The organism is Olleya namhaensis (assembly GCF_900114005.1).
Taxonomy (GTDB): Bacteria; Bacteroidota; Bacteroidia; order Flavobacteriales; family Flavobacteriaceae; genus Olleya; species Olleya namhaensis.
Window position 1 is genome coordinate 57,672 of the sequence record NZ_FORM01000004.1, and the last position, 57,671, is coordinate 115,342.

General features: G+C 32.5%; 44 protein-coding genes (2 of these 44 cut by a window edge). 10 read left to right on the plus strand and 34 right to left on the minus strand.

Going from position 1 to position 57,671, the window contains the following annotated elements; genetic code table 11:
- Both BMZ09_RS07455 and BMZ09_RS07460 read left to right on the plus strand, forming a co-directional pair.
- Nucleotides 1-659: the 3' portion of a glycosyltransferase family 2 protein gene (locus BMZ09_RS07455; RefSeq protein ID WP_143067793.1), read on the plus strand. The gene continues 538 nt to the left of window position 1, outside the view; the window shows 659 of its 1,197 coding nt (coding positions 539-1,197); the start codon falls outside the window, past its left edge; the stop codon is at nt 657-659.
- 12 nt (nt 660-671) lie between these two features.
- Complete coding sequence (locus BMZ09_RS07460) at nt 672-1,892, plus strand: glycosyltransferase (protein WP_090839073.1); 1,221 nt, start codon at nt 672-674, stop codon at nt 1,890-1,892.
- Here BMZ09_RS07460 and BMZ09_RS07465 read toward each other — a convergent pair.
- Complete coding sequence (locus tag BMZ09_RS07465; protein WP_090839075.1) at nt 1,882-2,772, minus strand: glycosyltransferase family 2 protein; 891 nt, start codon at nt 2,770-2,772, stop codon at nt 1,882-1,884. The genes BMZ09_RS07460 and BMZ09_RS07465 overlap by 11 nt on opposite strands.
- A gap of 91 nt (nt 2,773-2,863) precedes the next feature.
- Between BMZ09_RS07465 and BMZ09_RS07470 the strand changes: the two genes are divergently transcribed.
- Genes BMZ09_RS07470 through BMZ09_RS07480 form a run of 3 tightly spaced genes read left to right on the plus strand, consistent with a single transcriptional unit; the run spans nt 2,864 to nt 5,316 of the window.
- Nucleotides 2,864-3,775, plus strand: a complete 912-nt coding sequence (locus BMZ09_RS07470; protein ID WP_090839077.1) for a hypothetical protein — start codon at nt 2,864-2,866, stop codon at nt 3,773-3,775.
- On the plus strand, nt 3,768-4,565 hold the full coding sequence (locus tag BMZ09_RS07475; RefSeq protein ID WP_090839079.1) for a glycosyltransferase family 2 protein: 798 nt from the start codon (nt 3,768-3,770) through the stop codon (nt 4,563-4,565). Before BMZ09_RS07470 ends, BMZ09_RS07475 begins: the two co-directional genes overlap by 8 nt.
- Nucleotides 4,552-5,316: a lipopolysaccharide kinase InaA family protein gene (locus tag BMZ09_RS07480; RefSeq protein WP_245741109.1), complete on the plus strand. Its 765-nt coding sequence runs from the start codon at nt 4,552-4,554 to the stop codon at nt 5,314-5,316. Before BMZ09_RS07475 ends, BMZ09_RS07480 begins: the two co-directional genes overlap by 14 nt.
- On the opposite strand, the gene BMZ09_RS07485 is transcribed toward BMZ09_RS07480, so the two are convergent.
- From BMZ09_RS07485 to BMZ09_RS07500, 4 genes are all read right to left on the minus strand, one after another.
- Complete coding sequence (locus BMZ09_RS07485; RefSeq protein ID WP_090839083.1) at nt 5,313-6,062, minus strand: glycosyltransferase family 2 protein; 750 nt, start codon at nt 6,060-6,062, stop codon at nt 5,313-5,315. The two genes, BMZ09_RS07480 and BMZ09_RS07485, sit on opposite strands and share 4 nt — an antisense overlap.
- A 39-nt stretch (nt 6,063-6,101) precedes the next feature.
- Nucleotides 6,102-7,184, minus strand: a complete 1,083-nt coding sequence (locus BMZ09_RS07490) for a CDP-glycerol glycerophosphotransferase family protein (protein ID WP_090839085.1) — start codon at nt 7,182-7,184, stop codon at nt 6,102-6,104.
- Between the two features lie 2 nt (nt 7,185-7,186).
- Nucleotides 7,187-8,239: a glycosyltransferase family 9 protein gene (locus tag BMZ09_RS07495; protein WP_090839088.1), complete on the minus strand. Its 1,053-nt coding sequence runs from the start codon at nt 8,237-8,239 to the stop codon at nt 7,187-7,189.
- Nucleotides 8,240-8,301: 62 nt separating this feature from the next.
- Nucleotides 8,302-9,117: a 2,3,4,5-tetrahydropyridine-2,6-dicarboxylate N-succinyltransferase gene (locus BMZ09_RS07500; RefSeq protein WP_090839090.1), complete on the minus strand. Its 816-nt coding sequence runs from the start codon at nt 9,115-9,117 to the stop codon at nt 8,302-8,304.
- Between the two features lie 102 nt (nt 9,118-9,219).
- On the opposite strand from BMZ09_RS07500, the gene ruvX reads away from it, so the two are divergent.
- From ruvX to mazG, 4 genes are all read left to right on the plus strand, one after another.
- Nucleotides 9,220-9,630 carry a Holliday junction resolvase RuvX gene (gene ruvX / locus BMZ09_RS07505; protein ID WP_090839092.1) on the plus strand — a complete coding sequence of 137 codons (411 nt, stop codon included), beginning with the start codon at nt 9,220-9,222 and terminating at the stop codon, nt 9,628-9,630.
- Nucleotides 9,631-9,638: 8 nt separating this feature from the next.
- Nucleotides 9,639-10,232: a peptide deformylase gene (gene def / locus BMZ09_RS07510; RefSeq protein WP_090839093.1), complete on the plus strand. Its 594-nt coding sequence runs from the start codon at nt 9,639-9,641 to the stop codon at nt 10,230-10,232.
- A gap of 105 nt (nt 10,233-10,337) precedes the next feature.
- Nucleotides 10,338-10,760 carry a DUF5606 family protein gene (locus BMZ09_RS07515; protein WP_090839094.1) on the plus strand — a complete coding sequence of 141 codons (423 nt, stop codon included), beginning with the start codon at nt 10,338-10,340 and terminating at the stop codon, nt 10,758-10,760.
- A 108-nt stretch (nt 10,761-10,868) separates the two neighbouring features.
- Nucleotides 10,869-11,642 (plus strand): nucleoside triphosphate pyrophosphohydrolase, encoded by a 774-nt coding sequence (mazG, locus tag BMZ09_RS07520; RefSeq protein ID WP_090839096.1) that lies wholly within the window; start codon nt 10,869-10,871, stop codon nt 11,640-11,642.
- 986 nt (nt 11,643-12,628) lie between these two features.
- Here the strand turns inward: mazG and BMZ09_RS07525 are convergent.
- From BMZ09_RS07525 to htpG, 28 genes are all read right to left on the minus strand, one after another.
- Nucleotides 12,629-14,533, minus strand: coding sequence for a DUF349 domain-containing protein (locus BMZ09_RS07525; RefSeq protein WP_090839098.1), 1,905 nt, complete (start codon nt 14,531-14,533; stop codon nt 12,629-12,631).
- 94 nt (nt 14,534-14,627) lie between these two features.
- Nucleotides 14,628-15,395: a shikimate dehydrogenase family protein gene (locus BMZ09_RS07530; RefSeq protein WP_090839100.1), complete on the minus strand. Its 768-nt coding sequence runs from the start codon at nt 15,393-15,395 to the stop codon at nt 14,628-14,630.
- Nucleotides 15,364-16,383: a DUF368 domain-containing protein gene (locus tag BMZ09_RS07535; RefSeq protein ID WP_090839102.1), complete on the minus strand. Its 1,020-nt coding sequence runs from the start codon at nt 16,381-16,383 to the stop codon at nt 15,364-15,366. The genes BMZ09_RS07530 and BMZ09_RS07535 overlap by 32 nt, the downstream gene beginning before the upstream one ends.
- Nucleotides 16,384-17,397: a DUF368 domain-containing protein gene (locus tag BMZ09_RS07540; RefSeq protein WP_090839104.1), complete on the minus strand. Its 1,014-nt coding sequence runs from the start codon at nt 17,395-17,397 to the stop codon at nt 16,384-16,386. It abuts the gene before it with no gap.
- Between the two features lie 53 nt (nt 17,398-17,450).
- Nucleotides 17,451-18,839: a tetratricopeptide repeat protein gene (locus BMZ09_RS07545; protein ID WP_090839106.1), complete on the minus strand. Its 1,389-nt coding sequence runs from the start codon at nt 18,837-18,839 to the stop codon at nt 17,451-17,453.
- Nucleotides 18,840-18,981: 142 nt separating this feature from the next.
- Nucleotides 18,982-20,169, minus strand: coding sequence for an aspartate aminotransferase family protein (locus tag BMZ09_RS07550; RefSeq protein ID WP_090839108.1), 1,188 nt, complete (start codon nt 20,167-20,169; stop codon nt 18,982-18,984).
- A 3-nt stretch (nt 20,170-20,172) separates the two neighbouring features.
- Nucleotides 20,173-21,981 (minus strand): OstA-like protein, encoded by a 1,809-nt coding sequence (locus BMZ09_RS07555; RefSeq protein WP_245741111.1) that lies wholly within the window; start codon nt 21,979-21,981, stop codon nt 20,173-20,175.
- 127 nt (nt 21,982-22,108) lie between these two features.
- Nucleotides 22,109-23,380 carry an adenylosuccinate synthase gene (locus BMZ09_RS07560; RefSeq protein WP_090839112.1) on the minus strand — a complete coding sequence of 424 codons (1,272 nt, stop codon included), beginning with the start codon at nt 23,378-23,380 and terminating at the stop codon, nt 22,109-22,111.
- Nucleotides 23,381-23,382: 2 nt separating this feature from the next.
- Nucleotides 23,383-23,850, minus strand: coding sequence for a Fur family transcriptional regulator (locus BMZ09_RS07565; RefSeq protein WP_090839114.1), 468 nt, complete (start codon nt 23,848-23,850; stop codon nt 23,383-23,385).
- Nucleotides 23,851-23,945: 95 nt separating this feature from the next.
- The gene (locus tag BMZ09_RS07570) at nt 23,946-26,165 is read right to left on the minus strand and encodes a RelA/SpoT family protein (RefSeq protein WP_090839116.1); all 2,220 of its coding nucleotides are present in this window, start codon (nt 26,163-26,165) and stop codon (nt 23,946-23,948) included.
- Between the two features lie 136 nt (nt 26,166-26,301).
- The gene (locus tag BMZ09_RS07575; RefSeq protein ID WP_090839118.1) at nt 26,302-27,285 is read right to left on the minus strand and encodes a peptidase associated/transthyretin-like domain-containing protein; all 984 of its coding nucleotides are present in this window, start codon (nt 27,283-27,285) and stop codon (nt 26,302-26,304) included.
- A 786-nt stretch (nt 27,286-28,071) separates the two neighbouring features.
- Nucleotides 28,072-29,865 carry a DUF885 domain-containing protein gene (locus BMZ09_RS07580; RefSeq protein ID WP_090839121.1) on the minus strand — a complete coding sequence of 598 codons (1,794 nt, stop codon included), beginning with the start codon at nt 29,863-29,865 and terminating at the stop codon, nt 28,072-28,074.
- 1 nt (nt 29,866) lies between these two features.
- Nucleotides 29,867-30,886 carry a hypothetical protein gene (locus BMZ09_RS07585; RefSeq protein WP_090839122.1) on the minus strand — a complete coding sequence of 340 codons (1,020 nt, stop codon included), beginning with the start codon at nt 30,884-30,886 and terminating at the stop codon, nt 29,867-29,869.
- A 53-nt stretch (nt 30,887-30,939) separates the two neighbouring features.
- On the minus strand, nt 30,940-32,181 hold the full coding sequence (locus BMZ09_RS07590) for a DEAD/DEAH box helicase (protein ID WP_090839124.1): 1,242 nt from the start codon (nt 32,179-32,181) through the stop codon (nt 30,940-30,942).
- Nucleotides 32,182-32,259: 78 nt separating this feature from the next.
- Entirely contained in the window at nt 32,260-33,264 is a 1,005-nt protein-coding gene (locus BMZ09_RS07595; RefSeq protein ID WP_090839126.1) for a transglutaminase domain-containing protein, read from the minus strand.
- 10 nt (nt 33,265-33,274) lie between these two features.
- On the minus strand, nt 33,275-33,937 hold the full coding sequence (locus BMZ09_RS07600) for a carboxypeptidase-like regulatory domain-containing protein (RefSeq protein ID WP_090839128.1): 663 nt from the start codon (nt 33,935-33,937) through the stop codon (nt 33,275-33,277).
- Between the two features lie 150 nt (nt 33,938-34,087).
- Nucleotides 34,088-36,346 carry an FUSC family protein gene (locus tag BMZ09_RS07605; protein WP_090839130.1) on the minus strand — a complete coding sequence of 753 codons (2,259 nt, stop codon included), beginning with the start codon at nt 36,344-36,346 and terminating at the stop codon, nt 34,088-34,090.
- A 51-nt stretch (nt 36,347-36,397) separates the two neighbouring features.
- Nucleotides 36,398-38,722, minus strand: coding sequence for a B12-binding domain-containing radical SAM protein (locus BMZ09_RS16335; protein WP_245741113.1), 2,325 nt, complete (start codon nt 38,720-38,722; stop codon nt 36,398-36,400).
- Nucleotides 38,723-38,788: 66 nt separating this feature from the next.
- Entirely contained in the window at nt 38,789-39,427 is a 639-nt protein-coding gene (locus tag BMZ09_RS07620; RefSeq protein WP_090839132.1) for an MOSC domain-containing protein, read from the minus strand.
- A gap of 9 nt (nt 39,428-39,436) precedes the next feature.
- On the minus strand, nt 39,437-40,762 hold the full coding sequence (locus BMZ09_RS07625; RefSeq protein WP_090839134.1) for a hypothetical protein: 1,326 nt from the start codon (nt 40,760-40,762) through the stop codon (nt 39,437-39,439).
- 48 nt (nt 40,763-40,810) lie between these two features.
- On the minus strand, nt 40,811-41,758 hold the full coding sequence (locus BMZ09_RS07630; protein ID WP_090839136.1) for a tRNA dihydrouridine synthase: 948 nt from the start codon (nt 41,756-41,758) through the stop codon (nt 40,811-40,813).
- 52 nt (nt 41,759-41,810) lie between these two features.
- Nucleotides 41,811-42,422 (minus strand): YkgJ family cysteine cluster protein, encoded by a 612-nt coding sequence (locus BMZ09_RS07635; RefSeq protein ID WP_090839138.1) that lies wholly within the window; start codon nt 42,420-42,422, stop codon nt 41,811-41,813.
- A 174-nt stretch (nt 42,423-42,596) separates the two neighbouring features.
- The gene (locus BMZ09_RS07640) at nt 42,597-42,941 is read right to left on the minus strand and encodes a ribosomal protein L7/L12 (RefSeq protein ID WP_090839141.1); all 345 of its coding nucleotides are present in this window, start codon (nt 42,939-42,941) and stop codon (nt 42,597-42,599) included.
- 2 nt (nt 42,942-42,943) lie between these two features.
- Complete coding sequence (locus BMZ09_RS07645) at nt 42,944-44,776, minus strand: Xaa-Pro dipeptidyl-peptidase (protein ID WP_090839142.1); 1,833 nt, start codon at nt 44,774-44,776, stop codon at nt 42,944-42,946.
- 189 nt (nt 44,777-44,965) lie between these two features.
- Nucleotides 44,966-45,175: a helix-turn-helix domain-containing protein gene (locus BMZ09_RS07650; protein ID WP_245741114.1), complete on the minus strand. Its 210-nt coding sequence runs from the start codon at nt 45,173-45,175 to the stop codon at nt 44,966-44,968.
- 486 nt (nt 45,176-45,661) lie between these two features.
- Nucleotides 45,662-49,114, minus strand: coding sequence for a pyruvate carboxylase (locus tag BMZ09_RS07655; protein WP_090839144.1), 3,453 nt, complete (start codon nt 49,112-49,114; stop codon nt 45,662-45,664).
- 462 nt (nt 49,115-49,576) lie between these two features.
- Nucleotides 49,577-51,799, minus strand: coding sequence for an ATP-binding response regulator (locus BMZ09_RS07660; protein ID WP_090839146.1), 2,223 nt, complete (start codon nt 51,797-51,799; stop codon nt 49,577-49,579).
- Between the two features lie 208 nt (nt 51,800-52,007).
- Entirely contained in the window at nt 52,008-53,924 is a 1,917-nt protein-coding gene (gene htpG / locus BMZ09_RS07665; protein WP_090839148.1) for a molecular chaperone HtpG, read from the minus strand.
- Nucleotides 53,925-54,169: 245 nt separating this feature from the next.
- Between htpG and BMZ09_RS07670 the strand changes: the two genes are divergently transcribed.
- Nucleotides 54,170-55,180 (plus strand): 3-oxoacyl-ACP synthase III family protein, encoded by a 1,011-nt coding sequence (locus tag BMZ09_RS07670; protein ID WP_090839150.1) that lies wholly within the window; start codon nt 54,170-54,172, stop codon nt 55,178-55,180.
- Nucleotides 55,181-55,601: 421 nt separating this feature from the next.
- Here BMZ09_RS07670 and BMZ09_RS07675 read toward each other — a convergent pair whose 3' ends face one another.
- Nucleotides 55,602-57,671 carry the 3' portion of a TonB-dependent receptor gene (locus BMZ09_RS07675; protein ID WP_090839152.1) on the minus strand. It continues 375 nt past the right edge of the window, so only the last 2,070 of its 2,445 coding nucleotides appear in the window; its start codon lies beyond the right edge, outside the window — the gene reads right to left on this strand; the stop codon is at nt 55,602-55,604.

Consider the following 57,671-nt stretch of genomic DNA (forward strand, 5'->3'; position numbering starts at 1 on the left):
ATTATGTGAGAAAATCTGATTATTGTTCTGGTTATTGTCTATTATTAAAACGATTGTTGCCAAATAATGACCTTGTGCAATTAGATGAAGCGTTTTTACCAGCTTATTATGAAGAGACAGATTTGTGTATGCAATTGAAGTATAATCACGGTCTAGATATTTATTATCAACCTTTTGCTAAATTGATTCATTTTGAAAGCATTAGTTATGGTCAAGAAAAAAATAGTAAAAAAGAAAAGTTAATATCTGCTAATAAAGTAAAGTTTAAGAATAAATGGATAGCAGCTTTAAAAGCAAATCATTTAGAGCAATCTAAAAGTTTTAAGGATTTTAAGGATTTAAGATTGAAGTCGGATGCGATATTATTTTTGCAAGACACAATGGATGATGATGTTATTTCTAAAATTGAATCTGAGAATAACAATGGAAAGAAAATAACTGTTTTATTAAAGTCTAAGCTTAACTTTAGCCTTGAAAAAATAGAATTCTTGCAACGTCAAGGTATAGAGGTTTTGTATCCTTATTATACACGTAAAGGTAAGTATAGGTCTTATTTTAAGATTTTTAGAAGAATTTCAAATGGCTTTACCCAAATAGAAACTACAAATGTTTTCTTAAAGTCTTATTTTTTTATAATAAATAAATTGTTTAGCATCTAAACTTAATATTTCATGTTTAAATCTATAAAAAACAAGTACAAAATCTCTTTACTAACCAAAAGGTTAAAAAAAGAAAAGAAGACATTTGATATACATGATTTTACTTTTTCTAAAAAAAACGTTTTAATTATTGATGAGATTATTCCAGAATTTAATAAGGATTCTGGTTCTAGACGCTTAACCGAAATTATAAAATTACTCCTAAAAAATAACGTAGCAGTATTTTTGGTTGCAGACTTAAAACAGTACAAGTATAAGAGCGATTACCTTCAAAAGTTTATAGATTTGGGCGTTAATGTTTATCAACCTAGTGTAGATAGTCGTGGTAAGCTTGTTACAAAAGAAAGATTTATACAGTTTATTGCTCCAAAAACAACTATTGCGTGGTTGCACAGACCAATGATTTTCAACAAATTTCATGCGTTAATTAAAGCTGCTAACCCAAATGTAAGATTAGTGTTTGATATGGTGGATTTTCATTATGTTAGATTGTTAAGAGAGTATGAGTTAAGTGGTAATAAGGCTCTAAAGGTTGAAGCTGAAAAATTTCTTAAAATTGAATTAGAGAATTGTAAGTTAGCAGATACTGTTATTGCTATCTCTAAAACAGATAAACAATTACTTAAACAACATTTTAATGCTAGTGAAAAAGTTGTGTTGATAAGTAATATACATCAACATGTAGACAAGAATTCTGATTTTATAGGTTTTGAAAACAGAAAAGATATTTTGTTTGTTGGAAGTTTTAGACATGACCCCAATAATGATGCTGTCAAATATTTAAAGCAAAATATTATGCCCTTAGTTTGGCAAACTTTGCCAGAAGTAAAAGTTAATATTGTAGGTAGTTATATTACTGAAGATATAAAATTATTGGCCTCGAATAGATTTAATCTTTTGGGTTTTGTGGATAATATTAATGTGACATTAAACTCTGCTAAGTTGTTTGTTGCTCCTTTACGTTTTGGGGCAGGTATTAAAGGTAAAATAGGACAAAGTTTAGAGCATAGTTTACCATTGGTAACTACAGATGTAGGTGCAGAAGGTTTTGATTTTGAAAATCAGCAAGAAATAATGATTGCAAATTCAGCAGAGGAAATAGCTCATAAAATAGTTGCTTTATACACAAAGAAAGTACTTTGGGATGCAGCTAGTGATAGTTGTCAAAGTATTTTAAAACCATTTTCATTAGCAACCACAGAAGCGCAAATACTACAAATAGTTAACCCTTAACTCTCATAGAAAAACGTAAAGGATCACCACCTTTTAAGACTATTTTAAAAGGAACTAAATGTTTTTTATGTTTAAAAATGCTTTTCACACCATATTTAAGCGTTAAAATAAAACGTAAAAATTGATAATAAGCTGTACTGTAGTTTTTCTTTATTACGTACAGATAGGATACTGTAAATTCTCGTTTTAAAGCGATATTAACGCTGCTTTTTCCCATATAATGTATAAATGAGGCTTTAGGATAAAACTCTGTAGAATAACCTTGTTTTTTTAAACGAAGACAAATATCCATTTCTTCATAAAATAAAAATATTTTAGGATCAAAACCGCCACACTTTTCATATGCTTCTCTTTTAAAAAACATAAAAGCACCAGAAACTAAATCAACAGTAAAGGGTTCTGATAAATCTGATTTGTGTAATTTACTGTAATATTTTACAGGTTTTTTCTGGTCAAATAAATGATACTTTAAATCTATAAACTGTCGGTAACTATATTTAAAAATTTTCCCGTTTTCGTCTACTTGTTTTAAGCCAATACAACCTGTAGCGGGTTTTGATTGACTATAGGTTAGTAGTTGTAATAGAGCGTTTTCGGTTAGTTTTGCGTCGTTATTTACAAAAGCGATATGTTTACCTTTAGAGTGTTGGAAGCCCAAATGGTTTCCACCTCCAAACCCTAAGTTTTTTGTGCTTTTTATTAACGTAAAATCAATTTGTTTTAAGTGATTTTCTACTACGTTTAAATCTTCTGTTTTCGAGTCGTTATCTACTACAATTATTTCAAAATTTAATCCTTTGGTATATTTGTATATGGAGTCAATACAACCAATCGTATAGCTTGAAGAGTTGTAATTAATAATAATTATAGAAACGTCCATGTAGTAATTTTCGGTAAAAATAAATAAAACCAACAGATTGACTCACTTAAGTTTTTATTATTTGTTAGATTTGTTTGACTAATAATTTATAATGAAAAACATTGTTGTTGGCTTTTTGATGTCTTATGACTACGAAAAGTTAAAACTATCCATTCCTCCAGTTTATGATCAAGCGGATAAAATCTACCTTGCATTAGACCACAAACAGCGTACTTGGACAGGAATGTCCTTTGAGGTGGATCATAGTTTTTTTGAATGGTTAACTAGTTTTGACAAGGATAATAAGATTGAAATTTATAGAGCTGATTTTTACATTCCAGAATTAAATGCTATCCAGAATGATACAAGAGAACGTCATTTATTAGCATTAAAAATGGGAATTGGTAATTGGCTAATACAAGTGGATTCTGACGAGATTTTTATTGGTTTTGAAAAGTTTGTAAAAACATTAAGACATCATGATAAGTACTTAGATAATCCAAAGGAAAACCCAATTCAGATAGCAGGATTTTTAATTAATATCTATAAATATTTGGAGGATGGATTGCTGTATGTTAAACAGCCTACAAAAGTGTTTTTGGCTACAAATTATCCTAATTACAAGACCGCTAGAAAAACTAAAGAACGCATTATTTACACCAACAATGTGCTTTTACATGAATGTTTATCTAGAACAGAGGAAGAGCTGCGTTTTAAATTTAAAAATTGGGGGCATAGCCATCAATTTAATAATCAGTTTTTTGATAAGTGGAAAAAGGCAAATAAAAATAATTATAAAACAATAAAAAACACCTTTTATTTGGATCCTAAGCTTTGGAAGTCTTTAGGTTATTTTAATACTAAAGATTTAAAGAAAATAGAGAAAATTATAAAAGCTAATCCTAGAATGTGTCACTCTAAATTTTATTTGTTTAAAAAAAATATAGGACAATATTTTAAACATTTGGGACTTTTTAAAAAGAAGAAGGACGTTAAATTTGAAGGCTATTTTAAAAATGACTAATACCTTAATTATATCAACATACAATTGGCCCGAAGCATTAAGTTTAGTTTTGAAAAGCGTTTTAAACCAGTCAAAACTTCCGGATCAAGTTATTATTGCGGATGATGGGTCTACTAAAACAACTAAAGTGGTTATAGATGCCTTTAAGTCTAAAACAACAATTACGGTTCTTCATCTTTGGCAAGAAGATATAGGGTTTAGAAAAGCAAAAGTTTTAAATAGAGCCATAGTAGAATCTACAGGAGATTATATTTTACAGGTGGATGGAGATTGTATTTTGCATAGACATTTTGTTAAAGATCATTTGTCTTTAGCAAAACCAAGCCAGTATCTTTTTGGTAGTCGTGTTACCATAAAAAAAACGTTTTTAGATTCATTGTTTAAGAGCAACGGAATTAATTTTTCATTTTTGTCTAAAGGAATTAAGAAACGCACTAGAGCGATTCATATTCCTTTTCTTAGCCATTTTTATAAATCTAGTCGAGAGTTTTCTAAAAAATATAGAGGATGTAATACGTCTTATTTTAAAACGGATGCTTTGGCTATTAATGGTTATAACGAAGATTTTGAAGGTTGGGGTCGTGAGGATTCTGATTTCGCATTGCGATTATTGAATAATGGGGTTATTTCAAGACGAATAAGATACAAAGCGATTGTTTTTCATATTTATCACTTTGAAAAACCTAAAAATAATTTAGAGAAAAATAATAGTATTGAGTTACAGACTATAAAAAACAATGTAACGTGGTGTGACAATGGAATTAACAAAGATAAAAGTGAAAACAAATAGACAAGTACATCCAGACTTTAAAATAAACGAATCAGTTTTAGATGACATTTTTGTTAATTTTGAAACTAAAGGAACGCCTTTTGGCGATCAAGAACGAAATACTTTAAAAACGTTTGATTTGCAAGGTTATATTGTAAATGTAAAATCTTTTAGGATTCCTAATTTTATTAACCAAGTAGCGTATCGTTTTTTTAGAAAAAGTAAAGCACAGCGTTCGTTTATTTATGCTAATAAACTTAAAGCATTAAATATTGGAACACCACAACCTGTTGCTTTTTATGAAGAAACGAGCACTTTTTTATTTAAAAAAAGCTGCTATGTTAGTCAACAATTAGATTGCGATTATACTTACCGAGATTTAACTAAAGATTTTAATATACCAGATTACGAAACTATTTTAAGAGCTTTTACTAGGTTTACATTTAACCTACACGAAAATAATATTTTGTTTTTAGATCATTCTCCAGGAAATACATTAATAAAAAAAGTAGGAGAGGACTATCAGTTTTATCTAGTCGATTTAAATAGAATGCAGTTTAAGGATTTAAGCCTTCATGTACGTATTAAAAACTTTGCAAGATTAACCATTCATAAAAGTATGGTTGAAATTATGAGTGATGAGTACGCAAAATGTTCTGGTGCTGATTATGACAAGATTTTTAATTTAATGTGGAAAGAGACTGAAACTTTCCAAGAAAAGTTTTATCGTAAGAAACGTTTAAAAAAGAAACTTAAATTTTGGAAACGTTAATGATTTAATGTTTTTAGTGTTTTGTATCTAAAGTATACACCATAGGCACTTAAGTAGCATAGCGTAAAGCCTTCTTTACCATCTAAGAAACCTAGTCTAAATATATAATTGACAATAAACTTGTATAATGGTCTAAAGTGTAAATTAAAGATATTGGTTGTCTTTCTTTTTTTGCTTAATTCTAATGCTTTAAGTTTAGCATAATGCTCCATTTTTGACTTGTAATGAGCTGCGCTATCAAAGCTATAATGTAGCATGTTGTTTTTTAAAAGTCCTGTCTCTCCTTCAATTTTTGGCATTTCATGCACTATTTTATCTTGAATATAAGTTACTTTATTTGTTTTGAATAAGCGATAGGTTGTATCCGTTTGAAATCCACTAAACCTAATGCGTTTATTTTTAAAGTAGAATAAACGTTTTATCATGTAACCAGAAATAGAAGTGTCGCTATTGATAGTTGTAATTATTTCTTTTTGTAATGGTTTGGTTATCCTTTCGTCTGCATCAATAAATAGTATCCAGTCTTGGGTAACCTGCTTTAAAGCAAAATTACGCTGTTCAGCAAAATTTTTAAATTTATGCTGTATTACTATTACATTACTAAATTTTGCTATTTTTTCTAACGTAGCATCGGTACTAAAAGAATCTATCACAATAATTTGGTCTACAAATGAGATATTGTTAATCAATTCCTCAATATGTTTCTCTTCATTAAATGTTATAATTAGTCCAGCGATTGTTTTCATGGCAAGTATTAGATAGCTATTAAATTAAGTTTAATCAAATTATTTAGCTATTGTGGGTGGTTTGTTATAGCTTTTTAAAGTATAGTAATTTAGTTGTTTTCGTATTTTGTATTTTCTTATGATGTTAAAAGGTTTACGTTTTAAGTAACTTTTATCATCATGTAAAAATGCGATTGTAGTATCAATTATGCGCATACTAGATTTTCCGTCAAAATAAGGATGGAGATCTTTTATGAAAACCTGTATGTTTTTGAGCAATTTTTCAGTTGGATTTAAAGCTTCAATAAAGGCTTTTTCAATATTGATTGATTCATTTACATCAATTAAGTAATTGTGTTTAAAAGTATGATTAAATGTAACTACCGGTTTTTTTTGTAATAAAAATTCTTGAATCGCAGATGTGGTATCTGCAAACAAAATATCTGAAGTTTGAAAAATTGGAATCAAATCTGTTGTATCGTAATAACTAAAATTTTTGTTCTCAAGTGTTTTCCATTTATCCACAATTACTTTAGGTATTTTAGGATGAAGCACCATTTTAAAGCGATATCTATTAGTGATAGAAAGTCTTTTTATCTCATCAAAAACCTCATTGTTAAACGCTAAGCTTAATCTTTCGGTAAATGTTGAGGCTATTAAAACGGTAGGAATATTACTATTGTCCGTTTTTTTAGTAATAGGAAATAACGGGTCTACTTTACTCCAGCCTGTTTCTATAACCTTAAAGTGTTTATGCTTTTCTTCTAATTGTTTAAATATACTGGTTGTACTTGGACCTTGCGTGCAATATAAATCAAAGAATCCTCGAATTCTGAACTCACTAAATATGTGTTTTTTTGATGGCCTTTTACGTGCTAAAAATCCATGAAATACTTGCACTTTTAAACCTGTAATAAAATCGGGCACCATATTAGTTGCTGTTAAAACAACATCGGGCTTATAATCTAAAACATCCTGTATAGTTTGTAAAGCATTATCTTTTTCTTGTATTGCTTTTTTACCATCTTCAATATCTGCAAACCATTTTACAGTATAGCCTCGTTTTAAAATTTCTTTTTCCAAAGGATTACCAATTGGTAATGCATAACTATATGATATGTAGATTAAAAATTTATAATTCATGGTTATAAGTTACTTAAAAAGTTTTTAAGTTCGGGTTTTATAAATTCAGGTTTTAGTTTTAGATAATATTTCTCAGGATCCTTTTTAGCTTCGTTTTTATCGGTTTCCCCGTAAGGGATATAATCAGATAAATGTATTGCTATATTATGTCCTGGCTCGTTTTTACTATACCAATTAGCTTTATTTAGATACGGCGAAAAAATAGTAAAAGTAGGAATGTTTAGTGCTTTTGCCATGTTATTTGCACCACCTTCATTTCCTATTAAGGCATCACATTGTTTTGTAATGGCTAAAAATTCTCTTAAACTTTTTCCAAAGACATCAAAAAAGATATGCTTTTTTGTTTCTGGTAGACAGTAATCAAAAATAGCTTTTGCTTCTGTTTTCTGCTTTGGTATATAATTAAAAAGTATCTGAGCGTCTTTAGTATTTGCTACAAGACTATCTAACAATTCAGCCATATATTTAGCAGGATAGGTTTTTATAGGACTACTACCTAAAACACTAATCATAAATAGAGGCTTACTGTCTTGTATATTGGAACTCTCTAAATATTTTTTAGCATTACTTATTTCTTGAGGTTTCAAATAAATTTGAGGGACTCTATTTTTAAAAGTAATATCTAAAGGTTCTAAAAGTTTTAATCTGTTTTCAATTGCTAAACTAGCATTGTGTTGCGGTTTTTTTAAACGCTGTACAGTATGCGAAAAAACAAATGCAGTATATTTTTTATGATATGCTATTTTAGTTTTGGCAGCAGTAAAAGCGCTGATAAGTGCAGTTCCTAATTTGCCATAAACATCAATAACAATATCGTATTTTTCTTTTTTTATAGTTTTTAAAAAGCGATAAAATTTTAGTTTACTCTTTTCAATCTCTGGAGTAATAAAAACAAAGTTATCAATATATGGGTTGTGCTCTACAACCGCATATGTGTGAGTATTAATAACATAATCTAGTTGTGCCTTCGGGTATTTTTCGCGCAGAGCTTCAAACAGAATACTACTTGTCAGTACGTCCCCAATCATTTTCTGTTGTACAACTAAAATTTTCAATCGCTATTTATTTTTTATCAGTACTTTAACTTGTTTTGATAATTACTGTAATTCTAAATTAATTACACAGCAACATCATACTCTCTTAAAGCATCATTTAAAGATGTCTTCTTATTTGTACTTTCTTTACGTTTTCCAATAATCAATGCACAAGGGACTTGAAAATCTCCTGCAGCAAAGGTTTTAGTGTAACTACCAGGTATAACTACTGATCTTGCAGGTACACGACCTTTCATCTCAACAGGAGTATCACCCGTAACATCTATAATTTTAGTACTCATGGTTAATACCACATTAGCTCCTAAAACAGCTTCTTTTTCTACGTGTACACCTTCTACAACGATACAACGTGACCCAATAAATGCACCATCTTCTATAATTACCGGAGACGCTTGTAAAGGCTCTAAAACACCACCAATACCAACACCACCAGATAAGTGTACGTTTTTACCAATTTGTGCGCAACTACCAACGGTAGCCCAAGTATCAACCATGGTTCCTTCGTCTACATACGCGCCAATATTTACGTAACTAGGCATTAAAATTGTTCCAGCAGATATGTAAGCACCATGACGTGCAACAGCATTTGGTACCACTCTAATTCCTTTTTCTTTATAACCCCTTTTTAGTGGAATTTTATCATGATATTCAAAAATACCAGCTTCTAAAGTTTCCATTTTTTGAATAGGGAAATATAAAACAACCGCTTTTTTAACCCATTCGTTAACCTGCCAACCATCAGTTGTCGGTTCTGCTACTCGAAGTTTTCCTAAATCTAAAAGGTTAACCACTTCTCTAATAGCGTCTATCGTTTTTGCGTCTGTTAATAACTCTCGGTTATCCCAAGCAGTCTCTATTGTTTTTTGTAATTCTGTCATGTCAATTTTAATTTAAGACAAATATAATTCGTAAAAATTAAAATATGGCACAATATTTAAGGTGTTAAGAGTATAAAACTATAAATTTGCACAAAATTTAATATGGCTCGCATTTTAGCAATTGATTTCGGAAAAGTTAGAACAGGATTAGCAGTTACTGATGAGATGCAAATTATTGCCTCTGGATTAACCACAGTTAATACTAAAGAGCTTATTGCATTTTTAAAAGACTATCTAAGTAAAGAGCAGGTCGAATTATTTTTAGTCGGAGAACCAAAACAAATGGATAATACGCCAAGTGAAAGTGAAGCGTTAATTATTCCGTTTTTGGTAAAATTAGAAAATGTATTTCCTAAGATTCCGATAAAGCGTGTGGATGAACGTTTTACTTCTAAAATGGCGACGCAAACGTTAATAGATAGTGGATTAAAGAAAAAACAAAGACAAAATAAAGCGCTTTTAGACGAGGTTAGTGCAACCATAATCTTACAGAGTTACCTTTATAATCAATAATAAATAGTATGATATTACCAATTGTCGCCTATGGCGATCCCGTTTTAAAGAAAAAAGCGACTGACATTACTAAGGATTATCCAAAGTTAAAAGAACTAATAGCAAACATGTACGAAACTATGTATGGTTCGTTTGGTGTTGGTTTAGCTGCACCGCAGATTGGATTGTCAATCCGTATGTTTATTGTGGATGCAACTCCGTTTGCAGATGACGAAGAAGTTTTAGGTAAGGAAGAAAGTGAGTTTTTGAAAAATTTTAAACACACCTTTATCAATCCAGTTATTTTAGAAGAATCTGGTGATGAATGGGCGTTTAATGAAGGCTGTTTAAGTATTCCTGATGTTAGAGAGGATGTATTTAGACAACCAAATATTAAAATTGAATATTTTGATGAAGACTTTAATAAGCAAACTATGGCATTAGATGGTTTGGCTGCTAGAGTATTTCAGCATGAGTATGATCACATCGAAGGGATTTTATTTACAGACCATTTATCTGCGTTAAAAAAGCGTTTGATAAAAGGAAAATTAACCAATATCTCTAAAGGGAAAATCAATGTAGATTACCGCATGAAATTTCCATTAATGAAAAAGAAACGTTAAACGTTTGGAAAACCCAAACTAACATAAGATATTTGCCATCCAATTTTTGAACACTATGCAGCGTCAAAGTGAAAGATAAAAGGATAATTAAAAACAAGAAACTATATGGCTTTAGATAAAGTATTAGCAATTGCAGGTAAACCTGGATTATATAAATTAGTAACTCAAACAAGAGGGGGCTTTATTGCTGAATCTTTAATTGATAATAGACGTATGTCTGTTGGAATACAACAAAACGTTAGTATTTTAAGTGAGATTGCAATTTATACTTTAACAGAAGAAGTACCATTAAAAGACGTCTTAAGTAAAATTAAAGACAAAGAAAAAGGAGCACAAACTAGTATTAGTCATAAAGACTCTAAAGATAAACTGGAAGAATACTTTTTTGAAGTATTACCAGATTATGATGAAGATAGAGTGTACCCAAGTGATATTAAAAAAGTAGTACAATGGTATAATATGTTACAAAAAAATGACATGTTAGACTTTGATACTGCTAAGACTGAAGCGTCTGACGAAGAAGAATAAATTGACTTAATTTATAGATATTAAAAATCCAGCTTTTGCTGGATTTTTTTTGTTTATCATTTTTTAAGATGAAACAAATCAACGTACTTTTACAAAAACCTTTTTTATATGAATTCTAGAGCAGATCAATTAAAAGCATTTGACCGTTTATTGACTATTATGGACGAGCTACGTGAGCAATGTCCTTGGGATAAAAAGCAAACCATGGAAACGTTACGTCATTTAACTATTGAAGAAACTTACGAGTTAGGCGATGCTATTTTGGAAGACGATTTAGAAGAGGTTAAAAAGGAAATTGGAGATCTTATGTTGCATATGGTTTTTTATGCAAAAATAGGAAGTGAGAAAAAAGCATTTGATATTGCAGATGTTTGTAATGGTATATGCGAAAAACTAATCCACAGGCACCCACATATTTATGGAGATGTTACTGTAAAAGATGAAGCAGAAGTCAAGCGTAATTGGGAAAATCTAAAATTAAAAGAAGGAAGAACAAGTGTTTTAGAAGGTGTTCCTAATAGTTTGCCTGCCTTAGTAAAAGCAAGCAGGATACAAGAAAAAGTAGCAGGAGTTGGTTTTGATTGGGAAAGACCAGAGCAAGTATGGGAAAAAGTAGAGGAGGAGCTTAACGAATTTAAAGTTGAAGTAGAGAAGGGCGATACTGATGCAATGGAAGACGAATTTGGAGATGTATTGTTCTCTATGGTAAACTACGCTAGGTTTTTGAATATAAATCCAGAAAACGCCTTAGAACGCACGAATAAAAAGTTTAAAAAACGCTTTGAGTATTTAGAACAAAAAGCAAAAGGGTTAAACAAAGATTTAAAAGACATGACTTTGGGTGAAATGGATGTTTTTTGGGAGGAGGCCAAAAAACAGTAATTGGAAAATCTGTGATTTTCAAATACTAAGTTTTTTTGGGAGGAGGCCAAAAAACAGTAATTGGAAAATCTGTGATTTTCAAATACTAAGTTTTTTTGGGAGGAGGCCAAAAAGCAGTAATTAGAAAATCTGTGATTTTCAAATACTAAGTTTTTTTGGGAGGAGGCCAAAAAGCAGTAATTAGAAAATCTGTGATTTTCAAATACTAAGTTTTTTTGGGAGGAGGCCAAAAAACAGTAATTGGAAAATCTGTGATTTTCAAATACTAAGTTTTTTTGGGAGGAGGCCAAAAAGCAGTAATTAGAAAATCTGTGATTTTCAAATACTAAGTTTTTTTGGGAGGAGGCCAAAAAGTAGTAATTAGAAAATCTGTGATTTTCAAATACCAAGTTTTTTTGAGAGGAGGCCAAAAAGCAGTAATTAGAAAATCTGTGATTTTCAAATACTAAGTTTTTTTTGGGAGGAGGCCAAAAAACAGCAACACTAATATTCTATTTGAGAGCGTCAAGAGACTATTCTATAATCCTGCTTTGGCAGGATTTTTTTTAATTAAAATTGAAAGAATGATCAATAGCCTTTTTTATGTAATTGTAGTCTAATTATTAGCTAAAAAAGAGGTCCTTTTTTGAATATATATTATTTTTTTTCAATCTAAAAAGTCCAAAACTATAATTGTACCGTATATACTTATAAATGACACAATATTTTTATAGAATATAGTTGATTAATAGCATACATCACACTGATGTCATTAAAAATAATTATTTCTTGTAAGCGAACAGAAGTAATTGGTTAGTTTAGTTAGGAGCTAAAATCCCACTTCTTTTTAGAAGTGGGATTTAGTTTTTTATAACCTTTTGTTCGTTAATAGCACGTGCGTCTTGTATTGTTGTGGTAGTCATGGTTGGGTATTGGCGTTTTAAACAAAAAAAAACCTGTTTAATACATTATAATGTGTTAAACAGGTTAGTGTAATAAGTTAAATATTAAGAATATAAACTTTTTATTTTTTTCAATTTAGTAGTCCATAGCACTAAATCGTCTTTATGTCTTGTAATGTTTTTATGCACATCTTTTACTAAAGGATTGTCCGATTTTACGTTAGAGAAAAACTGTAAGTTGTTTTCTAATTGAATGATTTCAGCTTTAATTTCATCAACTTTTTTCTGAATATAAAAACGCTCATTATCCAATGCTCTAGAGTCATCTCCTGAAGCTAATTGGTCTAATTTGTTTTCAAATTTAATTAATTCAGTTTCTGTTTTATTAAGATCTAAAGATTTAAATAGTCCATCTAAAGTTTCATTAAAATCACTTTCAATTTGACGCTTGTTACGCGGTACACGTCCTATGATTTTCCAGCTATTAATTTGTTCTTTAATAGTCGCTAAATCAGTTTTTTGCTCTCCAGATAATTCTAGACTTTTAACAGCAGCTAAAAGCGTTTCTTTTTGTGTATAAGCTTCTTCTTCCTCAACACTTGCTGCGTTACGTTGTTCTTTTATACGGTCAAAGTAATGGTTACAAGCACTTTTAAACTGTTTCCATATTTTGTCACTGTCTTTTCTTGGTACATGTCCAATACGTTTCCAGTCACCTTGTATTTTTTTCATTAATTGCGTCGTCGCTTGAAAGTCATCACTTTCTTTATTGTCTTCTGCAATTTTAACTAAGGCTTGCTTTTTCTCTAAATTATCGTATTGGTCTTTCTTTAGCGTTTTATAGAATTCGTTTTTCTGTCTATTAAAATTTCTAACAGCTTCTTTAAAACTAGCCCAAGTTGCTTCGTTAACTTTTACAGGAACTTTACCTGCTTTGAAAAACTCTTCTCTAAGTGCTTCAATTTCTTTGATTTTGTTTTGCCATCCACCATGATTGCTAATTTTCTCGTTAGCTTTTTCATTAATTAGGGTAATAATAGCGTGCTTATTTAGTAAGTTTTGCTCGTATATAGTATCAAGGTTTTTAAAGTAATCTTGACGCTTAGCATTTATTTTTTTTGTAGCTTCTTTAAAACGATCCCAAATCGCTTCTCTATGTTCTCTAGATACAGGGCCTAATTCTTCCTTCCAAATTTTATGTAAATTTTGAAGTTCTCTAAATGCTCTGTTTGTGTTTTCGTCGTTTGCTAAAGTTTCTGCTTGCTCAATTATTTTAGTTTTTAATTCTAAATTACGTGCAAAATCTTTGTCTCTTAAATCTCTATCTAAATGTAGTAAGTCATAAAAACGTTCTACATTAAAATGGTAGCTATTCCAAGCATTATTGTATTTGTCACGAGGAATAGGTCCTGCAACTTTCCATTGGTCTTGAAGTTCTTTAAATTTTTTGTATTTAGTATTCATAGAGTCTTCAGCATCTTCTGTTAATGCCTTAATACCATCTATGATTTCTAATCTGTTTGTAAGGTTTTGTTTGTGGTTTTGCTCTATATTTTTATAGTGCCCATTTAAACGTTGTTTATAATCTTTATAACTGTCTTTAAAACTGCGTTGTAAAGTAGATTGGAAACTAAAGTCAATGATGTTACCACCTGTGCTTAAAAACTCTTCCTTTTTCTCGTTAAGCAATTCTTGAAACTGCTTATCAAATTCTGTTTTTATAGCATCAACATGTTTTTTGATGGCTTGTACTTTTTCATTTTGTACTAAACGTTCAATCTCAATAACCAATTGTTCTAGGTTAAGCGACTCGTAATCTTTATCCTCAATGTTATGACGATCAACATTACCTTCATCCTCAGCATCCTCTGCATTAGAGTCGTCAATTTCATTCAACACTTCATCGTTATCTTCTGTTACAGAAGTTACTTCTTGAGGCGTTTCTGGTTGCACGTTTTCGTTAATTTCTTCCGTTCCATCTGCATTTTGCAGGTTATCTAGCTCTGACATTTTATAAATGTTTTAGTTTGTTTAATGTGTATTTAGCTTTTAAAGATAGTAACAACTTCAAAAACTACCAATATTTTAGGTGTTTACTCGTCAATTAAAGGCCTTTATTCCAGATTTTCCATGATTTTTCAGCCTGAAACACTAACATGTCATAACCATTTAGTGTTTTTGCACCTTTTTGCTTGCCTTCTTTTAAGAAAACAGTTTCCGATGGGTTATATATTAAATCGAATAAAATATGCGTGTCTTGGATTCCGTTATACGGAATTTTAGGTGCATCTGTAATATCTGGAAATGTGCCTACAGGCGAACAATTAATTATAATCTGATGGTCACTTATTATTTGTTCTGAAAGCGCGTCATAGGTGTAACTTGCTTTTTTTGAAGCTTGGCGAGATACAAAATGAAAGTCAATGTTCAATTCTTTTAAAACAAAAGCAATCGCTTTACTTGCGCCTCCTGTTCCTAATATCAAGGCTTTTTTATGTTGTTTTTTTAAGTGTGGTTTTATTGCTTTTTTAAACCCGTAGATATCTGTATTGTATCCTTTTAAATTTCCTTTTTTGGTGAATTTAATGGTGTTTATAGCGCCTATCTTTTTTGCTTTTTTATCTAATTTATCAAGAAAAGGAATAATACTTTCTTTATACGGTATGGTAACATTTAAGCCAGCTAAGGCTTTTGTTTTTAATACTTTTTTGTCAAAATCTTCAATATTTTGAATATCAAAATTTTGGTAAGTAGCATCTGTTATGTTTTGATCTTTAAATTTGTTTGCGAAATAATTTTCTGAAAACGAATAAGAAATATCCTTACCAATTAACCCGAAATTACGCTTGTTGTTGTCTTGTTTTTTGTCCATAAAGTTCTAATGCTAATACGATTGCTATTCCTAATAAAATATAAAAAATGGCTAAATACGTTTGGGTATTAAGTGGCGGTAAAAACCGCTCGTAGTTTTCTATGATTTTTTGACCTCTAGAGTCAAGTAATAAACTACCATTGTCGTTTAGTTTATATAGTGTATGTTTAAAAGGCCAAACAACACCTAGGGATCCTACAATAAATCCAATTATTGATGCTATTGTAACACTTTTATAATGTTTTAAAATATAATTTAGCGCGTGAGAAAATGTTACTAATCCAACCACAGACCCTATTGTAAATACGGTTAATACTTTTAGCATTCTTAAGCGCTCTAGGTTAGCAGTAAAGCTAAAATCACCAATAAGTATTTCTGAAAATGTGTCAAATAAAGCATTTACGGAATCTACTAGTAATAACACATAGTTACCTAAAAGTATTAAGATAAACGAGCCTGAAAACCCAGGTAATGTCATACCAGAGACACTAATAATACCACAGAAAAACACAAATATAAGGTTGTCATTTTCTGTTGCTGGATCTAAAAAGCTGATTCCTAAACCTAGGGTAGTACCTATTAATAATGCTATAATGGTGGTTGTTTTCCAATCTTTAAAGTCTTTGCTTATATAATAAATAGAACCAATTATCATCCCAAAAAACACACTCCATACATACAATTGGTAATGCGTAATTAAATAGTCTAAAAGTTTTGAGATGCTAAAAAAACTAACAATCATTCCTAAAAACAATAGACTTAAAAAACGACCATTGATATAGGTGTAAAAGGATTTAAACCGACCTTTAATTAGTAGTTTAAGTGCTGTACCGTTTACTTTTTGTAGAGAATATATAAATTCCTCATAGAATCCAGCAACAAATGCGACAACACCTCCAGATACGCCAGGAACCTTATTGGCAGCGCCCATGCCTAATCCTTTTAAGATTAAGAATAGTTTATCTTTAAATGTACGCGTGTTTTCCATTTATTTAGACTTGTGACCTACTTTTTCTAGAATAAAAATAGTTAAAAATCCTGCAATCATTAAAGCAATGGCTACTGCTATTTGTGGATTAGCTAAATAGTTATTTAACTCACTGTACTGAAGCGGATTTACACTTTGTTCTGCTATAGTTTTGTACGTGTCAAAATCGTTTGTAGTTTTTTGGAAAAAGGAAAGCGTGCCAAAATCTGTAATTGTATTTAATGGTACAATGTCTCCGGTTTTATCAATCATTACGGAAACTGTTTTTTTCCAAGGCCACACCTTGTTTAAAGACCCTAATATAAAACCTGTCAGTATAGCTAAGGTTGTGTTGTGGTAGTTTTTAAATAACCATTTTAAAACATGACTAAAACTTAATAATCCAACGACAGCACCTGTACCAAATAAGGCTATTTTTTTTATATCAAAATCATGAAAAGCATTACTTAATGTTTTGTAAGCTCCTAAAATTAATAAGATAAAACTACCTGAAATACCAGGAAGAATCATAGCGCAAATGGCTATGGCACCAGCGACAAATAAAAAGTATGGATTATTACTGCTAGCTAAAGATGGAAGACTGGTAATATAAAACGCAGCCAAAGCTCCAACAATTAAAGCTATTACTGTACTAATGGACCATTTGTTAATTTGCTTACCAATAAATAAAATACTAGCTATAATTAAACCAAAAAAGAAAGACCAAATTAAAACAGGGTGATGCTCTAGTAAATATTTAGCTAATCGCATAAACGATACAAAACTGATAATAATACCAGTTAAAAGCGCAACAATAAAGTTACCGTTTAGTTGCTTCCAAAACGCAGAAAGACCTTCTGTTTTTAGGGTTTTAAATAATGCTAAGTTAACACCGCTTATAGTAGCTATTAGCTCTTCGTATATTCCAGAAATAAAAGCAATTGTACCACCTGAAACACCAGGGACAGCATCAGCTGCTCCCATAGCTACACCTTTTAAGGATATTAAAAGGTAATCTTTTAAACGTCTTTGCATAGTTTAATTTTTGTTAGTAATCAAAGGTATACAAAATTCGTTTTAAGTGTAAATTATTGTAACTTTTTTAATGCCTTCTTAAAGGTTGTAGATTCGTATACTAATGGAAATAATTCTTCCACAATAAACAGATTTTCTGCATTAAAATCTAATGCGTTTTTTAAGTGATAACTTCCTTTTTCTGTTTCTAACATACCATAATAAATACCTACTAATCTAAACTCTATATCAGCTTCTTCTGGATAAAATTCGGCAGCTTGAATTAAATTTAAACACGCTGCATCAGTTTCTCCTAATTTGATTAATATGTCACTTCTTTCTAACCAAGAAGATAATTCATAATTACCAAGTTCTATAGCACGTTTGTAACCACGTTCTGCTTCTTCTAAGAAGTTTAATCTATGGTTTATTTTTGCATATAGTTTCCAGTATACTGCATTTTCTTCGTTAATATTTATCGCTTTATTAATGTAATATAAAGCTTTTTGGTAATTTTTTTGCTTGTTGTAAAACTTAGTGATTGCAATCCAACCTTTGTCTAATAATGGGTCTTCTTTTACAGTTTTATAAAAGTATTGTTTGGCTAAGTCAAATTGACCTAGTTTTTCATGACAACATCCTAATCTTAATAATGCAAAAGCGGTTGGGTCATCTAACTCTAACGTCAAAGCGTAATTTTCAATAGCTTCGTTATAACGTTTAAGTTTTTCTAATACTTTACCTTTTTCTAGATAAGCCCCAACAAATCTGTCGTCAGAGATAATCGCAAAATCATAAGCACTAAGCGCTTTTTTGTATTCTTTTAGTGTGTAAAATTGTTTTCCTAATTGGTGCCATCCTACTTCAGAATAAGGACTGCCATTTAAATAATCATTTAAAAAATGGATGGCTTCTTGATTTTCATTTAAAAAATCAAAGCAATACATTACATTGTATAGTGACGAGTAATCTTCATTATCCTCAGCTAGACAGCTCATAAAACTTTGTTTTGCCTGTTCGAAATTATCTAAAAACAAATATTCCATTCCAATTAAAGAATGTAATTCTGAGGTTTCTTCAGACAAATCTAAAGCTGTAGTCAATACTTTTATGGCATCTTCATGCTTATCATCCTTAGATAATATATTGGCTTTTTGAATATAAATTTCTTCGTTAGAAGGTTCTAAAATATATAGCGCATCAAGTAATTGATTGGCTTCTTTTAGTTTGTTTTCAAATACAAATATTTCTACTTGAAACAATTTTAAATTAGTGGATGAGGGATGTTGTTGCAAACCTAATTTAATAGCTTTTTTGGCTAAAGACACCTTACCTTGATTAAGGTAATGGTGTATTATGTTCTCAAATTCATCCGAATCAAAAAACAACACATGGTTTGTTTTTAACATGGATTCGAACTTTTTAAGCGATATTTTATTTGGTTCTTCTTGACTAAACTCCATAGGCACTGTTTAGGTGTTTCTAGTGTATTAAATGTAATGTTCTATTAGCCTCATAATATCAAAAACTGTTTTTGTTTTTAACAAAGTAATCAACAATTACAAGGTTTTAAGCGTTTTTGGGTGATTTGTAGTGACTTAGACTTTATTTAGTGTCACTTATTTTGTTTAATAAGTCAATAATAATGCCACAACCTTTAATTATTTCTTCGTTACTAATAGTTAGGGGAGGTGTAATTCTAATTGCTTTAGGCTCAAATAACAGCCAAAATAAAATTAACCCTTGATTTTGAGCTTCTAGTATAACTTGATTGGTTACTTCTGCTGATGTGGTTATGGCTGCCAACATTAATCCACGTCCTCTAATCTCTGTTATTAGTGGGTGTTTTAAGTGCTTTTTTATTAATTGTTCTTTTTTTAAGGCTTCTGCCATTAAGTCACTAGTGACAACTTCTTGTAAGGTTGCTAGTGCAGACGCTGCAATTAATGGATTACCTCCAAACGTTGTAATATGACCAAGTTTAGGACTGTCTTGTAAGAGGTCCATATGAGCTTTTGATGCTGTAAATGCACCAATTGGTAAACCGCCACCAAGTCCTTTTCCTGTCACGACTATATCAGGAATGACATTGTAGTTTTGGAAACCAAAAAGTTTACCGGTACGTCCAATACCTGGTTGTATTTCGTCTAAAATTAATAAAGCACCTACAGCTTGGCATTTAGCCTTTAATTTGGCTAAGTAATTTACTTTAGGTTCTATAAATCCTGCGCCTCCTTGTATCGTTTCTACTATTACAGCTGCGGTTTTTGAAGTAATATGTTTAAAATGTGGTTCGTAATTAAAAGTAATATGACTAATGTCGGGCAGTAAAGGTCTAAATGGCGCTTTTCGTTCTTCAAAATCCATTAAACTTAAAGAACCCATAGTGTTTCCATGGTACGCATTATGTGCTGCTATAATTTGGCTACGTCCCGTAACACGACGTGCTAATTTTAAGGCACCTTCAATTGCTTCTGTTCCAGAATTTACTAAGTAAGTAGACTCTAAAGGATCGGGTAGGTGCGTGGCTATAAATTTGCAAAGTTCTACAGCTGGTTGTTGGGCATACTCGCCATAAACCATAACGTGTAAATATTTGTCAGCTTGGTTTTTTATGGCATTTACCACTTTTGGGTGACTGTGACCTAAAGTACAAGCAGACACGCCAGCAACAAAATCTAAATAACATTTGTTATTAGTGTCAAAGATATAGCTGCCTTTAGCGTGAGATATTTCTAAAGCTAATGGGTATGGAGAGGTTTGTGCTTGGTATTTTAAAAACCCTGCTTTCATAAATTATTCTTTTTCCGTTACTGTTGCTTTTGCTGGTTTTGTAACAGCTTTCACATCTTTTTTTAGAAATTTTTTCGGAACAGTTCTAGAGGCTTTTGGTGCTTCTTCTTTTTTGTTAAGTTGTTTTTTGTCAGCTTCCGCATCTGCTTTGTTTATTCTGCCAAGCAATGCTTCTCCAAAAAACTCTTCGTCAGCTTTATAAGGTTCTAAACCTTTGATAACAGGAAGTACAAGTGGCGGATCATCTTTAAATAAATCTTCAACAGATGTTGGACGCTCATCATCGCGCCAATCGAAGCCTCTTAATTTTCTTGCATTTTCGGGTAAATCGTCTTCTGTGTGCGTCTTAGCTTCAGGGTCAAATTCTCTTCTAAACTCCACCACTTCTTTATCTTCAATATAGATGACAATATTTGCGGATTTTGCTTTATCAATCCCTATTAATTCACCGTTATCATTACGTGTGTAATTAATAGATTCGGCATTTTTAAGAATATGGACCTCGTTAATATCATTATTATCATTAAATAATGCAATAAGTCGTTTACCGGAAATCTGATTATAAGCGTTTTCGCTAATGGTATCTTTACTAATTGTAAAGGCATTATTAAAGACGATTAATGAATCTAATTTTTCTGAAACAGGATTTGATTTTAAATGAATGGTGTCTCCAGTCATTTGATTGTCAACATTCCAAAGTATAGGTTTTCTTGCAGCAGAAAAGGCGTCTCCTTTATTAAGCCTAGCTAGGTTAATTAACTGTGTTAAGCCCGTTTTTTGATCCGCATGTATTGAATCTGCTTTGGCGCTAATATCTTTCTTGAATATTTTAGCATTATAATAGCCTCTTGTAATACGGTGTTGCGGTTTTCCTGTAATCATTAACGTGTCCGCATGCATGTAAATACTATCTTTTTCTTGAATGGTAATAGCTAGTGCGCGTTTGGTAATGTAAACCGAATCTTTTGCACGATATACTTCTGCATAGTGGCCTTTAATTAGACTACTATTTACAGTATCAGTTACTGTAATATTATTGCTTGCAGACGCAAAATTACGTTTTCGATCAAAAAAGATACTATCACCTTTAACGACACGATTATCGTAATCTATTCTGGACTTTCTAACAAAATAACCGGTGTCATTTGTAGTGTCATAAAAACCACGTTCGCTATAAATTTTACTACTATCGCCAACTATAGTTGATGGTCCGTACATGTATGCGTGACCATTGTCTGAATAGTAATCTAATGTCTTTGTATTTAGTTCGTATTGTGGGTTGACTAGTTTTACACTGTCTACAAAACGGTATTTTTTTTCGTTCATGTAATAGCGACCAATACGACTTGTAATAGTACCAGAAGAATCTCTAACTACTTTTCCGCCAGATTTATAATAGGATTCTTGACTAGCTCTATTAAAATATAAAGTGTCCGATGTAATAGTAGATTGTGGATCTGTAAGTACCACGTCACCACTAGCAAAAGCTAATTGTGTTTTACCAGAATATTCCACATATTTAGAGGTCAAATTAATGGTGTCCCCTTGTTTCATGTTTACATTACCGTAGGCTTCAATAAAATCTTCCTTTCCATAAAAAATGGCTTTGTCACAAAACATGTCAATACCGTCATGGTAAATATGTACTTGACCTTGATCACTTCTAGTCAAGATGCTGGCTCCTGGAAAGTTTTCTTCATCAATATCACCAAAAGCACCGGAGTCTTTAATCTCGATGTGTTTTTGTTGCGCCATTCCTAATTGCATAACAAATGCAAGGAATAAAAAGTATGTGTATTTATTAAATTTCAAGATGTAATTGTTTGACACAAAAATAACGATTTAATAGACTTGTAATTGTGTATTAGTAATAATTTAAGATGAAAAAACCTGCTATTAAATTGAATAGCAGGTTTGTAATTTAAACTTTGATTTTATATTACATAAAAATAGTTTGTTTTCTGTCTGGTCCAACAGAAACTATTTTAATAGGAATTTCTAATTCTTCCTCTAAGAAACTAATGTAATCATTAAGTTCTTTTGGTAATTGAGACGCTTCACTCATTTCAGTTAAGTCTTCGCTCCAACCTTTAAAGTCTGTATAAATAGGTTCTACATTTTCCGGTTCTATGTTAAACGGTAAATGTGTAATTGTTTCGCCTTTGTATTTATAAGCTGTTGCTACTTTTAAAGTATCAAAACCAGAAAGTACATCACTTTTCATCATCATTAATTGCGTCACACCATTAACGCGACATGTGTATTTTAAGGCTACTAAATCTAACCATCCACAACGTCTTGCACGACCTGTTACAGCTCCAAATTCTTGACCAATTCTAGCCATTTCTTCACCATCCTTATCAAATAATTCTGTTGGGAATGGTCCAGAACCTACACGTGTTGTGTATGCTTTAAAAATACCAAAGACTTCTTTGATTTGGTTAGGTGCAATACCTAAACCAGTACATGCTCCAGCTGCAGTTGTATTACTTGATGTTACAAATGGATACGTACCAAAGTCAATATCTAAAAGCGATCCTTGAGCACCTTCAGCTAAAATGGTTTTACCCTCTCTAAGTGATTGGTGTAAATACGCTTCACTATCAATAAATTGTAATTCCTTAAGTTTTTCAATAGATTCAAAAAACTCTACTTCCATTTCTTCTAGATCGTATTGTACGTCTACATTATAGAAAGCAATCATTGCTTCGTGCTTGTTAGCTAAAGCTCTGTATTTTTCTTTCCAGCTATCCATTTCTAGATCACCAACTCTAATTCCATTTCTACCAGTTTTGTCCATGTAAGTTGGACCAATACCTTTTAAAGTAGAACCAATTTTGGCTTTTCCTTTAGAGGCTTCACTAGCTGCATCTAATAAACGATGCGTTGGTAAGATTAAATGTGCTTTTCTTGAAACAATTAGCTTTGCTTTATAATCAATATCAAATTGGTCTAAACCTTCTAATTCTTTAATAAAAACGACTGGATCGACAACTACACCGTTTCCAATAACATTCATTGCGTCTTTATGAAAAATTCCTGAAGGTATAGTACGCAGTACGTGTTTTATTCCGTCAAATTTCAATGTGTGTCCTGCATTTGGACCACCTTGAAAACGTGCTATAATGTTGTATTTAGAGGTTAATACATCGACAATTTTTCCTTTGCCTTCATCTCCCCATTGTAAACCAAGTAGTAAATCTACTGCCATTTTTAGTTAGTTGTATTGTTATTATTTTTTTTTCGATTTCCGTAAAAGTATAATGAGTGTTTAGAGATTTCGATATCAAAGACTTCTTCAATTGTTTTTTTAATTGCCTGAATTCTTGGATCACAAAATTCTATAACCTCTCCTGTGTCTTGAAGTATAACATGGTCATGTTGTTTATCAAAATACGATTTTTCGTAGTGTGCTTGGTTTTTACCAAATTGGTGTTTTCTAACCAAACCGCAATCTAAGAGTAGCTCTATAGTGTTATATAACGTCGCACGACTAACACGATACTTTTTGTTCTTCATATTATCATACAAAGACTCTATATCAAAATGTTCTGTGTTTGAATAGATTTCTTGAAGTATAGCGTAACGTTCTGGCGTTTTCCTATGACCATTGTCTTCTAAAAAAGAAGTGAAGACGTTTTTTACAATCTCTTGATTTTTTATATCTGTTTTTCCGCTCATAAATACCCAACAAATTTACATCTTTTTTTGAGGTTGTACTCATAAAAAGTATAATTTGACAAATGTGTTATTAGACACTTATTAACAACTTAGCGTTAAACGCGAATAACTTTGTCAATACCATTAATTTTTTTAAGGTTATCTGTTAACTTTTTAAGCATGGATTTATTGTGAACTTTGACATTTATCTTGCCTTTAAAAACACCATCATCACTCTGAAAGCTTATACTATTCATGTTAACATGCATGTTTGAGGATATTACTTTAGTAATTTCATTTACTAATCCTAAGTTGTCAATACCTGATAATATGATTTGTGCAGCAAACTCTTGTTGAGAAGAGTCTATCCAACGTGCTTGAATAATACGATACGCGTAATTAGATTGTAAACTAAGCGCATTTGGACAGTTTTTTTTATGCACTTTAATACCATCATTTATTGTAATAAAACCAAAAACAGAGTCGCCAGGGATTGGATTACAACAATTGGCTAATTTATAATCTAACTTTTCTTCCTCTTTACCAAAGACTAATAAATCATACTTATTAGTAATTTCTTCTTTATGTATATCGTCTGGATTGGTACCCGGTTTTCTGTTAATTTTACTTTTTAGAAAGCTGACTAAAGCATTACTTCTAGACGCAGCATATTCCTTAAGCATAGTGTTATCAATACTTCCAGTACCAATACGGTAAAATAAGTCTAAACTAGTTTTTAAATTAAAATGGCTAACCATTTCGTTAACAGACTTTTCGTTTAGGGTAATTTTAAGTTGTTTTAATTTTCGTCTTAAAATTTCTTTACCATCTTCGGCAATTATTTTAGTGTCTTCTTTTAATAACGACTTTATTTTTCCTCTAGCTCTAGCAGTAGTCGCGTAGTCTAACCAGTTTGGGTTAGGTTTTGCACTTTCTGAAGTAATAATGTCTACTTGATCGCCACTATTTAAAACGTGACTTAATGGTACTAATTTTCCGTTTACTTTAGCACCTCTAGTTTTTTTACCAACTTCAGTGTGTATACTAAAAGCAAAATCTAAAGGCGTAGCTCCTTTTGGCAACGACTTTAATTCCCCTTTAGGGGTAAAAACAAAAATTTCTTTAGAATATAAATTCAGTTTAAACTGCTCTACAAAATCTACAGCATTAGTAGAGGCGTGCTCTAACGCTTCCTGTAGACGGTTAATCCACATGTCTAGATTATCCTCTTTGTCATCAGCATTTTTGTATTTGTAATGTGCAGCGTATCCTTTTTCTGCAATTTCGTTCATGCGCTCACTACGGACTTGTACTTCTACCCAGCGTCCTTTGGGTCCCATTACGGTAATGTGAAGTGCTTCGTAACCTGTTGTTTTTGGTGACGATATCCAGTCACGTAATCGGGTAGGATTGGGTCTAAAATGATCGGTAACTATGGAGTATATTTTCCAAGCCAAAAACTTCTCGTTGTCTCTGTCACTTTTGTATATAATCCTTACCGCAAACTTGTCGTAAACCTCGTCAAAAGTTACGCCTTGTTTGTCCATTTTTCTTTTAATAGAGAAAATGGATTTTGGACGTCCTTTGATGGTGTAGTTTAAGCCTTCTTTATCTAATGATTTTTTAATAACATCATTAAACTCTTCAATATAAGCGTCTTGCTGTTCTTTGCTTTCTTTTATATTGTGTAAAATATCATTGTAAATCTCAGGTTCTGTATATTTTAAACCTAAGTCTTCTAATTCTGTTTTGATATTATATAACCCAATTCTATGTGCTAAAGGCGCATAAATATATAAGGTTTCTGATGCTATTTTTTCTTGCTTGTCTGGACGCATACTGTCCATAGTTTGCATGTTGTGCAAACGGTCTGCTATTTTTATAATAATAACTCTGACGTCATCATTTAAAGTTAATAGCATTTTTCTGAAGTTCTCAGCTTGTAAAGACACATCCATGTCTTTCTCTTTGCTTAAAGATGATATTTTTGTTAGTCCATCAACAATTTTGGCAACAGTTTCTCCAAATAAATCTTCGATGTCTTTGACAGAATAATTTTCGTTATCCTCTACAACATCATGTAAAAGGGCGGCAGCAATAGACGTTGCATCTAAACCAATTTGTTCTGCTACAATTTTGGCAACAGCAATGGGATGAAAAATATAAGCTTCGCCACTTTTTCTGCGTTGATGGCTATGGGCCTCAACAGCAACATCAAAAGCTTTTCTGATTAGTTTTTTGTCATCCGTAGATAAGGTGCGATAACTAACTTTTAAAAGCTGTTTATACGCATTTGCAATGTCTGCATTTTCTTTTTCAATATCAATTTCTGTCATAGACTGTTCTCCTTCATTTAAAATAGAATGAATACTAAAAATACTATAAAATTATGAATAGACCACATCCTTTACTCTAATTTTAATTGAAACTGAATAAGGTGCTTTTTTATTCGTTAAAACGAAATTATAAGACTTATTGGTCTTTATAAACTTCCATTTTTAAGCCCATTCCATAATTGTTTAAACCTGCGTTTAATAGGTTAGAATTATTTACATTTTTCTTATCAAAAAGAATCCACTGTCCATTGTTATGAAACACACGTTTTATAAATGTTGTTTTGGCGGCAATTTGGTCTGTAAAAGGTAATAAAGGTCTAAACGTGGTGGATACTTTAACAATACCACGTCGTGTTTTTACTTCTTTATATTTTTTATTGGGTAGTAACTTTCCGTTTTTATCTGTAAAACCAAGGACTTGGATGGATACGTAAATACCGTCTTTTGGCACAAAAATGTCAAATCCAGAAACATCAAATTCAAATATAGGTTTGGTGTCTTCTGTGGCAATAAAAATTACTTTTTCATAGGTTAAAACCTCTCCAGGTAATCCCTTGTCGTTTTTATAGAATTGTACTCTAAATAAGGTCGAAAAGGGACGTTTGGCTTGTTTGTTTTTACCACGTTTGTCCCAATCTTTAGTTTCCGTTTTTATAGGAAGCAGTATTTTTGTTAAGTGCTTTGGCTTGGTGTCGTTATTTGGAAAAAATACCGCAATTTCACTCTCTATTGTTGGCAACCAACATTTGTAATAATCGTTATGATCTGTAGGTTTTAACGTTACTTCTTTAAACTTTCCGGTAGGTCTAGCGGTAACTATAACTTCGTCTAGTAAGTCTGCTTTAGATTCTAAAAATAGCGTGTCTTTTAATGTCGCTGTTGCTAACTTTAAATCTTTGTAGCCTAAGGCCGAAATAAATAGGGAGTCAATATCTGAATATAGTTTTTTTGTAAAATGAAATTTACCCTCGTCATCTGCAAACAAACCGTTTCCGTTTCCAAATGAAATAGTAGCAAAAGAGACCGGTTGGTTAGTTGTAGATAGTAGTGTTTTGTTTTGTGCTTGGCTTAAAGCCGAAATAAAAACAAGACAAATTAGAAGTAGGTGTTTTTTTGACATGGTCTAATTTAAAGATTATACTTAAATGATTCAATAATTATTCCAATAATTTGGAAATTAAAAAGCCTTCTAGAAATAGAAGGCTTTTTTAATTTATTTGAGTATTGTATTATTAGTTTCTTGTGAGAACCTGAAACCAATTCAGGTTGACGACTTGTATATCTTAATTTTATTAATGAACGTCATTCCGAATTTATTTGGGAATCCCATTATTTTTGGGTGTTGTTTTTTATGTGAGAACCTGAAACGAGTTCAGGTTGACGACAGTAGTCTTATAATTTAAAGTTTATCATGAGAACCTAAAACCAATTCAGGTTGACGACTTGTATATCTTAATTTTATTAATGAACGTCATTCCGAATTTATTTCGGAATCTCATTATCTTGGATTGTTGAGTTTTAAGTGAGAACCTGAAACGAGTTCAGGTTGACGGGTGCGGTCTTATAATTCAAAGTTTATCATGAAAAGCTGAAATCAATTCAGGTTGACGACTTGTATATCTTAATTTTATTAATGAACGTCATTCCGAATTTATTTCGGAATCTCATTATCTTGGATTGTTGAGTTTTAAGTGAGAACCTTAAACGAGTTCAGTTTGACGACTGTAGTCTTATAATTCAAAGTTTATCATGAAAAGTTGAAACCAATTCAGGTTGACGACTTGTATATCTTAATTTTATTAATGAACGTCATTCTGAATTTATTTCGGAATCTCATTATCTTGGATTGTTGTTTTTTATGTGAGAACCTGAAACGAGTTCAGGTTGACGGGTGCGGTCTTATATTTTATTTAGACGCTTCAATCCATTGGTCAATTTTAGTTTCTAGTAGTGCTAATGGTACACAACCTGGTTCTAATACTTGATTATGAAACTGTGCAATATCAAAACGATCACCTAAGGCTTTTTCTGCTTTAGCACGCAATTCCATGATTTTTAATTGCCCAATCTTATACGATAATGCTTGTCCTGGATTTGCCATATAACGTTCGATTTCCGAAATGATACTAGCTTCACTTTCTGCTTCATGGTCTAATGAGTATTTGATAGCTTGTTCTCTTGTCCAACCTTTAGTATGCATTCCTGTATCCACAACTAAACGGATCGCACGGTGCATTTCCATACCTAACATTCCAAAATATTGGTATGGATCCGTATATAATCCTAGCTCTTTCCCTAGAGACTCGCAGTATAACGCCCAACCTTCTCCATAAGCACTATACCAAAGGGTTTTTCTGAATTTTGGTAACTCGGTATCTTCTTGTTGTAAGGATATTTGATAATGGTGTCCCGGAATAGCTTCGTGTAAAAATAAGGCTTCGTCACTAAAGACGTTATATTTTGTAGCATCAGGAATTGGTGTGTAAAAAATACCAGGTCGTGTGCCGTCTAAAGACCCTGGGTTATATTCTGCACTAGCAGACGCTTCTCTGAATTTTTCAGTTTGTCTTACTTCAAAAGCTGTTTTAGGTTTAACATCAAAGAGCTTGGCAATTTGCGGTTTCATGGTTTCATGTATCGCATTAAAGTTATCGATAATTTGCTTTGGCGTGTTGTATGGCGTTAAGTCTTTGTTGTTTCTAACAAAATCAAAAAACGAAATAATATCTCCTTTATACCCAACTTGTGTCTTTATTTTTTCCATTTCGGCAAGAATACGCTTCACTTCACTTAGACCTAAATTATGTATTTGGTCTGCAGTCATTGTAGTTGTTGTGTATAACTTAATTTGATGCTCGTAATACGCTTTCCCGTTTGGTGTATCGTCAATCCCACTAGTTGTTCTACCAGCTGCCATGTAATCGTCTTTCATAAAATTGTAAAGTGATGTGTAAGCAGGAATAACTTTGTTTGACACCATATTAGCATAAGCTGTTGTCAAACGTGTTTTGTCTTGGTCAGAAAAACTGTCTGGTAAATTTTTAATCGGCGTATAAAATAGGTGATCCTCTAATTTAGTTTCTGCTATTGTTTTTAATTGTGGGACAACCTTAGCGATTAATGCTTTTGGTAAAACGTGTTTGTTGTCAATACCTGCTTTCATTTTAGTTTCAGCAGAAGCTACCCATTCTAAATACTGGTCTACACGTTGCAACCAATTGTCATAATCTTCGACTGTATTAAAAGGTTGAGAACTTGCACCACTTGCCAGAGTACCAACCGTTAGTTGTTTGGTCCACATTTGGTTTATTGGGGTGTAGTTTTCATTAAAATCAAAACGTTCTAAATTAATATCGCAATCCCATATTAAAATGTCACGACTTAATTGTTGTTTGGCGTTAAGTTGTGAGTTGCTATAAGATTCCGCTTTAGCTTTAAAATCCGAATAGTATGCTTTTTCCTTTTTAGAAAAGGCGTCCGTTAGCGTATTTGGTAAGCTATTGTTATAGCGATTATCTCCTGCCGATGTTGCACTTAATGGGTTTAATTTTAAACCTTCTTCATAAAAATCGTTTAGCATTGTACTAAAAGCTTCGTTTTTTACTAAATTTTCAGTAGGTGTGTTGTCTTCTGTAGTTTTATCGTTTTTACATGCTGTAAATAATGTAATAACTAAAAGTAGGGTGAAGTAATGTTTCATTTTATTTATGGATTAAATTTTCAATGGTATCTAAAAAATCAACTTTATTATCGATATATAAAGCAATCGCTTTAAATTGCTTTTCAGAACCATAAAGACTAATTAATAGCTCAGGTGTTTTAAGTTTGATTAGTATGTTATGAGGTTCTAAATTACCTAGTGGTGATAGTTTTTTTATTTCGGATTGGTTTTCAATCTCTTTGCTGTAATATACTATAGTTTCAATTGTATTTAATTTGATATTTGATTCTGCTAAAATACCATACTTTAAAACTAGTGTATCATCCGTTATCGTAATTGGACGGTAAAGTAAAGATTTTAAAAAACCTAAAATTTGAAAAGCGGAGTATACGCTAAGTATCAAACTAACTAATGCAGCAATCCAGCTCCATTTAGCTAATAGAAAATGAACAGTAAACATTTCAACTCCAATTATAAGAATTAAAGCGCCGAGCAAGATTGGTGTTCCACTAGTTTTATGGTGGGTAAATTGGTTTGGTTTTAGTATTGTTTTATTCCACTTAAATAAACCATAATAAAAAACAGCAATTTCCATTGTCAATAAATTAGCGAGAAATTTAGGTAATAGTTGTTTTGTAGATAGTTTTAATGCATCAAAAAAATCAAGACTGTCTTGCTTTGTTTTTTTGAAGACTTTGATCAGCTTTCTGACTTTAATAATAGCAAAAGTGGCAACTAGAAATTCGACTAATGGAAGAATCCAAGTTTTAATTACGTTTAATAAACCTTGATGTTGATAAGGAATTATATAAGATGCAATGACTATTCCAATAATAAAAATAGGAATAGTCGTAGTTTTTGGAACATTGCTTTTTCTTATTAGTAGAAAATAAATAATTGGAATAATTAGAGCAAAATCTACTGTAATTGCTGATGTTAAAGCTGATGAAGTATTTGAAATTAATACTTTTTTTGCTAAAACAAACAGTCCAAACATTAAAAATAAAGTAGTAGCTATGGCTAAATAAGGTTTTTTTAAACTGAAAATTGTTTGATTCATCCTCTTTAGATTTAGTTCACTTTATTAGTCCGTTTTAAAGGTGTTATGTTACATTAATACCAACGCTTTTTCTTCTTTTTAGACGCTTCACTTTTACGTCCTTTTTTATGCTTACTACCAGATTTAGCAGATTTGTGTATGATTGGTTTTGCTTTTGGATCTAAAGGATAAGGATGGTCGTCCATAACATCTAACTGTAAATGAATCAGTTTTTGAATATCTATTAAATAGCTTTTCTCGTCGGCACTACAAAGTGAGTATGCCATACCTGATTGACCTGCACGAGCCGTACGACCAATTCTGTGGACATACGTTTCTGGTACATTTGGTAAATCAAAGTTAAAAACAGCATCTAAATGATCAATGTCAATACCACGTGCTGCAACATCTGTTGCAATTAAGATATTAATTTCTTTTTTCTTGAAGCGTTTTAAGGCGTCTTGTCTTGCTGTTTGACTTTTATCACCATGGATACTATCCGCTAAATAGCCATTTTTAAGTAAGGTTTTTTCTAATTTATCCACACCATATTTGGTACGTCTAAAAATTATAATGTTTCCTTTTATGGTATTGCGTAGCAGGTGTAATGCTAATTCTATTTTGTCCTTTTTAGGTGTAAAATAAAGTAATTGATTAACATTTTTTGAAGTAGAACTGTTTTGCGCCACTTCAATACGTTGTGGCTCCGTTAAAATGGTACTCGCTAATTGCTCTACTTTATAAGGTATAGTTGCAGAGAATAATAACGTTTGTTTTGTTTTAGGACAAAGACGTTCAATCTTTTTAACATCGTCAATAAAGCCCATGTCAAGCATTAAATCTGCTTCATCTAGTACTAATGTTTGCACATAATCTAGATTAATTTCGTCTTGTTTATGTAAATCTAATAGACGTCCTGGTGTTGCAATTAAAATATCAATACCATTACGTAAAAGTTCTTTTTGTGGCTCTATAGCAGCACCACCAAAAATAACAGCACTTTCTAGTTTTGTGTGTGTTGCGTAAGCTTCAAAGTTTTCTGCAATTTGTATCGCTAATTCTCTAGTTGGACTTACAATTAAAGCTTTAATTTTTTTTCCTTTTTTTGGACCCTCTTGCTTATCATACAATAACTGTAAAATAGGTAATGCAAAAGCTGCGGTTTTTCCTGTACCAGTTTGTGCAGAAACAATCACATCTTTTCCGTTTAGTACTAACGGAATTGTTTTTTCCTGTACTAATGTTGGGTTATCGTATCCTTTTTCCGCAATAGCGCGCAAAATAGGTCTGTTAAGTTGTAAGTCTTTAAATGACATGAATTAGAATTTGCTACAAAGGTAGTTTTTTCCAAGCATTTAATGTGGTTTAATATTTTTAGAATAGCCTTGCTGTTTTTACTCTGTAATTACGCTAATAGTGTATGTGGCAACGATGTCGTTTTTGATTTTTAAATGGACATCATAAACACCACTAGTTTCAAATTTGTAATTAAAGGATACTAATCCATTATCGTTTTTAAGGTTGGTTATTTTATAAGGAATAGTTTTAAAACCAGAATATTTAATTAGTGATATGTCTTTAGTGTCTAAGCTGTTTAAAGATTTAAAACGAATTTCTAAAGTGTCGTCTTTTTTTATGGTTGTGTTTAAGTCACTAGGACCAATCGGAATGATTTTATGTGTAAATGTATCTCCATAAACTATTGGAGAAGCACTATAGTCAGAGGTTATTAACGTGTCGTTTAATAACCATTTTTTATCCAACGGATAATGGTTTTTAGCAAATAGAGTAGGGTCTGTCAAAAAATAACCTAAGTTGTAGTCTTTGATAAATACATCGTTTACAAAATAGCCACTAGACCAAGTCGCATCACATAAATACCACTTGTTATTTAGTTTTACGGCATTCCAAGAGTGATTTGCTAAGTCTAAAGATGCCACATTTGTATTTGTAGAGCGTCCAAAGCCATTAACCATTTTACAGTCTAAATTTGCTAAAAAGCAAAGCTCCTTAATTAGGTAAGCATAACCTGTGCACATGGTTTTTTTATGCTTTAGTAATTTTTTGAATGCTGTTTTTTGATACTCATTATTCCATTTTAAATAGGCTAGACTATCGTTTTTAAAACGTTTACGTTGTTTGCTAACTTTATTATCTTGATTAAGATCACCTTTTATATTAGTACAAACCCAAGTGTAAATTGCTCTAAATTTTTCAGCATCATTATCTAATTTGTAAGTCAAATTATACGCAAGTAATGGTAAGTTTTTTAAACTTGCGTTTGCATTTAGTTTAGCAATATTATCAGCTCTAGTAAAATCGATAGTTTTAAAATCCGAAACTTGCGCAATAGTTAATTTAACTATGAAAAAGAAAATTAGGGTCAGTCTATTTTTCATATAAATAGAATTAGTCTTTTTTAGAAGAATACACTTCTTTAACTGCAACTTTACCCATCAGAATATAAGAATCGTCGTTTAAACTTACATTTAATACCATGTTTGTAGTTGCGTTAGTATTTTGAACAGTTACTTTTTTAGACTTGTAACCCACATAACTAAAGATTAAAACATCACCTCTTTTTACTTTTTGAGGAAACACAAAATTACCATCAAAATCAGATACGCATCCAAAAGCAGTACCTTGTAAAACTACATTTACTGCTGGAAGTGGTAAACCGTTTCCGTCTGTTATATTACCCGTAATGGACAAATTTTGTGTTTGGTTAATCTTGTTATTTGTTGACGTGTTTTTGGTTATTTGGTCTTGTGCTTTTACTGTCGAAAATGAAAATAGAGCGAAACAAGCCAAACCAATAGCACTGATTAAGCTAAACTTGCTTTTTGTAGGTTTTACCGGATACGATTTTAATTGTGTGCTTTTAAATCGACCACAAGTATTTTGAGTGTCTTTTTTATCAAAAAAGGTTTCAATTTGATTAGCATTCATTGTAGTAAAGTCAATCACTTCTTTTGTACAAGAATCACAAAAACCACCTTTTGGAGTTGGTGAAAATTGATTGAAGTTTTCCGAGCAAGGCGTCGTAATGTCTAAGTTGATTTGATTTTGCATGAGCTATAGATTTAAATGTTATTATACATCAAACCTATATAAATAAGGGGTGGATTAAAACCGATAGTGAGTAAACGGTACTTTTGAATGAGTCAGTGCGACGTTTACCTTAGTTTGTTATTTAAAGAATATTGAAACACACTGCAATTACTAACTAAAAACCGACTTATACTTTACTGTCGTTTTAGTTAAATTAGCTGATAATGATTTTAACCACAGTAATTGATTGTTAATTAAATGAGCTTCTTGAAGGTTTAATAATGTATTGTCGTCAATTATTGTTTGCCCGGCTTCAATATCACTGTCCCGCTTTAAAGATAAATTATCATAGCGTTTTTGTAGTTTTTTATGCGCTTGATATATTTTGTTTTCTTCGGAAACAAGAACTGTTTTGGTACTTTCTAATTGCGAAGCAGAATGTAGTAACGTTCCTGTAATCCCTTCGATAATAGTATCAAATTCTTCTGAAGCTGGTGTTGTACTATGATTTAAAATATAACGTCCAATCGAAGCTATTGCAGATAATATGGTGTGGTTTAGTGTGACCATCTCATATATTAAAGCAGATTCTTTTTGTTTAGATTTTGGATCTTGTGTTAACCTTTGGAACGCCGCATTTAGATTACTCATCGCTAAAAAAGCCTCTTTTCTGGATACTTTATAAGCTAATGTGTTTTCTTCCTTGTCGTGGTATAGCTTTTTGGTGGCTTTTAAATAATTACTATTAGAGGTAATTACAGTGGCTAATACCGTGTCTAGGTTTTTGTATTCCCAACTCGGGAACAATAGGTAATTTGCTATTACTGCTATTATGGCCCCAATTACGGTATCAATAACACGATACTGCACTACAGTAAAAGCATCAGGATCTATAAGTGCGTAAACAAATACAATGTGCAAGGTTATAAAAGCAGCACCTACTTTATAGCTTTGTTGTATTAATGAAAAAGCAAAGGTTAACGAGACAATCGCTAAGACTAAATAGACCGTTGTGTTTTTGGTAATTAAAATAATTGTTGTGGCAATTATAGCACCAATTATGGTTCCGATGATTCTGTTTTTAGAACGCGCTTTGGTTAACCCATAATTGGGACGCATGATTACAATTATGGTCAGAATAATCCAATACGCATTTTTTAAATCTAATATACTTCCTAAAAGAAAACCAAACACAATGGCACTTGCTAATCGTAAAGCGTGCCTAAGCATTGGCGATTTTAAACTAAAATGCTGTACTAATATATTTAGTCTGTAATCTTGAGAGGTTAAAAACTGTTTAGATTCTTGTGGTTTTAAAGATGCTTTAGCATTGTTTTTTACTTTAGTTAAAACACGTCTGATAGCTTTTACTTCTTGTAATAATTGCTTCTGATAGTCTTGAAGGTTGCGCATGGTAATTGCACCTTCTCTTGCTTTTGGTAAAGTAACTTCAGTAACGTAATCCTGAATTGCAGTCTCTGTGTCTGCAGCTATTTTATTTATTAATTCAATATCAGGAAGATTGCCTTTTTTTATGAATAATTCAGACAATTTGATAAGTTGATTTCCTAGCTCTTTATTAAGTTTTTTAAAGGTATTTAAATGCTGTTTTTCTAAACCAAATAGGGTGTCAATTTTGGTGTAATCTAAAGTGTTTGCTAAGGCTAACTCAAAAATATCAATTAAGGATATAAAGATTAAAAGTCTTCTCTCATTAGAAAAAGAACGTCCTGAACGTTTTCTACCCTCTAAAAGTAGCTCTCTTAAGGTTTCGTGTTTTTCGCTTATTTGGGTTTGAAGGACTAGTGCTTTTTTAGCATACTTCTCACGCTTATTAGGCTTGGTTAATAGCTTGGCTCTTATTTTTAAATATTCGCCAGTAAGCGATAATGTATCCGATAATAATTGGTCATCGTCTTTTCTTGGAAAAACCCAATTTGATAATAAAGACACTACTAAATACCATAATCCACCAACACCAATTAAGCCGACGTGTAAAATAATAGATTGAAAATCGGGCTTACTAACCGCTAAGCCCAACACAATAGCTAGTAATCCTGAAAATGATATTAAAGAAGCTCTGAAACCATAAGCAGAAATCAAACTAACTGCAAAACTTAAAACAGCAATAGCAATTAGTAGAATAATAAAAACAGGTTTGGTTAACAGGATTATAAACGTTACCAACATGGTTAGTATAATACTAATTAAGATACCGTTTATTTTACGTCTTAAGCTTCCTGGGACATCACTTGGTGCGTTTAAAAATGTCCCTAGTGCAATGGCGGGCGCATAAGCAAACAAGTCTATTAAATTAAAAACAGCTAATGGTAAAACAATAGCAACGGTTAAGACTACACCTCTATAAAAGCCTGAACCTTTAAGAAATAACTCGATGGTTTTTAAATGATTTCTAATCTTATTTCGCATTAAAACAAAGGTAGCTTTTAATGCCTTTCGGCGAAATTAATCTTGTGTTAATTATAACTGCAGTAATCCAAAGTCTTTCAGCTTTTGCATAGGTTTAGAAAACCAGAATAATTCAAAATCGTCTAACTGAGTTTCGAAGTCTTTTTTTAACGCTGAAAAAGAAACACTTTTGCCACTTGTTGGTTTTAGCGTTTCTAGTGTGTCAAGCAACCATTCGCCTTCAGGCTTATTTAATGTCATTTGAAGACGCTCCGTTTTATCATGAAACGTCAGGTCTAACAACTCATTTGTAAATCCTTTTTTAGTTTTTGTACGCTCTGCAACTAATGGTAAGTGTCCTAAATATACAATTTTTGCAGTTGGTTTTGTGGTTAGTGCGGTTTCTGTATTTAGACAGTCATCAATATGAAAAGGTGCAATTGAGGTTTGCGGAATCTCAAAATCAAACCATTCTTGTAAATCCATATCAAAACCAATCCCGTGCATAAAATTGAATAACGATTTTTTTAAACCGAAACTAAATTGGTTGTGATCAATACCCGTGCTATCCGTAAAATCAATATCATTATTGGCAAACGAAATAGATTTATAATTTGGTGTGATGCCATATTCTGTTGGATTTAAACCAATCGGACTATGGGCTGTTAATGCAAATTGATGCCAGAACCCAGATTGAATAATACCTAATTCAAATAACTGTCTGACCATCTCTAAACTATCAACTGTTTCTTGTACCGTTTGTGTCGGGTAACCGTACATTAAATAGGAGTGCACCATAATGTTGGCTTGCGTAAAGTTACGCGTCACTTGCGCGACTTGCTCCACAGTTACACCTTTATCAATTAGTTTTAATAGTCTATCTGATGCCACTTCCAAACCTCCAGAGACTGCAATGCAACCTGAGGCTTTAAGTAGGTAACATAAATCTTGTGTAAAGTTTTTCTCAAATCTGATGTTAGTCCACCATGTAACGGTAAGTTTTCGTTTTATAATTTCTAAGGCTAACGCTTTCATTAATGCAGGCGGTGCCGCTTCATCCACAAAATGAAATCCGTTTTCGCCAGTTTGCGCAATTAATTGCTCCATACGATCCACTAATAGGGCTGCCGCAATGGGTTCGTAAATCTTGATATAATCTAAGGATATGTCGCAAAACGTACATTTTCCCCAATAACAGCCATGTGCCATTGTTAATTTATTCCAACGTCCATCACTCCATAAACTGTGCATTGGATTGGCAATCTCTATAACAGAAATGTAATCCTCTAGCAATAAGTCAGAATAGTCTGGTGTCCCTACTTGTAGTTGTTTGTATTCTGGTCTTGTGGTGTTGTTTTTGTAAACTACTTTTCCATCTTCTAAAAGGAAGGTGCGTTTGTATTGTTTTTCTTTGCTATTGTGATCTTTGGTTATTGTAGTGCTTCGACTGCGCTCAGCATGACTGGTGTTGTTGCTATTTGGGTCATCGTTTTCTAGGGTGTTTTCTAGATTATTTTCTAAATCAGTATCCGCAGTACTTTGATTGTTATCAGGTTGACATACGTTTTGATATAATAACGCAATGGGTAGCTCGCCATCGTCTAGCGTAATAAAGTCAAAGAAATCAAAAACACGTGTGTCTGTTACTTGACGTAATTCGGTATTTGGAAAACCACCACCAATCGCAATTTTAATCTCTGGATAATTCGCTTTTATAAATTGTGCACATCTAAACGCGCTGTATAAATTCCCTGGAAAGGGTACCGAAAAACAGATTAGTTTTGGTTGCACGGTTTTTAAGCGGTCTTCTAAAATAGCCAACGTTAACTGATCAATAAATGTTGGTTTATTTTTTAGACTATCATAAAGCGCGTCAAACGCATTGGCACTTTGTCCTAAACGTTCGGCGTATCTGCTAAATCCAAAATTAGGATCGATACATTCAATAATAAAATCTGATAAATCTTCAAGATATAAGGTAGCTAAATGCTTGGCTTTGTCTTGCATGCCCATTTCTCCAAATGCCCAATCCATATCTTCCAGTTGTTCAAATCTAGAGGCTTGTGGTAGGAAGTTTGTAGTACATATTTGTCGTGCTAAAGTTTGATTTTTACCTTGTAGAAATAATATAATAGCATCTAAAGGTTGTAAATAATCATCTTTTAATGTGTAAATACGTTGCCCATTTTCTGTCGAAATGGAGTCGTTTTCTATTGCTAAATCAAAAAGTTTTTCAAAGGTTTTTTTACTGAATAATTCTAAAATCACCTCAATCCCTAAATCCATCTGAAAGGCAGAAACCCCAATTGTATTTAAAAATCCTTTTAAATAGGCAGTTGCAGGATATGGCGTATTTAACTGGGTAAAAGGTGGCGTTATTAGTAAAAGGTCTTTCAAGAATTTAGCTTTAAAAATAGATTGCAGCAAAGATAAGTTAATGTAGCTTATTGGTTTTGAGTTCTATTAGTTTTTTATAAAAGCCGCTAGTTTTTGACGTTTTTTTAGTGGTATGGCGTCATTGTCTATAATTAAGGCTAATTGTGATTGGTCTTTTTGTTTAGAAAACAATAGGGTAAACAGTTGTGCTGTGGTTAGACTGTTGGTTGCCGCTTGCACCAATAACATGTGGTCTCCGGGTTTTACAAGTCCTTCTTCCAAAACACGCACATAAGTGCCAGGTCGTGCATGCTTGATAAATTGTTTAAGAATGGTCTGTGTACCAAACCGTATACCCAGTTTAAAACAAGGTTCTCTAGGTTGCGTCACTTGGACTAGGGCGGTTCCTATTTTATAAATATCGCCAACCCTAATTTTAGTTTCGTCTAATCCTTTTACGGTTAGGTTTTCGCCAAAAATCCCGTAATTAAAATCTATGTTTGGATATAAGTTTTTCCAATAGTCATAATGGTCTTCCGAAAATAAATAACAGGCTTTAAAAATACCACCATGATGCTTTCTGTCTGAAACCTCGTCACCTTTTACGTCTTCTTTTTCTAAATTAATACCAGTATCAATAGGGTTTTTGTACATGCCCGTGGTTTGCTTTTTTCCATTCCATTCAATGGTTGTTGGTTTGGCAATATTGGTAGATGTTATTTGCATGTTTAAGACTTAGTTTTTATAGTACCAAAAAGGGATGGTTATTATGGTGTCTTGTGTTTGTGTACTGTCTGTTTTTGATAACCTGTAAATACTTAAATCGTGCTTACCGTCTTTTATGTTTTTAAGAGATAATACTGTTTCAAAACCATTTTGATTTTGATTGTGTTTAGTATAGATAAAATCAGGTAGCGTGTAATTTAGGGTGTCAATTTTTAAGCTATAAATACTAGATAAGGTTTTAACGTATTCTAGTTTTAAGCTATCCGATATTTTTTTGATATTTCGATTGTATCCAGTGATGAAATCTGATTTATATCCTCTAATGTCTTCTTCAGGTTTTAGACCTTTGTTAAAGGAAAACACAGCATCTTCAATACTTTCATTATACTCAATAAATATTGGTAAATAAGACGTTGTTATGATTTTTGAAGGAATTGAAGCTTTATCAATAAAAAGATCTTCTTTTTTTATGTTTTCATCGTAATTTAAAAGGTTTGCAGAGAAGCTATTAGAATCCTCTGAAGCTGAGAAATAATTGGAACGATTAAAGCTAAATGCTAAAATAGTTGATAGTAGAAAGTAACTTGGGATGAGGATAAAACTTATTTGTTTTCCAAATTTGTTATCTAAAAAATTATGGACTAGTGGGCGATATAAAAAAGAGAGTGTTAAATAACTGAATAACCAATAAAAAGGAAAGTATATTTTTGCTAACCATTTATTTTTTTTAAAATACCCTAATGTTATAAAATCTAGAAAGGTTAAAATCATCCCTAGAATTGTGAAAATCATTAAAAAGACACCTGTGATAAAAAACATTTTAGGTCTAATATCGTGGTCTTTAATTAAAAAATAACCTATTAAAACAAGTATTCCAGCATACAATAAAAAAGAAATCAGGTAAAACACTAATAAAAAAGAAACTGCAAATAAGACGCTACAATAGTCTTCTAGTTGTGATATATACTTATCAAATGAACCTATTTTTTTACGTAAATAATTGTCAAATTTAGGTCTGTATTTTAATTTTTTGTAATCGATGTCTCCTGAGACATAGCGTAACCCTAAAGCACCAATCCATAACCCACGAAGAACAACGTGAAATAATAAGGTTGTTAACAAAATAAGACTGGCGTAAATAGCTACGCTTAAAGCTATTCTAAAAAAAAGGTCTCCATCATTTTTTGCAATATTATAACTTGTTTCAAGCGGTTTTAACACTTGCGTCAAACCATAAATTGCAAACCCAGAAATAATTAATTCTAACTGCCAACTTTCTTGTTGTAGTTTATCTAGCCAAGCTTTAAAAGCTTTAGATCTATAATTATTTTGCATGGTTTTACTCTGGTTGGTTTCTGTAAATATAGAGTAAATATTGAAAAATTACTTTTCATTACTCAAAATACTAGCTACTGCTTGCTTGTATTTTACAGGATTCCCAGCTTTTTTAATGGCTTTGTATGTTTTTTGAGGATTAGAAAACGACTTCGAGAAAAACTCCCAAAAGCCTAACATTTTCATTTTTATTGGCGTTGGTCCCGATAGATACGCGTCGTACTGTTGGTAAATTGTATCATGAAATTGACTAAAAATCTCCCAACGGTCTTTAGGATATTCTGTGGTATTATTTTTAATCATGCTTGGTAAAAATGGATCTGCAATTAGACCACGACCAATCATAAAATGATCAATACCCGGAAAGCGGGCTTCCATGGACTTAAAAGATGCTACAGACGTGATATCTCCGTTGTAGTACAATTTATGCTTTGTACTTGTAATGCATCGCTCAAACGCCTCTAAATCTACAGGTCCTTTGTACAGTTGTTTTCCTATTCTGGCATGAATTGCAATATTTTTAAGCGGATAATTATCTAGAATAGGGAAGGCGTCTAAAATTTCTTCAGCATTGTCATAACCCATTCTCATTTTCATGGACACGGTTATATCACTTTCGTTATGTGCTTTTTTTAAGACCTCGTCAATTTTTGCAGGATTACAAATCAAACCTGATCCCATACCAGATTTAGTCACCATTGGATATGGACAACCTAAATTCCAGTTTAACTCTTTATACCCTAAACTTTGCACGTATTTAACCACAAACATAAACTCGTCAGGATCATTGGTCATTACTTGCGGAATCACTTCTAAGGTCGTGTTATTTTCTGGTTGTAAATCTAATTGATAGGATTGCTTAATTTTCAGCTTTCCGTTTAGCCTGATGTAAGGTGCGTAAAACGTATCGATACCACCAAAATAATGGTGAAACGCGTTACGGAATCTAAAATCCGTGAAGCCTTGTAAAGGAGAAGACAATAAAGTAATGGACATCTTAAGTATGCGGTAATATTAGTTGCGCAAATATAGTTTCAAAATATTACAATTACGCAATATTTACCAAGCCACTTGGAAAAGGTCTATAGGCATAGTATTGTAATACTTCTTCAATTGCTAATTTTAGCGCCCTGTTTATTGGGACAATAACATTACCCATTGTAAAATCTATCTGCGACAGTTGCATGTAATACTCCGTGAACATCGGGATATATAGCCCATTATTTATGGCTTCTGCAGTATCTTGCAAGGTTTCTTTTTGGTTTTCTTTTATAATTTTGCAAGTCACCATGCGTTTTTGCCCATACTTATCATTAGAAGCTGCATAGCCAAAAAGACGACAAACTAAACCGCGATATTTATAATTACTACATCGCCCTAGTGCGCTGTCTACTAAGTTTAGCGGGCTATAAATATGGCAAATGGAGTGTTTTGATTTTGTGTTTAATGTTTTTAGCGTGGTTTCGGCTTGACCGTTCAAAAAAAGATGAAACGCAAAAGGTAAAAACTCTAAAGGAGAAGCCTCCATGGTTGGGTTGGTACAACACTTACCACAACCTGTTGCACAATGCAAAGTTGTTTTGTTTTGAAAGGTTGAAATTTGGGTGTCTAACGTCTCAAATAACGCTTCCACTAATCGTACTCTTCGCTCTATAGACATTCCTTTTTTTTTGAAGGTACGCTATAAATTTACCGTTTACGTTGTTTATTTTGGTTATAAAAAAACCACTTCTATTTGAAGTGGTTTTTAATGGGGCTATTGCAGACCGTTTAAGTTTTTATTGAAATCAAATAGAAGCTGAGGTTTGCCTGATACCAACAATAGTCTTGCTTTTTATTGATTTAAAAACAGATATAATGCAGCCACAAGACAAATGGCTAAAATAATTAGCACATATTTTTTGACTTGATTGGGTTTGCTGTATAACATCCCATTGCTAGATTGTTTTTTAATGTTTTGAATGTCTTTATCCATATCTGGAACTTCAAAAGCTATTGTATGCGGTTTGCCATCGTAATACTCCGGATTGGCTTTTAAATTGTCTACAATGTCTTTGCTTTCTTTTAAACCTAAGTCTGTTTTTGCCCTCACGTATTTTATGGCAACCAGCTGACTTTCGGAAATTAATTCTAGAATAATCTCCTTGTCTAAAGTAATATTATTAATAACAATGTTCATAATTATTCAATCGCTTTTTTTAGGGCATCTAAACCACCAACAATAGGTAAGGTGATGCTTGTTTTATCTAAATCCACCGTTAATTCAGTCCCCGGTTTTGGATGTATTGTAAACTCTTTATCACTAGAAAAAATAACCAATCCAATTTGTTGTCCTGCTTTAATGATTTGATCATCTGGTTGTAGGTTAAACGTTAGATCGTAAAATTCGCCTTTCTTTAATGGTGCGCTTTCGCGTAATGATTTATGGTTTTGTGGATCTGCCCAACCACGTGTAATAATATTATCTGTAATTACTTTGGCATCATCCGTATACGGTAAAGAGACTAGCATTACGGATAAATTGGCAGCTGGTTTACTACTAGATACGCTAATAGTTATTGTGCTTTCGCCAGAAATATGTAAGTCTTGTTTTAAAGTAGCCGTACTATATAATAAACGGTGGGTACTGTTTGTCGCTTGCGCATGTGCTTTCCCAGAAATGGTAAAATCATCCACTAACATTTCAGTTTTTTGTCTTTTATTAGGCGTTGTTGTTAAGGCACCAACTTGGTTTCCGCCTTTATTTAAATATAACGTCACGTTTTTAGCATCCGGATTTGGGTATGCAGCATAAGCAGTTGGTTGGTCTGGTCTGTCATTTTCTCTAACAATGCGTGCTTGAGGATCGTTTTCTACACCGTTATCAATACCGTGTAAATAGTGAGTAAACCAACGGTTCATCATGGTCATTGGCGGTGGTCCACCATGTCCGTTTTGATGGTAATATATTTGTGTTGGTAAGCCCATTGCTTTGGCTTTTTGATAAATACGGTTACTGTGTTCTGGCATTACATTCCAGTCGTTAAAACCATGTGACATTAACAAGGCAGCTTTCATCCCATCCATTTGGTTGAGGTAATCACGATTGTTCCAGAAGTCGTTTAAATCTCCTGTTTCTCTGTCCATTCCTGCAGCCATTTCTGTGTCTCTAACGGTTTTGTTATTGTATGGTCTTTTTGCCTCGTCACCACTATGTATAAAGTCATAAAGCACATCAATATCCTCTCCTAAATATCCTCCAGGCGAGCGTACTAATCCGTTTGATCTGTAATAATGGTAGGACGATGTGTTTGGTGCAATTGGTATAATGGCTTCTAATCCTTTAACGCCAGTGGTTGCAGCTGCTAATGGTAATGTCCCGTTGTAAGATGTACCTGTCATACCTACTTTTCCTGTGCTCCAAAAGGCTGTTACTTCTTGATCGCCATCTGGTGTTGTGTAACCTTTTGCGTCACCATTTAACCATTGTATAACTGCTTTTGGTGCTAATGCTTCGTTTGGTCCACCAACGGTAGGGCTACCCTGAGATAATCCGGTTCCGGGAGAAGACGAGTGTACAACAATGTAACCGCGTGGTACCCACTTCATGATATGCGAGTTTGATATTATTGGGCGTTTTCCTAAACGGGTTACTTCTGGGTGTGCGCGTTCTTGTGTTGGACGTGCCCCTAACTCGTGCTCCACATCCCACATAATACCAGGTACATCTGGTGCAACACCTGCAAAGTATGGGCTAGTTACGTAAATTACTGGTAGTTTTAAATCTTCGGTATCTGTTTGTGATGGTCTGGTAACGGACACGTGTACACGATCTAAAGTATCGTCTCCATCTGTGTTAAAAGAGGTTTCTACCCAAAGGTCATGTCTAATCCAATCTTTATAATTGCTAAATCCTTCTACAATTTGTGCTTCTCCATTTTCAAAAACGGGAACGGTTTTGTCTTGTGCAACACTTAAGGCTGAAGCCGAAAGTAATAGCGCTAAAACGGATGCTTGTAAGTACTTTTTTATCATAATAACAGCGTGTCTTGTTTGTTGGTTACAAGTTAGTTATTTTTTACGAATAGAAAAGTAGTGGTTTGTTAAGGTAATTGTAAATGTTTTGCGTGGAGTTGAGGTTGTGCTTCGTTGTTTTGTTTTTTTTTATTACGAAAATTTGATTAATGTTTTATTGTAAGTAGCTAGAATTTACTTGTTTTTAACTCAGTTGTTTGTTGGTAAAGTGTTTTGTTTCAATAAGGTACTGTATTTTATTAACCAATAAGAAATAGTTGTTCTAGGAATATCATATTTTTTAGAAGCTTGGTTGTTTGAAATCTGACCATTTAAGATTTGGTCAACGACTAAAAGTTTGGTTTCTAAAGTAGCTTTTTGATAGCTTTTTTTTAGCCAGTGTTCATTTTTTGTTTTCATAAGTGACTGTAATTAATTGCTTAATTTTTAGTCAACCTATTTTAGGAAAATTCATAGGTCCAATATTATCAAATTTTAGTTCCGTAAGATTTTCAGATGTTGTAAATCTTACGTTTTCAATTGGGGCATCAGATTTGTTTTCAATAGTGAATTCAATCTCATTTCCTTTACCTGTTGATTTACAGGCGCTTAACGTTAGTATTATAATTCCTATTACTATTTTTTTTATTGTCTATTTTTGTTAGTCACAATCCTTAAATATCTTTTTTTATACTGTGTTTTCAAACTTATACGTTGTTATATCTCTCTGTGAGAAGTAAAGCGTTATAACATTTGCTTATTACAGCACTTATTTTTTAAAAAAAACTAAGTTACAAAAATGAAATACATGGTAGGTTTAGTTTGCTTTATTGGAACAAAAAAACCACCTAAATAGGTGGTTTTTTTATTTCCGCGAAAGCGGTATTTTAATATAGTAAAGCTGTATTATTCTATGGTAACAACTAGGTCATTTTGTTTTACCATTTTCCCTTCTTTTAGTGTTACTGATTTTATAGTACCCGATTTAAAGGCAACTACAGTGGTTTCCATTTTCATGGCTTCTATAATAAAAAGAGGATCGTTTTCTTTAACGTCTTGTCCTTTTTTAACTAAAACTTTGTATAAAGCGCCTTGTAATGGTGCACCAATTTGGTTTTCGTCAGTTGGGTCTACTTTTGTATTGGTTGTGATTTTTATGTTTAAGGAGGTGTCTAAAATGTCTACAAATCTATTTTCTCCGTTTACTTTAAAAAAGACGGTTCTCATACCTTCTTCGTTTGGTATACCAATGGATAGTAATTTAATGATGACTGTCTTTCCTGGTTCTAGCTCTATTAAAATTTCTTCACGAAGGGTCATACCATAAAAAAAGTTTTTTGTAGGTACTAATGCTAAGTTACCATAGGTCTTATAGTTTTCGTGCGCTTGTTCAAAGACTTTTGGATATAATGTGTAGGATAAAAAGTCTTCCATCTCAATTGCACGAGTAAAGCCTTTTTGGAATTTCTTTTTGAAGGCTTTGTATTCTAAATCAAAATCTATTGGTTCTAGATGTGCGTTTGGTCTGTTGGTATATGGTTTTCTGTTTTTAAGTATAATTTTTTGAAGCTTTTTAGGGAAACCTCCTTCGGGTTGACCTAAATCTCCAACAAAGAAACTTATCACAGAGTCTGGAAACGAAATCTCCTCACCACGTTCCATAACATCTTCTGTAGTTAGATTGTTGGTTACCATAAAAATAGCCATATCTCCGACCACTTTAGAGCTTGGTGTTACTTTAATTAAGTTACCAAATAGTGTATTAACCTCGGCATACATTTTTTTAACCTCATCAAAACGATCTGCTAATCCTAAAGCTGTGGCTTGAGGGCGTAGGTTACTGTATTGTCCACCTGGTATTTCATGTTCAAAGACCTCAGCGGTTCCTGCTTTTAGTCCTGATTCAAATGGATAATACAATTCGCGCGTGTCTTCCCAAAAGTTAGAAAACTGATTTAGTTTGGGCATATCAAAAGCGTGTGCTCTTGGTTGGCCTTTCATCATCTCTACAGTTGCATTAAAGTTTGGTTGCGATGTTAATCCAGATAAACCACTTAATGCAACATCAACCACATCAACGCCGGCTTCGATAGCTTTTAAATAGGTTGCTGTTTGTAATGATGATGTATCGTGTGTGTGTAAATGTATGGGTACGTTTACGGTATCTTTTAATGCGGCAACTAGCTCTGTGGCTGCGTAGGGTTTTAATAATCCTGCCATATCTTTTATAGCAATCATATGTGCCCCAGCATTTTCTAAATCTTTGGCTAGCTGTGTGTAGTATTTAAGATTGTATTTTGTTTGGCTTACATCCAATATATCTCCTGTATAACTTAATGCTGCTTCTGCGATTCCGCCTGTTTTGTTACGGACATAGTTTATACTTGGTTCCATTGCTTTTACCCAGTTTAGAGAGTCAAATATTCTGAAAATATCAACACCGTTTTCCCAAGATTTTTCAACAAATTTCTCGATTAAATTATCAGGATATGCTTTATAACCAACACCATTAGAGCCACGTAATAACATTTGGAATAATATGTTTGGTACTGCTTTACGCAATTCTCTTAAACGTGTCCAAGGACTTTCGTGTAAAAAACGTAAGCAAACATCAAAGGTGGCGCCTCCCCAAACTTCCATACTAAAAGTGTTTGGATGGTTTTTTGCAAAACTTTCGGCCACTTTTAGCATGTCATAACTACGCATTCTGGTTGCTAATAACGATTGATGCGCATCACGCATGGTGGTATCCGTAAAATGAATTTTTTTCTCGTCTTTTAACCATGCACAGAATTTTTCTGGACCTAACTCCGTTAATAAGTCCTTTGTCCCTTTTGGATACGGATCTGACAAACTAAATTTTGGCACTTTTGGGGTTCTGAATACTTTGTTTTCCTCAATGTTTTTGACATCAGAATTTCCGTTTACACTAACTTCTGCTAAAAACTGAACGACTTTTGATGTTCTGTCTTGTGGCAGTTTTATTTTGAATAGGGCAGGCGTATTTTGAATAAAATTTACAGTCACTTTACCATCCTTAAAAGTGGGATGCTGAATGACATTTTGTAAAAAATGAATGTTTGTTTTAACACCTCTAATTCTAAATTCTTTTAAAGCACGTACCATTTTACGTGTTGCACCATCTAGAGTTCTTCCGTGAGAGGATACTTTAACTAGCATAGAGTCAAAAAAGGGACTGACTTTATAACCTTGGTAAATACTTCCTGCGTCTAGACGGATTCCCATTCCGGAGGCACTACGGTAAGTTGTTACTGTACCGTAATCTGGTGTAAAGTTGTTTTGAGGGTCTTCTGTGGTTAATCTACATTGTAAAGCAAAGCCATAGGTTGCTAATGTGTCTTGTCCGTAAATTTTAATTTGATCGTCTGATAGTTTATAACCTCCAGCAATAAATATTTGTGTTTTTACAAGGTCAATTCCTGTTACCATTTCGGTAACCGTATGTTCTACTTGTATTCTTGGGTTGACTTCAATAAAGTAAATGTTGTCTTGTTGATCTACCAAGAACTCTACAGTTCCAATATTATTATAACTTACTTTGGTTGCTATGGCGACTGCGTATTTATAAAGGGCTTCTTTTACTTTAGTAGACACATTAAAAGATGGCGCAATTTCTACTACTTTTTGATGACGTCGTTGTACAGAACAATCTCTTTCAAATAAATGACGAATGTTACCATGTCTGTCTGCTACAATTTGTACTTCGATATGTTTTGGGTTTTCGACATACTTTTCTAAAAACATAGTGTCATCACCAAATGCATTTAAAGACTCATTACGTGCAGAGTCAAAGTTGGTTTCTAAATCTTCGGCAGATCTAATAATACGCATGCCTCGTCCACCACCACCAGAAGCTGCTTTTAGCATTAAAGGGTACCCAATGTTTTCTGCTTCTGAAATGGCAATCTTTAAAGAGTTTAATTCTTTTTTATTACTTTCTATAATAGGGACTTGACATTGTTCTGCTATTTTTTTAGCTGTAATTTTATCACCCAAAGCATCCATAACTTCTGGGTCTGGTCCAATAAAAATAATACCGTGTTTAGCGCATCGTCTTGCAAACTCTGAGTTTTCAGATAAAAAACCATAGCCTGGGTGTATTGCATCTACATTTTTAGATTTTGCTAAATCTATAATGCCATCCATATCTAAGTATGGTTTTAAAGGCTGATTATCGTCACCAATTTGATACGATTCATCCGCTTTGTTTCTATGTTGCGAGTAGCGATCTTCGTAGGTGTAAACTGCTACTGTAGCAATATTTAATTCCGTACAAGCACGTAATACTCTAATAGCAATCTCTCCTCTATTTGCAACAAGAATTTTTTTGATTTTCATTTTTAGTGTGTGTTAGTGTGTGTTGTGTGATACTATAGTTTTTTATAACGTCTGTACAAACCTTTAAAAACGACTGTTAAGCGCTGATTTTTAAAAGAGACATAAGTATAAAGGGGTGTGATTTAAAAGAACGTTTATCACTTTAAAAGTGTGTTTGTTACTGTTTAGACCATTTAAAGACAAATTGTGAGTCTGTTTTTTAGACCTATGGCTATAAGGTAATTTTTATTTTTTAAAAATACAATGCATGCATAGTATTTTTTGTTATTTCAATACAAACAGTATAAAATCGGGATTAATAACCTTTTTGATATAGGTGAAGGGGAGTAGTTGCGCTTTTTTTATCGCAATTTATATTGCATTAGTGCTCATCGTGTTTTATTAAAAAGAAGGCATGCAGTAGTAATACTATCTACCAAAGCAAATAGTACGGATTAATTTATAATTAACTTGATGTAGCGTTTAGTTGTAGTTTAAAACGTCCTCTTTGGCTATGGCTTGGTATAGTTTTTCAATCTCAATAGGTTTCCATAGGATGTCATTAAAAAGCTTAGCATGCTCTTTATTATTCTTGGTTGTCATAACATCCGCCGTAATGGCAAATATTGGCGTGTCTTTATTTAAGTTACTTTCGGTCCTGATTAATTTTGTTGCATCAATACCATTCATTTCTGGCATGTGTAAATCCATTAAAATAAAATCGTAAATTTTATTTTTAGCATATTCTACAGCTACTTTACCATTAACAGCATGCTCTGTTTTAATACCCCATTTAGACAACACTTTGGTAATAAGTGTGGCATTCATTACGGTGTCTTCGGCTAATAGAATAAGTTTATTTTTTAGCTGATTAAAAATTGGTTTAGGTTTAGCTACCATTGGTGCTATGCGTTCTAATTGGATTGTAAAGTAAAACTCAGAGCCTTTTTGTTCTTTACTATTTACTTTGATAACGCTGTCATGCAATTTAACTAGTTCTTTTACTATGGCTAATCCAAGACCTGTACCGCCTTGCTTTTTAGTCATAATAGGTTTTATTTGAGAAAAACTATCAAATATTTCTATCAAGTCTTTTTTAGGAATACCTTCTCCTGTATCTTTTATCTTAATTAAAAGCGTGTCATGCGTTGCGCTTTTTTCTTTCAATTTAATCTTAAAGGTCACTTTACCTTTTTCTGTAAACTTAATAGCATTACCAATCAGGTTACTAAGTATTTGTGTTAGTTTGGTTTGGTCTATTAGATAGTTTGTGGTGTCCGGAACATTGTTTTTTAAAACTAATTTTAAGCCTTTAGACTGTGCTAAATTTAGATGTAGATTTAAAATGTTTTTACATAACGTATCAAAATTAGTGTTTTCTACTTCTAGGTTTGTTTTTTTAGAGTCTAGTTTAGAAAAGTCTAAGACGTTATTTACTATGCTTATAAGGTTGTTAGAGGCAAACTGTAGACTTTCTATTAGCTTTTTGTTTTCTCCAAAAACTTGATCTTCAAGAATAGCTACAATGGTAGTCATGGCATGTAGCGGTGTTCTTATCTCATGACTCATTACAGATAAAAACTCTTGTTTTAGTTTTAATGCTTTTTGATCGTCCTCGTTTTTTTTCTCTATTATTTTTTGTTTCTCTTTTTGAAGTAAGGCTTCATGTTCTAACACGTTAGTTTTGTTAATCAAGCTATAGTTATCCATAACTTGTTGCGTCTGCGTATTCATGATTAATTCTTTCTCTGTAAGGTACAGTTCAAGATATTTAAAAGCACTTTCAATTTGATTAGCCTTTTTGTATATGATATATAGTTGATGGTATCCTTTTATTTTGGTAATGGTAATGTTGTATTTAATAGACAGATTTAACCCGGTTAAAACCGCTTGTTCTGCTTTGTCTAATTGGTCTTGTTTTAAATATAGTTTCCCTAATTTATTGTAAGCCATACAAGCGCCCATAATTTCGATAACCTTATTGTAGGTTGTGATAGCTGTTAAAAAATCGTTTTCAGCTTTTTCAAAATCACCTAGAGCAAAATATATTTTTCCGCGTCCATAAATAGCAAACCCATAACCTCTAGTGTCTCCAGATTCTTTTTTTAGTTTTATGGAATGCTCTATCATTTTTATGGCATAACTGGTCTTATTGTTTTTTAGTAATAAACCTGATAGATTATTATATACGTTAGATTCTAGATTTATGCAGTTTACTTTTCTGGCATTTTTTACAGCCTCTTTGTAAGATTTAAAAGCATTGGATTGATCTCCAATATACTCATAAGCTGTTCCGATAGCTTTACCAACTTTAGATTGGTTTTTAAAGTCATCATGTTTTTTATAAATACGAAAGGCTTCGATTAAACAAATTAAACCTTCGTGATAATTATCTGTTTTATAATGGACACTACCAATGGTGTATTTAGAGTCTGCAATACCTAATTGGTCATCAATAATTGTAAAGCAAGCAACTGCTTCTGTAGCGTGTTTGGTAGAGTTTGTGTAGTCGCTAATAATCATGTAATACAAACCAAGTTGGTTTAAACTACGTCCAATTAATTGTTGGTTATTGAGGTTTCGGCTTAATTGCAGGGCTTTTTTTGCTAAGACAATACTGTTGGGTAGGTCTAGAGATCGATTATTATAAGCATTATTTAGAAGCGTATTAATGGCTTCTGTTTGTGGTAGGCTTTGGTCAATCATTTAAAAAAAGTACTTGGTTGGGTAGGTAAACTTAATCAAAAATTTTGAAAGTTTTAGTGTATAACAGATTATGATACTGTTATTTATATTGAATAAAAAAAGCCACCTTAATTAGGTGGCTTTTAATTTCCGCGAAAGCGGTAGTGTTATATTTAAAGCGGTATGTTATTGATATGCTAATGGCATTACAAAAACAGCCTGCTTTATGTTACTTTAATAACTCGTAACTACGTTTGATAAAGTCTGATAATTCTTTTCCTTTTAAAAGACCTTGAGATAAACGTGCTAAGTCTAAACTTTGCGTTATTAAATGTGTTTGCTTGTCTTTAGCTTCTGTGCTTAAAATCTCGTTAACTAAGTCAGAGTTTGTATTAATCACAAGGTTGTACATTTCTGGCATGTTACCAAACATTTGCATTCCGCCGCCACCACCTGACGCTTGCATCTCTTTCATACGACGCATAAATTCTGGTTGTGTAATCATAAATGGCGTTGCGTTGCTATCCATAGCTTCTAATTGTACCATAAATTTATCAGACGGTATTACTTCTTTCAATAGCTCGTCTAACGCTTTTGTTTGCGTGTCGTCTAATTTAGAGATTGTTGTTTCGTCTTTAGCAATTAACTTATCAATAGCGTCCGCATCTACACGAGAAAAAGTAATGTTTTCTTTAGTAGATTCTAATTTTTGCATTAAATGCGAAATAATAGGACTATCTAACAATAACACATCATAACCTTTGTCTTTTGCAGCTTCAACATAACTGTGTTGTGCTTCTTGGTTACTTGTATAAAGGATAACTAACTTACCATCCTTATCAGTTTGTTTTGCTTTGATAGCGTTTAATAACTCTTCGTAAGTAAAGTATTTACCATCTACCGTTGGGTATAGTGCAAATGCATCTGCTTTATCAAAAAATTTGTCTTCAGATAACATTCCGTATTCAATAACAATCTTAATGTCATTCCATTTTGCTTCAAACTCTTCACGATTGGTGTTAAATAGCGACTTTAATTTGTCGGCTACTTTACGAGAAATGTAAGATGATATTTTTTTAACAGCACCATCTGCTTGTAAATAACTACGAGACACGTTTAATGGGATATCTGGACTGTCAATCACACCACGTAACATCGTTAAAAATTCTGGTACAATCCCTTCTACATTATCTGTAACGTACACTTGGTTTTGGTACAATTGGATTTTGTCCTTTTGCATTGCCATATCCTGTGTCATCTTAGGGAAGTATAAAATACCTGTAAGATTAAATGGATAGTCTACATTTAAATGAATATGGAATAATGGATCTTCGTGTTGTGCAGGGTATAACTCTCTGTAAAAGCTAGTGTAATCCTCATCCGTTAAATCTGCTGGTTGTTTAGTCCAAGCCGGAGTAGGATTGTTAATAATATTATCTACAGTAATTTTTTTCTGAGGCTCAGTCGTTTCTTTACCTTCAGCATCTTTTGTAGTTGCTGGTGTATGCTCAGGGTCGTTTACTTCTTTAGTTCCAAATTTAATTGGCACCGGCATAAACTTGTTATACTTATAAAGTAAGCTACTAATACGTGCTTCTTCTAAAAACTCAAGAGAGTCTTCTGCAATGTGTAAAATAATCTCAGTTCCTCTGTCTGTTTTATCTGCATCTTCTAAAGTAAACTCAGGAGAACCATCACATGTCCAATGTGCAGCTGTTGTACCTTCTTTATGAGATTTAGTAATAATTTCTACTTTCTCTGCAACCATAAAAGCTGAGTAAAAACCTAAACCAAAGTGTCCGATAATTCCAGAATCTTTAGCACTGTCTTTATACTTATCTAAAAACTCTTCAGCTCCAGAAAATGCCACTTGATTGATATACTTTTCAACCTCGTCCGCAGTCATACCTAAACCTTGATCGATAATATGAAGTTTTTTACCTTCCTTATCAATTTTAACCTCGATTACTGGGTTTCCGTATTCGGCTTTTGATTCGCCAATAGTCGTTAAATGCTTTAATTTTAATGTTGCATCTGTACCATTACTAATAAGCTCACGTAAAAATATTTCGTGATCACTATACAAGAACTTTTTAATTAATGGGAAAATGTTTTCTACTGAAACATTAATACTTCCTTTTGCCATGATATTATTTATTTTTTTAATTCCGCTTAAAGCGAAAACTTATATTAATTTCTTAATCTTTAACAGTCAACAAAAATGCCAATTGCTAAAATGTGACAAGATGACACTTGTAAATAACCGAAACTATTATGCATGCATAACGAATAAGAAATAATTGTGAAATCATTATTTTTGAAAGCATTAAATTGCGATACTATTTTTTTTTAATGGAAAAAGGGAAGTAGACATAATAAAAATATAACTTAATGTACAATTCAAAAATTATTGGTTTAGGTAAATATGTACCTGACAACGTTGTCACAAATGCGGATTTATCCAAAATGATGGATACTAATGATGAGTGGATTACAGAACGTACTGGAATAAAAGAAAGACGTTGGGTAAAAGAAGGCTCTGGAGATACAACAGCAACAATGGGAGTGAAAGCTGCCAAACAAGCAATAGAACGTGCAGGTATAGATAAGGATGATATTGATTTTATCATTTTTGCAACCCTAAGTCCTGATATGTATTTTCCTGGTCCAGGGGTGCAAGTACAACATGCTTTAGATATTAAAACCGTAGGGGCTTTAGATGTGCGTAACCAATGTTCTGGTTTTGTATATGCTTTATCTGTTGCAGATAATTTTATAAAAACTGGTATGTATAAAAACATACTAGTTATTGGTAGTGAGTTACACTCTCAAGGGTTAGATAAGACTACAAGAGGACGTGGTGTGACTGTAATTTTTGGTGATGGAGCAGGAGCTGCAATATTAACAAGAGAAGAGGATAATAGTAAAGGGATCTTATCTACGCATTTACATAGTCAAGGAGAGCATGCTGAAGAGCTAGTTTTAGTGGCGCCAGGAATGGGTAAACGTTGGGTAAGTGATATACTTGCAGATAACGATCCGGATGACGTTAGTTACTTCCCGCATATGAATGGTCAATTTGTATTTAAAAATGCAGTAGTCCGTTTTAGCGAAGTAATTATGGAAGGTCTAGCTAAAAATAATATGGATAAAGAGGCTATTGATATGTTAATACCACATCAAGCTAATTTACGTATCGCACAGTTTATCCAGAAGAAATTTGGATTAAGTGATGATCAAGTATTTAATAACATTATGAAGTACGGTAACACAACAGCTGCTTCTATACCAATAGCATTAACTGAAGCTTGGGAACAAGGTAAGGTTAAAGAAGGGGATAATGTTGTATTAGCTGCGTTTGGTAGTGGATTTACTTGGGGTAGTGTTATTATTAAATGGTAACTAAAGACCTGTGTGTTTAGTAACTCTTATCATATAATTGATAGTGTCTTTGATACTATCAAGAAAAAAAAAGCCAGAAACAAAATTTTGTTTCTGGCTTTTTAACTAACTAACTACTTAAACTTAACTATATAAATCTTTTTCTTGTTTTTTGTTGTGAAGACTAATTCAAATAAAAATAATAAAACTGATTTACTGTCTTGTTATAGTTAAGACGCATAAAAGAGAAATTTATTACGCTGACTATTAGTATTTAACGTGGTTTTAACACGGAAGGGGTCGATAACAAAAAATGATGTTAAAAAAACAAAACCCCAAAACTGATCAGGCTTTGGGGTTTTTATCTAGCAACTAACTTAAACACTAACCATTAACTGTTTGTTAGCTACTAAATAACCTCTAGATGGTATTGTTTATACTATTACATAAATCCACCACCGGATTTAGTATCATCGTCTCTTTGTTTTCTTGATTTAGCTCTGTATTTTCCGCCACCAAAACGGTACGATAAACGTCCAGAAATTTGTTGGCTTTCCCAGTTAAATCGACCTTGTTGTAAATAAGGAGTTTGGCCTTCAAACTGCGCGTACATGGTGTCAAAAATATCATTATAGCTTAAGCTAAAACTGGCTTTACCTTCTAAGAAGCTATAACGCATCCCTAGGTTTACCATTAACATATCTTCCATTTCAAATTGTATGTTTTTGTTTTTTCCGCTGTACATACCAAAAGCAGATAAACTTAAGGCTTTAGTGACTTTAAAATTATTAAAGGCTCTTACATTCCAAACGATATTGTCAACTTTAACTGTGTTTAAAACAATGTTTTGGTTGGTATCAAAAGATTCGGCAACACTTTTTTGTGTTTGAGAAAATAAATCAAAACTACCATTAATACTCCACCATTTTGTAGGTCTATAGTTTGAAGATAATTCTATACCATAGGCAGAAGAGTTATCAAAATTTAAGTTTGTAAAAAATAGTCTGTTAACATCTGATCTGTCAATTAGGATGGCTTGTTGTATTTCGTCTTCAATAATTCTATAAAACACACCTGCGGTAATACTACCGTTTTCTAACTGTCTTGTGTAATTGGTTTCAATGGAGTTTGTAAACTGTGGACGTAATTCTTGATTCCCAAATTGAGAGATTAAAGGCGTACTCCATTCTGGTAAAGGATTAACTTGTCCAATACCTGGACGGTCCACACGTCTACTATAATTTAATTGAAACGAATTTTTATCTGAAGGTGTGTACGTTAAAAACGCTGAAGGATATAGTTTAAAGTAATCATTATCAAATGGGATTGTCGTCTCTTCGTTTGAAGCTAAATCTTTTTTGAAAGCCTCAGAATCTACAGCAACAGTCTCAGCACGTAATCCAACTTGATAGCTCCATTTATCTAATGTTTTACCATAAGTAGCGTAGGCAGAATAAATATCTCTTGTATAATCAAAAGTAGTGGTTGTCGGAATGTAAACTCCAGATTGATTAGTTTCTCTTGCGTCAGATTGGTAAAAAATAGTAGTGTTAAACAAGCGGGCTTGTAAACCAAATTCTAATTTAGTAGTTTCTGATATAGGATTACTATAATCTAAATTTATTGTAGAGCTTGCTCTGTCTGTATCTGTGTTTTCTAAAAAGTTTGGACGTTGAGAGCTAAAAAAGTTGTTTCTAGAATCTGATAAACCATCATATGTATTGTGATCAACCTCTAACTCTAAACTATGTCCATCGTCATTAAAGTCGTGCTTGTAGTTAAAATTGTATTGTTCAGAATCGTTTCCGTTATCATTTCTAGTAAACTGAGATTCATTTAAAGAAGCATTCGCTAAATAATTGATTTCAGAATCAACATTAACCCAACCGTCAAAAATATTTTGATTTGTAAATACAGAAATAGTATTTCTATCATCCAAATAATAATCTAAACCGACTTTAAATAAATGGGATTTGTTGTTATTTAGAATTTCAAATTTTTGCTGAATATCTTGTTCAACTCTATTAATCTCTCCAAAATTGAAGTTTTTGGTGACACTATTATTGTAAGAACCATATAAATTGAATTTTCCGTTACGGTAATTAGCATCAATCGAGCTATTAAATTTAGCTTCGATGTCATGCGATAGCCCAATATTTATATTTCCGTTAAATCCAATTTTTGTGTTTTTATGTAGTACAATATTAATAATACCACTCATTCCTTCAGGGTTATATTTAGCAGACGGATTAGTAATTAATTCGATGCTTTTAATAGAAGATGATGGGATTTGTTTTAGTAATTGTTCCGCAGGAATGTTTGATAATTTACCATCTACCATAACTCTTACATTTTGGTTACCACGTAAACTAATAGATCCTGTTTGTTGATCAACACTTACAGATGGTAAGTTGTTCATAATTTCGCTAGCAGTTGCCCCAGCAGTTTGTAAGTCTTTACCAATAGTAATTACTTTTCTGTCTACTTTTTGTTGTATTGTTGAGGTTTCTGC

Bases quoted from the DNA above. Each gene is read 5' to 3' on its own strand.
- BMZ09_RS07460 (WP_090839073.1), top strand. From the start codon at position 672: ATGTTTAAATCTATAAAAAACAAGTACAAAATCTCTTTACTAACCAAA.
- BMZ09_RS07465 (WP_090839075.1), bottom strand. From the start codon at position 2,772: ATGGACGTTTCTATAATTATTATTAATTACAACTCTTCAAGCTATACG.
- BMZ09_RS07470 (WP_090839077.1), top strand. From the start codon at position 2,864: ATGAAAAACATTGTTGTTGGCTTTTTGATGTCTTATGACTACGAAAAG.
- BMZ09_RS07475 (WP_090839079.1), top strand. From the start codon at position 3,768: ATGACTAATACCTTAATTATATCAACATACAATTGGCCCGAAGCATTA.
- BMZ09_RS07485 (WP_090839083.1), bottom strand. From the start codon at position 6,062: ATGAAAACAATCGCTGGACTAATTATAACATTTAATGAAGAGAAACAT.
- BMZ09_RS07490 (WP_090839085.1), bottom strand. From the start codon at position 7,184: ATGAATTATAAATTTTTAATCTACATATCATATAGTTATGCATTACCA.
- BMZ09_RS07500 (WP_090839090.1), bottom strand. From the start codon at position 9,117: ATGACAGAATTACAAAAAACAATAGAGACTGCTTGGGATAACCGAGAG.
- ruvX (WP_090839092.1), top strand. From the start codon at position 9,220: ATGGCTCGCATTTTAGCAATTGATTTCGGAAAAGTTAGAACAGGATTA.
- def (WP_090839093.1), top strand. From the start codon at position 9,639: ATGATATTACCAATTGTCGCCTATGGCGATCCCGTTTTAAAGAAAAAA.
- BMZ09_RS07515 (WP_090839094.1), top strand. From the start codon at position 10,338: ATGGCTTTAGATAAAGTATTAGCAATTGCAGGTAAACCTGGATTATAT.
- mazG (WP_090839096.1), top strand. From the start codon at position 10,869: ATGAATTCTAGAGCAGATCAATTAAAAGCATTTGACCGTTTATTGACT.
- BMZ09_RS07525 (WP_090839098.1), bottom strand. From the start codon at position 14,533: ATGTCAGAGCTAGATAACCTGCAAAATGCAGATGGAACGGAAGAAATT.
- BMZ09_RS07530 (WP_090839100.1), bottom strand. From the start codon at position 15,395: ATGGACAAAAAACAAGACAACAACAAGCGTAATTTCGGGTTAATTGGT.
- BMZ09_RS07535 (WP_090839102.1), bottom strand. From the start codon at position 16,383: ATGGAAAACACGCGTACATTTAAAGATAAACTATTCTTAATCTTAAAA.
- BMZ09_RS07540 (WP_090839104.1), bottom strand. From the start codon at position 17,397: ATGCAAAGACGTTTAAAAGATTACCTTTTAATATCCTTAAAAGGTGTA.
- BMZ09_RS07545 (WP_090839106.1), bottom strand. From the start codon at position 18,839: ATGGAGTTTAGTCAAGAAGAACCAAATAAAATATCGCTTAAAAAGTTC.
- BMZ09_RS07550 (WP_090839108.1), bottom strand. From the start codon at position 20,169: ATGAAAGCAGGGTTTTTAAAATACCAAGCACAAACCTCTCCATACCCA.
- BMZ09_RS07560 (WP_090839112.1), bottom strand. From the start codon at position 23,380: ATGGCAGTAGATTTACTACTTGGTTTACAATGGGGAGATGAAGGCAAA.
- BMZ09_RS07565 (WP_090839114.1), bottom strand. From the start codon at position 23,850: ATGAGCGGAAAAACAGATATAAAAAATCAAGAGATTGTAAAAAACGTC.
- BMZ09_RS07570 (WP_090839116.1), bottom strand. From the start codon at position 26,165: ATGACAGAAATTGATATTGAAAAAGAAAATGCAGACATTGCAAATGCG.
- BMZ09_RS07575 (WP_090839118.1), bottom strand. From the start codon at position 27,285: ATGTCAAAAAAACACCTACTTCTAATTTGTCTTGTTTTTATTTCGGCT.
- BMZ09_RS07580 (WP_090839121.1), bottom strand. From the start codon at position 29,865: ATGAAACATTACTTCACCCTACTTTTAGTTATTACATTATTTACAGCA.
- BMZ09_RS07585 (WP_090839122.1), bottom strand. From the start codon at position 30,886: ATGAATCAAACAATTTTCAGTTTAAAAAAACCTTATTTAGCCATAGCT.
- BMZ09_RS07590 (WP_090839124.1), bottom strand. From the start codon at position 32,181: ATGTCATTTAAAGACTTACAACTTAACAGACCTATTTTGCGCGCTATT.
- BMZ09_RS07595 (WP_090839126.1), bottom strand. From the start codon at position 33,264: ATGAAAAATAGACTGACCCTAATTTTCTTTTTCATAGTTAAATTAACT.
- BMZ09_RS07600 (WP_090839128.1), bottom strand. From the start codon at position 33,937: ATGCAAAATCAAATCAACTTAGACATTACGACGCCTTGCTCGGAAAAC.
- BMZ09_RS07605 (WP_090839130.1), bottom strand. From the start codon at position 36,346: ATGCGAAATAAGATTAGAAATCATTTAAAAACCATCGAGTTATTTCTT.
- BMZ09_RS07620 (WP_090839132.1), bottom strand. From the start codon at position 39,427: ATGCAAATAACATCTACCAATATTGCCAAACCAACAACCATTGAATGG.
- BMZ09_RS07625 (WP_090839134.1), bottom strand. From the start codon at position 40,762: ATGCAAAATAATTATAGATCTAAAGCTTTTAAAGCTTGGCTAGATAAA.
- BMZ09_RS07630 (WP_090839136.1), bottom strand. From the start codon at position 41,758: ATGTCCATTACTTTATTGTCTTCTCCTTTACAAGGCTTCACGGATTTT.
- BMZ09_RS07635 (WP_090839138.1), bottom strand. From the start codon at position 42,422: ATGTCTATAGAGCGAAGAGTACGATTAGTGGAAGCGTTATTTGAGACG.
- BMZ09_RS07640 (WP_090839141.1), bottom strand. From the start codon at position 42,941: ATGAACATTGTTATTAATAATATTACTTTAGACAAGGAGATTATTCTA.
- BMZ09_RS07645 (WP_090839142.1), bottom strand. From the start codon at position 44,776: ATGATAAAAAAGTACTTACAAGCATCCGTTTTAGCGCTATTACTTTCG.
- BMZ09_RS07650 (WP_245741114.1), bottom strand. From the start codon at position 45,175: ATGAAAACAAAAAATGAACACTGGCTAAAAAAAAGCTATCAAAAAGCT.
- BMZ09_RS07655 (WP_090839144.1), bottom strand. From the start codon at position 49,114: ATGAAAATCAAAAAAATTCTTGTTGCAAATAGAGGAGAGATTGCTATT.
- BMZ09_RS07660 (WP_090839146.1), bottom strand. From the start codon at position 51,799: ATGATTGACCAAAGCCTACCACAAACAGAAGCCATTAATACGCTTCTA.
- htpG (WP_090839148.1), bottom strand. From the start codon at position 53,924: ATGGCAAAAGGAAGTATTAATGTTTCAGTAGAAAACATTTTCCCATTA.
- BMZ09_RS07670 (WP_090839150.1), top strand. From the start codon at position 54,170: ATGTACAATTCAAAAATTATTGGTTTAGGTAAATATGTACCTGACAAC.